At 39.1% G+C, this 57671-nt stretch carries 52 protein-coding genes and 2 tRNA genes; 25 read left to right on the top strand and 29 right to left on the bottom strand.

Going from position 1 to position 57671, the window contains the following annotated elements; genetic code table 11:
* Positions 1 to 34: 34 nt before the first annotated feature.
* From LY11_RS19360 to LY11_RS19330, 7 genes are all read left to right on the top strand, one after another.
* Positions 35 to 688, top strand: coding sequence for an ABC transporter ATP-binding protein (locus tag LY11_RS19360; RefSeq protein WP_111635288.1), 654 nt, complete (start codon positions 35 to 37; stop codon positions 686 to 688).
* 1 nt (position 689) lies between these two features.
* Positions 690 to 1823, top strand: a complete 1134-nt coding sequence (locus tag LY11_RS19355; protein ID WP_111635287.1) for a hypothetical protein — start codon at positions 690 to 692, stop codon at positions 1821 to 1823.
* 95 nt (positions 1824 to 1918) lie between these two features.
* Positions 1919 to 2794, top strand: a complete 876-nt coding sequence (locus tag LY11_RS19350; RefSeq protein WP_111635286.1) for a carbon-nitrogen hydrolase — start codon at positions 1919 to 1921, stop codon at positions 2792 to 2794.
* Positions 2778 to 3833, top strand: a complete 1056-nt coding sequence (locus LY11_RS19345) for an agmatine deiminase family protein (protein WP_111635285.1) — start codon at positions 2778 to 2780, stop codon at positions 3831 to 3833. The genes LY11_RS19350 and LY11_RS19345 overlap by 17 nt, the downstream gene beginning before the upstream one ends.
* A 171-nt stretch (positions 3834 to 4004) precedes the next feature.
* Positions 4005 to 4748 carry a 3-oxoacyl-[acyl-carrier-protein] reductase gene (gene fabG / locus LY11_RS19340; protein WP_111635312.1) on the top strand — a complete coding sequence of 248 codons (744 nt, stop codon included), beginning with the start codon at positions 4005 to 4007 and terminating at the stop codon, positions 4746 to 4748.
* Positions 4749 to 4893: 145 nt separating this feature from the next.
* Positions 4894 to 6975 carry a hypothetical protein gene (locus LY11_RS19335; protein ID WP_111635284.1) on the top strand — a complete coding sequence of 694 codons (2082 nt, stop codon included), beginning with the start codon at positions 4894 to 4896 and terminating at the stop codon, positions 6973 to 6975.
* A 13-nt stretch (positions 6976 to 6988) separates the two neighbouring features.
* Complete coding sequence (locus tag LY11_RS19330) at positions 6989 to 7600, top strand: trimeric intracellular cation channel family protein (RefSeq protein ID WP_111635283.1); 612 nt, start codon at positions 6989 to 6991, stop codon at positions 7598 to 7600.
* Positions 7601 to 7610: 10 nt separating this feature from the next.
* On the opposite strand, the gene LY11_RS19325 is transcribed toward LY11_RS19330, so the two are convergent.
* The 5 genes from LY11_RS19325 to carA form a co-directional block, all read right to left on the bottom strand.
* The gene (locus tag LY11_RS19325; protein ID WP_111635282.1) at positions 7611 to 7910 is read right to left on the bottom strand and encodes an FtsB family cell division protein; all 300 of its coding nucleotides are present in this window, start codon (positions 7908 to 7910) and stop codon (positions 7611 to 7613) included.
* An 81-nt stretch (positions 7911 to 7991) separates the two neighbouring features.
* Positions 7992 to 9284 carry a phosphopyruvate hydratase gene (gene eno, locus LY11_RS19320; RefSeq protein WP_111635281.1) on the bottom strand — a complete coding sequence of 431 codons (1293 nt, stop codon included), beginning with the start codon at positions 9282 to 9284 and terminating at the stop codon, positions 7992 to 7994.
* A 110-nt stretch (positions 9285 to 9394) separates the two neighbouring features.
* Entirely contained in the window at positions 9395 to 10486 is a 1092-nt protein-coding gene (locus LY11_RS19315) for an ABC transporter permease (protein WP_111635311.1), read from the bottom strand.
* Between the two features lie 12 nt (positions 10487 to 10498).
* Positions 10499 to 11266, bottom strand: a complete 768-nt coding sequence (locus LY11_RS19310; protein ID WP_111635280.1) for an ABC transporter ATP-binding protein — start codon at positions 11264 to 11266, stop codon at positions 10499 to 10501.
* 99 nt (positions 11267 to 11365) lie between these two features.
* Positions 11366 to 12478, bottom strand: a complete 1113-nt coding sequence (gene carA / locus LY11_RS19305; protein WP_068403387.1) for a glutamine-hydrolyzing carbamoyl-phosphate synthase small subunit — start codon at positions 12476 to 12478, stop codon at positions 11366 to 11368.
* Positions 12479 to 12737: 259 nt separating this feature from the next.
* Here carA and panB point away from each other — a divergent pair, with 259 nt between their 5' ends.
* Both panB and LY11_RS19295 read left to right on the top strand, forming a co-directional pair.
* Positions 12738 to 13553 carry a 3-methyl-2-oxobutanoate hydroxymethyltransferase gene (gene panB, locus LY11_RS19300; protein WP_111635279.1) on the top strand — a complete coding sequence of 272 codons (816 nt, stop codon included), beginning with the start codon at positions 12738 to 12740 and terminating at the stop codon, positions 13551 to 13553.
* A 2-nt stretch (positions 13554 to 13555) separates the two neighbouring features.
* The gene (locus LY11_RS19295; RefSeq protein WP_068403383.1) at positions 13556 to 14242 is read left to right on the top strand and encodes an RluA family pseudouridine synthase; all 687 of its coding nucleotides are present in this window, start codon (positions 13556 to 13558) and stop codon (positions 14240 to 14242) included.
* An 18-nt stretch (positions 14243 to 14260) separates the two neighbouring features.
* On the opposite strand, the gene LY11_RS19290 is transcribed toward LY11_RS19295, so the two are convergent.
* The 7 genes from LY11_RS19290 to LY11_RS19260 form a co-directional block, all read right to left on the bottom strand.
* The gene (locus LY11_RS19290) at positions 14261 to 14725 is read right to left on the bottom strand and encodes a hypothetical protein (RefSeq protein ID WP_111635278.1); all 465 of its coding nucleotides are present in this window, start codon (positions 14723 to 14725) and stop codon (positions 14261 to 14263) included.
* A 55-nt stretch (positions 14726 to 14780) separates the two neighbouring features.
* Positions 14781 to 15749, bottom strand: coding sequence for a class I SAM-dependent methyltransferase (locus tag LY11_RS19285; protein WP_111635277.1), 969 nt, complete (start codon positions 15747 to 15749; stop codon positions 14781 to 14783).
* 76 nt (positions 15750 to 15825) lie between these two features.
* Positions 15826 to 17247 carry a glycoside hydrolase family 30 protein gene (locus LY11_RS19280; protein ID WP_111635276.1) on the bottom strand — a complete coding sequence of 474 codons (1422 nt, stop codon included), beginning with the start codon at positions 17245 to 17247 and terminating at the stop codon, positions 15826 to 15828.
* Complete coding sequence (locus LY11_RS19275) at positions 17247 to 19547, bottom strand: glycoside hydrolase family 3 N-terminal domain-containing protein (RefSeq protein WP_111635275.1); 2301 nt, start codon at positions 19545 to 19547, stop codon at positions 17247 to 17249. Before LY11_RS19275 ends, LY11_RS19280 begins: the two co-directional genes overlap by 1 nt.
* Before the next feature lie 71 nt (positions 19548 to 19618).
* Complete coding sequence (locus LY11_RS19270; RefSeq protein WP_111635274.1) at positions 19619 to 21094, bottom strand: RagB/SusD family nutrient uptake outer membrane protein; 1476 nt, start codon at positions 21092 to 21094, stop codon at positions 19619 to 19621.
* Positions 21095 to 21115: 21 nt separating this feature from the next.
* Positions 21116 to 24166 (bottom strand): SusC/RagA family TonB-linked outer membrane protein, encoded by a 3051-nt coding sequence (locus LY11_RS19265; protein WP_111635273.1) that lies wholly within the window; start codon positions 24164 to 24166, stop codon positions 21116 to 21118.
* 257 nt (positions 24167 to 24423) lie between these two features.
* Positions 24424 to 26331, bottom strand: a complete 1908-nt coding sequence (locus LY11_RS19260) for a 7TMR-DISM family protein (RefSeq protein WP_111635272.1) — start codon at positions 26329 to 26331, stop codon at positions 24424 to 24426.
* Between the two features lie 134 nt (positions 26332 to 26465).
* On the opposite strand from LY11_RS19260, the gene lgt reads away from it, so the two are divergent.
* Positions 26466 to 27344, top strand: a complete 879-nt coding sequence (lgt, locus tag LY11_RS19255) for a prolipoprotein diacylglyceryl transferase (protein WP_111635271.1) — start codon at positions 26466 to 26468, stop codon at positions 27342 to 27344.
* On the opposite strand, the gene LY11_RS19250 is transcribed toward lgt, so the two are convergent.
* The 4 genes from LY11_RS19250 to LY11_RS19235 all read right to left on the bottom strand — a co-directional run bounded on the left by LY11_RS19250 (position 27334) and on the right by LY11_RS19235 (position 30426).
* Positions 27334 to 28530, bottom strand: a complete 1197-nt coding sequence (locus tag LY11_RS19250) for an MFS transporter (protein WP_111635270.1) — start codon at positions 28528 to 28530, stop codon at positions 27334 to 27336. The two genes, lgt and LY11_RS19250, sit on opposite strands and share 11 nt — an antisense overlap.
* A 41-nt stretch (positions 28531 to 28571) precedes the next feature.
* The gene (locus LY11_RS19245) at positions 28572 to 29210 is read right to left on the bottom strand and encodes a hypothetical protein (protein ID WP_111635269.1); all 639 of its coding nucleotides are present in this window, start codon (positions 29208 to 29210) and stop codon (positions 28572 to 28574) included.
* A 20-nt stretch (positions 29211 to 29230) separates the two neighbouring features.
* Positions 29231 to 29944 (bottom strand): YqjF family protein, encoded by a 714-nt coding sequence (locus tag LY11_RS19240; RefSeq protein WP_111635268.1) that lies wholly within the window; start codon positions 29942 to 29944, stop codon positions 29231 to 29233.
* A gap of 119 nt (positions 29945 to 30063) precedes the next feature.
* Positions 30064 to 30426: a hypothetical protein gene (locus tag LY11_RS19235; protein WP_111635267.1), complete on the bottom strand. Its 363-nt coding sequence runs from the start codon at positions 30424 to 30426 to the stop codon at positions 30064 to 30066.
* Between the two features lie 236 nt (positions 30427 to 30662).
* On the opposite strand from LY11_RS19235, the gene LY11_RS19230 reads away from it, so the two are divergent.
* Positions 30663 to 31004 carry a single-stranded DNA-binding protein gene (locus LY11_RS19230; RefSeq protein ID WP_111635266.1) on the top strand — a complete coding sequence of 114 codons (342 nt, stop codon included), beginning with the start codon at positions 30663 to 30665 and terminating at the stop codon, positions 31002 to 31004.
* A 44-nt stretch (positions 31005 to 31048) separates the two neighbouring features.
* On the opposite strand, the gene LY11_RS19225 is transcribed toward LY11_RS19230, so the two are convergent.
* The 3 genes from LY11_RS19225 to LY11_RS19215 form a co-directional block, all read right to left on the bottom strand.
* Positions 31049 to 33106 carry a TonB-dependent receptor gene (locus LY11_RS19225; RefSeq protein WP_111635265.1) on the bottom strand — a complete coding sequence of 686 codons (2058 nt, stop codon included), beginning with the start codon at positions 33104 to 33106 and terminating at the stop codon, positions 31049 to 31051.
* Entirely contained in the window at positions 33107 to 34423 is a 1317-nt protein-coding gene (locus tag LY11_RS19220; RefSeq protein WP_111635264.1) for a PQQ-dependent sugar dehydrogenase, read from the bottom strand.
* 230 nt (positions 34424 to 34653) lie between these two features.
* Complete coding sequence (locus LY11_RS19215; RefSeq protein WP_068403325.1) at positions 34654 to 35889, bottom strand: isocitrate dehydrogenase (NADP(+)); 1236 nt, start codon at positions 35887 to 35889, stop codon at positions 34654 to 34656.
* Between the two features lie 129 nt (positions 35890 to 36018).
* On the opposite strand from LY11_RS19215, the gene LY11_RS19210 reads away from it, so the two are divergent.
* Entirely contained in the window at positions 36019 to 36444 is a 426-nt protein-coding gene (locus LY11_RS19210) for a hypothetical protein (RefSeq protein WP_111635263.1), read from the top strand.
* Here LY11_RS19210 and LY11_RS19205 read toward each other — a convergent pair.
* Positions 36436 to 38277 (bottom strand): DNA polymerase III subunit gamma/tau, encoded by a 1842-nt coding sequence (locus LY11_RS19205; protein WP_111635262.1) that lies wholly within the window; start codon positions 38275 to 38277, stop codon positions 36436 to 36438. The two genes, LY11_RS19210 and LY11_RS19205, sit on opposite strands and share 9 nt — an antisense overlap.
* A 199-nt stretch (positions 38278 to 38476) precedes the next feature.
* On the opposite strand from LY11_RS19205, the gene LY11_RS19200 reads away from it, so the two are divergent.
* From LY11_RS19200 to rplI, 5 genes are all read left to right on the top strand, one after another.
* Positions 38477 to 40948, top strand: a complete 2472-nt coding sequence (locus LY11_RS19200) for a TonB-dependent receptor (RefSeq protein WP_211321602.1) — start codon at positions 38477 to 38479, stop codon at positions 40946 to 40948.
* Between the two features lie 57 nt (positions 40949 to 41005).
* A complete protein-coding gene (locus LY11_RS19195) occupies positions 41006 to 42256 on the top strand; it encodes a porin family protein (RefSeq protein ID WP_170132727.1) in 1251 nt (416 codons plus the stop codon).
* Between the two features lie 78 nt (positions 42257 to 42334).
* Positions 42335 to 42697 carry a 30S ribosomal protein S6 gene (gene rpsF, locus LY11_RS19190; protein ID WP_037444035.1) on the top strand — a complete coding sequence of 121 codons (363 nt, stop codon included), beginning with the start codon at positions 42335 to 42337 and terminating at the stop codon, positions 42695 to 42697.
* Positions 42697 to 42960, top strand: a complete 264-nt coding sequence (gene rpsR / locus LY11_RS19185) for a 30S ribosomal protein S18 (RefSeq protein ID WP_008244392.1) — start codon at positions 42697 to 42699, stop codon at positions 42958 to 42960. Before rpsF ends, rpsR begins: the two co-directional genes overlap by 1 nt.
* Positions 42961 to 42969: 9 nt before the next feature.
* Complete coding sequence (rplI, locus tag LY11_RS19180) at positions 42970 to 43413, top strand: 50S ribosomal protein L9 (RefSeq protein ID WP_068403319.1); 444 nt, start codon at positions 42970 to 42972, stop codon at positions 43411 to 43413.
* Positions 43414 to 43472: 59 nt separating this feature from the next.
* On the opposite strand, the gene LY11_RS19175 is transcribed toward rplI, so the two are convergent.
* Both LY11_RS19175 and tal read right to left on the bottom strand, forming a co-directional pair.
* Positions 43473 to 43766, bottom strand: a complete 294-nt coding sequence (locus LY11_RS19175) for a hypothetical protein (protein ID WP_111635259.1) — start codon at positions 43764 to 43766, stop codon at positions 43473 to 43475.
* Positions 43767 to 43801: 35 nt separating this feature from the next.
* Complete coding sequence (gene tal, locus LY11_RS19170; protein ID WP_111635258.1) at positions 43802 to 44899, bottom strand: transaldolase; 1098 nt, start codon at positions 44897 to 44899, stop codon at positions 43802 to 43804.
* 105 nt (positions 44900 to 45004) lie between these two features.
* On the opposite strand from tal, the gene mtgA reads away from it, so the two are divergent.
* The gene (mtgA, locus tag LY11_RS19165) at positions 45005 to 45733 is read left to right on the top strand and encodes a monofunctional biosynthetic peptidoglycan transglycosylase (RefSeq protein ID WP_111635257.1); all 729 of its coding nucleotides are present in this window, start codon (positions 45005 to 45007) and stop codon (positions 45731 to 45733) included.
* A 29-nt stretch (positions 45734 to 45762) separates the two neighbouring features.
* On the opposite strand, the gene LY11_RS19160 is transcribed toward mtgA, so the two are convergent.
* Complete coding sequence (locus tag LY11_RS19160; protein WP_111635256.1) at positions 45763 to 46242, bottom strand: ABC transporter ATPase; 480 nt, start codon at positions 46240 to 46242, stop codon at positions 45763 to 45765.
* A 51-nt stretch (positions 46243 to 46293) separates the two neighbouring features.
* Here LY11_RS19160 and LY11_RS19155 point away from each other — a divergent pair, with 51 nt between their 5' ends.
* Entirely contained in the window at positions 46294 to 46770 is a 477-nt protein-coding gene (locus tag LY11_RS19155; RefSeq protein ID WP_111635255.1) for a hypothetical protein, read from the top strand.
* Here the strand turns inward: LY11_RS19155 and LY11_RS19150 are convergent.
* The 3 genes from LY11_RS19150 to LY11_RS19140 are packed head-to-tail and all read right to left on the bottom strand — an operon-like array spanning position 46694 to position 49646.
* Positions 46694 to 47533, bottom strand: coding sequence for an MBL fold metallo-hydrolase (locus LY11_RS19150; RefSeq protein WP_111635254.1), 840 nt, complete (start codon positions 47531 to 47533; stop codon positions 46694 to 46696). The genes LY11_RS19155 and LY11_RS19150 overlap by 77 nt on opposite strands.
* On the bottom strand, positions 47523 to 48323 hold the full coding sequence (locus LY11_RS19145; protein WP_111635253.1) for a (Fe-S)-binding protein: 801 nt from the start codon (positions 48321 to 48323) through the stop codon (positions 47523 to 47525). Before LY11_RS19145 ends, LY11_RS19150 begins: the two co-directional genes overlap by 11 nt.
* Positions 48324 to 48350: 27 nt before the next feature.
* Positions 48351 to 49646 (bottom strand): 4Fe-4S dicluster domain-containing protein, encoded by a 1296-nt coding sequence (locus tag LY11_RS19140; RefSeq protein ID WP_111635252.1) that lies wholly within the window; start codon positions 49644 to 49646, stop codon positions 48351 to 48353.
* Positions 49647 to 49857: 211 nt separating this feature from the next.
* On the opposite strand from LY11_RS19140, the gene LY11_RS19135 reads away from it, so the two are divergent.
* Both LY11_RS19135 and LY11_RS27320 read left to right on the top strand, forming a co-directional pair.
* A tRNA-Phe gene (locus LY11_RS19135) sits at positions 49858 to 49930 on the top strand.
* A gap of 120 nt (positions 49931 to 50050) precedes the next feature.
* Positions 50051 to 50221: a hypothetical protein gene (locus tag LY11_RS27320; protein WP_394340917.1), complete on the top strand. Its 171-nt coding sequence runs from the start codon at positions 50051 to 50053 to the stop codon at positions 50219 to 50221.
* Between the two features lie 286 nt (positions 50222 to 50507).
* Here the strand turns inward: LY11_RS27320 and LY11_RS19130 are convergent, their stop codons facing one another.
* From LY11_RS19130 to LY11_RS19115, 3 genes are all read right to left on the bottom strand, one after another.
* Positions 50508 to 51941: a hypothetical protein gene (locus tag LY11_RS19130; RefSeq protein ID WP_111635251.1), complete on the bottom strand. Its 1434-nt coding sequence runs from the start codon at positions 51939 to 51941 to the stop codon at positions 50508 to 50510.
* Positions 51942 to 51990: 49 nt separating this feature from the next.
* Positions 51991 to 52638 carry a porin family protein gene (locus tag LY11_RS19125; RefSeq protein WP_262510936.1) on the bottom strand — a complete coding sequence of 216 codons (648 nt, stop codon included), beginning with the start codon at positions 52636 to 52638 and terminating at the stop codon, positions 51991 to 51993.
* Positions 52639 to 52947: 309 nt separating this feature from the next.
* Positions 52948 to 53865, bottom strand: coding sequence for an AraC family transcriptional regulator (locus tag LY11_RS19115; protein ID WP_245952836.1), 918 nt, complete (start codon positions 53863 to 53865; stop codon positions 52948 to 52950).
* Positions 53866 to 54036: 171 nt separating this feature from the next.
* Here LY11_RS19115 and LY11_RS19110 point away from each other — a divergent pair, with 171 nt between their 5' ends.
* The 4 genes from LY11_RS19110 (at position 54037) to LY11_RS19095 (ending at position 57201) form a co-directional block, all read left to right on the top strand.
* Positions 54037 to 55530 carry an aldehyde dehydrogenase family protein gene (locus LY11_RS19110; protein ID WP_111635247.1) on the top strand — a complete coding sequence of 498 codons (1494 nt, stop codon included), beginning with the start codon at positions 54037 to 54039 and terminating at the stop codon, positions 55528 to 55530.
* 27 nt (positions 55531 to 55557) lie between these two features.
* On the top strand, positions 55558 to 56625 hold the full coding sequence (locus LY11_RS19105) for a 2,3-butanediol dehydrogenase (protein WP_245952835.1): 1068 nt from the start codon (positions 55558 to 55560) through the stop codon (positions 56623 to 56625).
* A 6-nt stretch (positions 56626 to 56631) separates the two neighbouring features.
* The gene (locus tag LY11_RS19100) at positions 56632 to 57012 is read left to right on the top strand and encodes a DUF779 domain-containing protein (RefSeq protein ID WP_111635245.1); all 381 of its coding nucleotides are present in this window, start codon (positions 56632 to 56634) and stop codon (positions 57010 to 57012) included.
* A 116-nt stretch (positions 57013 to 57128) separates the two neighbouring features.
* Positions 57129 to 57201: transfer RNA gene (locus LY11_RS19095), tRNA-Phe, on the top strand.
* The last annotated feature ends 470 nt before the right edge of the window (positions 57202 to 57671 follow it).

The following is a 57671-nucleotide window of genomic DNA, read 5'->3' as shown; positions in this document are numbered from 1 at the left end:
GTTGATTGCCGTCCTACTATTCTAAAGACAGGATATGCTCAGCTTCGTGAATTATCAAAAATCATACAATAACTTCCCGGCTTTAAAAATAGATGATCATACTATTGATCCTGGCATCTACTGGATTAAAGGAGCGAACGGATCAGGGAAGAGTACACTACTGAAAACAATTGCGGGTATCCTTGATTTTAAGGGGGATATTATCCTGCATCCTTCCACAGCTGATCCTGCTAACCCGATCAGTATAAAAAAGCATACCCTTGGCTTTCGTAAACGCGTTAATTTCGCAGAAGCAGAGCCCATTTTTCCTGATTTCTTAACCGGTCAGGAAATGGTCAGCCTGTTTTCAGCTGCAAAGGGAGGGGAGCAGGGACAAGCTGTCTATTATATAGAAAGTATGAAAATGACTTCCTATATCAACCGGCCTTTGGGAACCTATTCCAGTGGTATGCTGAAAAAACTGTCACTTATTCTTGCTTTTTTGGGCAAACCTGAAATTATTTTACTGGATGAACCCTTAATCACTGTTGATGTAGAATCGCTGGAAGTCCTTTACCAGTGGATCACAGAAAAACACGAGAAAGATAAAACGAGTTTCCTTTTAGCGTCTCATCAGCCATTTGAAAGTTCAGCTTTGCCTTTGATCAAAAATATCCTGATTGAAAACCAACACTTAATTAACTTATAAGATGTCCGGAACACTCACCCAGGTACTGCTTAAAATATTTGCTTACCGCTTTTACAGGGAGCAATCAGGACTGCTGCTTTTTCTTTTCGTCACGATCATCAGTTATTGTTTCTTTATCAATACTGCTGGTGTTTATCAAATGGAAGAATCTACATTTTATCATTTGATGTTAATGATGACTTTTATTATCACGCCTGTTATGATGTTGCTGGTTTTTGCTTGCTGGCTCATTTATTCTATCAAAAGCTGGCAATATGTAGCTGCACAACTACAATTAGAAAGTAATCAATTCCTGTTTTATGGGATTACCTCGTTCAGTAAGTTTGAACAGTTTAAAAGCTGGTTTTGTGTACAGCTTGTGATCTCTCTGCCATTTTTAGGCTACTGGCTTTTTGCGACCATTTTGGGGATAATCTATGATGCGAATGTGATCCCTGCAATTACTCTCGTTTATATTCTTTTAATGGCCTCGATTAGTGCATTATTATATATATACCTGGCTAACCGCATTAACAAAACCAGGAAGACGGCTTTAGTGCTTAGGATGACCCGCGGAATCATTAAACCTTTTTCAAGCTTATTCATGTATCATCTTTTTGACCGGACCAAGCTGATCTACCTGCTGACCAAAATTGCTTCGCTGTTAGTGATGACCGGTATACTTTATATTTTTGCAGGGAACAAACAAGATCTGCGTGTACCCTATATCATCATGCTCGCCATCGTCACTTTACATAGCGTACTGATTTACCAGGAGCATCGTTTTAAAGAAACTTACCTCAGCTTTGCAAGAAATCTTCCTTATAGCCGGTTCCAGCTTTTTTTCAGCTTCTTCTGGAGTTACTTCTTAATTATTTTGCCGGAATGTATCTGGTGTTTATCTAAATTTCCTTTTTTAACAGCGGTTGAAATGTTGTTGTTTGGATTAAGTACCGCATTACTTTTCCGGAGCATCTTACATTTAATGGGCTTAAGAATGTACAGGTACCTGTTATGGGTATTCGGACTATTTATCTTATCATTTTATATCATCATGTTTGGCATGCAAAGATTATCTTTTGCTGCAAGTCTGATTATTTCTTACCTGCTTTTTTATCACTATTATTATAAGCCTGAAACACTAATAAAATTCTGATTTTTAGCCCTTAATCTTAGCCAGGATAAGCTTTTCAGAATAATGAAGTACAGAATTTTTTTTCTGCTAACTTTGTGGTCACAAAAATTCAAAGAATGGCTAAAGTACAAGTTGGATTGGTGCAGATGACCTGCACCAGTAGCAAACAAGAAAATTTAGATAAAGCAATTGCAAAGATCCGTGAAGTAGCGGCTCAGGGTGCCCAGGTGGTTTGCCTGCAAGAGCTTTTTACCTCCCTATATTTCTGTGATGTTGAAGAGTATGAGAACTTCAAATTAGCAGAAACTATCCCTGGCCCGTCAACCGATATTTTATCGGCTGTTGCCAAAGAACTAAACGTAGTCATTGTTGCTTCTCTGTTTGAAAAAAGAGCGGAAGGTTTATATCATAATACTACTGCTGTTCTGGATGCAGATGGGGCTTATTTAGGTAAATATCGTAAAATGCACATCCCGGATGATCCTGGGTTTTATGAAAAATTCTATTTCACTCCGGGTGACTTAGGTTATAAAGTATTCAAAACCAAATATGCTAAAATTGGTGTGCTGATCTGCTGGGATCAATGGTATCCTGAAGCTGCAAGAATAACTGCACTGATGGGCGCTGATTTCCTGGTTTACCCAACTGCAATAGGATGGGCGACTACACAGGATGAGGAAACGAATAAAGAACAATATAACGCGTGGCAGACTATTCAGCGTTCACATGCTATTGCGAATGGTGTGCCTGTGGTAAGTATCAACCGTGTTGGGGAAGAAGCAGGTGTATCTTTCTGGGGAGGATCATTTGTATCCAATCCTTTCGGCTCCCTGTTATACCAGGCTACACACGATCAGGAAGAACTGAAAGTGGTAGAACTTGACTTGTCTAAGTCTGACCGTTACAGAACGCACTGGCCATTTTTACGTGACAGAAGAATTGATACTTATTCACCAATTACCAAAAGATATATAGATGACGAGTCTATTTGATAACTCTCCGAAGAAAGCCGGCTATAGCTTTCCTGCTGAATGGGCTAAACATGAGGCTACCTGGTTAACATGGCCGCATAAAGAAGCTTCATGGCCTGGTAAAATTGATATGATTTACGCATCATACTGTGAGTTTATCAAAATCGTAGCTCAGGGAGAAAAAGTAAGGATCAATGTAAATGATGAAGTTACTAAAGCTTTTGCAATTTCAAAATTGCAGGAAGCAGGTGCAGATTTGGCGCAGATAGAATTTTATTTTAATCCAAGCAATGATGCCTGGTGCCGTGATCATGGCCCTGCTTTCTTATTGAACCCAAAAGCAGAGCAGCAAAAAGTGGTTATTGACTGGGGTTATAATGCCTGGGGCGGAAAATATCCTCCATATGAGTTAGATGATATTATACCTACGCGTATTGCAGATCATTTCAGTTTGCCGGTATTCAACCCGGGGATTGTAATGGAAGGCGGATCTGTAGAATTCAACGGGGCAGGGACAATTTTAACTTCCAGAGCTTGTTTGTTAAATCCAAACAGAAATCCGCATTTGAACCAACAGCAGATTGAAGAGTATCTGAAAGAATGTTATGGCGCAGAACAGGTTTTATGGGTTGGGGATGGTATTGTTGGTGATGACACAGACGGCCATATTGACGATATTACCCGTTTTGTGAATGCGAATACCGTTTTAACTGTCGTGGAGTCAAATCCATTAGATGAAAATTATATCCTTTTAAAGGAAAATCTGGAAGAACTAAAGGCGATGCGTTTGTTAAACGGTGAGCCTTTAAACATTATCCAGTTACCAATGCCATCGCCGGTTATTCATGAGGATACACGTTTACCTGCTTCGTATGCTAACTTTTACATTGCAAATGCTGCGGTAATTGTGCCTACTTTCAGGGATGTAAATGATGAAATTGCACTGGGTATTATCAGAGGTGCTTTTCCTGACCGCAAAGTAGTCGGGATTGATTCTACAGATATTATCTGGGGATTAGGTAGTTTCCACTGCTTAAGCCAGCAGGAACCAGCAGTTTAAAAAGTTTGAATTCAAATTGGCTTTGCAGATTTGAACCAGAAATAACTATTATAAAAAAACAATATACAACCAGATGAACCCGGCATGATCAAAATAATTATTAAAGCCGCAGGAAATAATTATTTTAATCATCAAAGGCTCCATCTTACAAAAAATACTATATACAACAAGATGAAACTATTAGAAGGAAAAACAGCATTAATTACTGGTGCTTCAAAAGGAATAGGCCGCAAAATAGCGGAGAAGTTTGCAGAACAGGGTGCGAATGTTGCTTTCACTTATCTGTCTTCAGTAGAAAAAGGAGAAGCTTTAGAGCAGGAATTACAATCTTTCGGTACTAAAATCAAAGGATACCGTTCTGATGCCTCTAAATTTGATGAAGCAGAAAAACTAATTAGTGATATAGTTGCTGAATTTGGTACAATTGACATCGTTGTGAACAATGCCGGAATCACTAAAGACGGTTTACTGATGCGGATGAGCGAAGAAAACTGGGACGACGTGATCAATGTAAACCTGAAATCTGTGTTCAATATTACTAAAGCAGCTTCAAAAGTGATGATGAAAGCCCGTAAAGGATCTTTCATTAACCTGAGCTCGGTAGTCGGTGTGCAGGGAAATGCTGGTCAGGCTAATTATGCAGCTTCTAAAGCTGGTATTATTGGCTTCTCTAAATCAGTTGCCAAAGAATTAGGTTCAAGAAATATCCGGACCAATGTGGTTGCTCCGGGATTTATCCGTACGGAAATGACTGATGTATTAGATCCTAAAGTTGTTAAAGGCTGGGAAGAAGGTATTCCGTTGAAGCGTGCAGGTGAGCCTGAGGATGTAGCAAATGTTTGCGTATTCCTTGCTTCTGATATGAGTGCTTACGTAACCGGACAAGTGCTGTCTGTTTGCGGTGGTATGTTATAAGCTTATTCCTTAAATATTATTTTAAAAGGGTGAAAATATTTCTGTTACAGGAAGGCTTTTCACCCTTTTTCATTGACGTGAAATTTGGTTTTTTCTAAGAATTATGCAGTCAGTTTTTAAAAAATCAGCATCTTTAGGCTGACCTATGAACGACACCTTTAATTTCTATAGTTTCCTTGCATTTTCCGGCTGTCTGGCAGCTGGTTTATTTTTCGCATGGTTGCTCTATGGGAAAAATTCAAACCTGACCCGTCCGGTCAATATAGGTTTGGCGGTAATCAGGACGGTAACGCTCACTTTGATCTTATGGCTTTTATTTTCCCCGCTGATTAAACAAACGAGTTATACGCTCGAGAAACCGATTGTGGTCATCGCACAAGATAACTCTGCCTCTATTGCGGCTTTCAGGCCTGCAGGATTTGATACTATCAAATATAGAAAATCGCTGCAGCAGCTTCAGGCAGAACTATCAGAAAAATATGAGGTAAGAGGTTATAGTTTTAGTGATCGTGTGGTTAAAGGGCTTGATTTTGGCTATAAAGGGAAACTTACCAACGCTGCACAACTGATCAATAAACTAAATGATGAATTAATTAATAAAAACGTCGGAGCGGTGATTATAGCTACTGACGGAATTTTTAACCGGGGCGGGAATCCGGTACAGGAGCTGGCACTGCTCAAGGCGCCGGTTTATACGATAGCGCTGGGGGACACTATCCCTAAAAAAGATATATTAGTCAGTGCTGTAAATGTTAACGATCTGGTTTACCTGGATAATGATTTCAGGATGGAGGTGCAGGTACAGGCATTTCAGTGTGAGGGGATACCAATCCGGCTGACAGTACTCGAAGATGGGAAAAAGGTGTATGAGAAAACTGTACAGGTAAATGCAGCTCAATTTTCGAAAAACATACCGGTGAATTTAAAAGCTTCAAAAGTTGGTCAGCATCAATATGTTGTTTCATTGGCCCCGGTTGCTCAGGAAATCTCCATCAAAAATAATGTTTATCAGACCCTGGTTGATGTGATTGATGAACGTCAAAAGATATTGATTGCTGCGGCTGGTCCGCATCCGGATGTGGCAGCTTTAAAACAGGCCATCGGGTTGAATAAACATCATGAGGTTTCAGTAGTTTTAAATGATGCGTTGTTGAAGATTGACCCGCAGGCTTATGGATTGATCATTCTTTATCAATTGCCCGATAGTCAATTTGATGGAAGTGCCTTTCTGGCGAAAACAAAGACCGCGAAAGTTCCGCTTTGGTATGTTGTAGGCATGCAAAGTAATCCGGGCAGGTTTAATCAGGTACAGCAACAGGTTAATTTTTCTGGAAATGCGGCTCCTCAATATCAATATAGTGCTATCGATCCAAACCTGTCTGTTTTTGATTTAGATCCGGCTTCGCGTAAAGTCATTGAAAATTTTGATGCTTTACAGTCACCAGCGGGCGTGTTTAAAATTTTGGGAAACCAGCAGGTTGTACTGGATCAGCGCAATGGCAAAATAAAAACTGATCGTCCGCAGCTGTTTTTTATGAATGACAATGGCCGTAAGACCGGGTATCTGATTGGGGAGGGTTTATGGAAGTGGAAGCTGTCAGAAGCCCGTGAAAACCCGCAGACCCCGGTATTCAATGACCTGGTGGGTAAAATAGTACAATATCTTTCTGTGAAGGATGATAAGCGGAAATTTAAAGTCAGGCCGGTTAAAAATACTTTTGAAGAGAATGACCGGGTAGTGCTGAACGCTTCATTATACAATGATAGTTATCAGCCAGTAAATACGCCGGATGTCAATTTACTATTAAAAGATGAAAAGGGTAAAACGTATAACTTCACGTTCTCAAAATATGAATCCTCTTATCAGCTGGATGCAGGTGTATTGCCACCGGGCAAGTACAGCTATACTGCCAATACTACATTGGGAAATCAGCATTATCAGGACAAAGGAACCTTTTTTGTAAATACCCTTACTGCCGAATTTCAGCAGACGCTGGCAAATCATCAATTATTATATCAGTTAGCTAACCAGACCAATGGAAAATTGTATCTTCCAGACCAGCTTTTAAAAATTAAGGATGACCTGATTCAGAGTAACCAGTTGAAAACACTGAGTTATGAGGATCGAAAGTATGAGGAACTGATCAATTTAAAAAGTTTATTTGTGCTGATTATGGTCATGCTGAGTATAGAATGGTTTGTACGTAAAAGAAATTCGGCGCTGTAATAAAGGTTAATTTATGGAATTCACTACCTCTCAGGTTATAGAAATTTTAGGGACCATCGCTTTTGCGATCTCAGGTTCATTTTCTGCTATACAGCGGCGGCTTGATCCTTTTGGTGTACTGATCATCGCTTTTGTAACTTCTATTGGCGGGGGAACGGTCAGGGATTTGCTTTTGGGTGATACCCCGGTTAAATGGATGAGGGATGTAAATTACTGTTTACTGATCCTGGTCACCTCACTGCTCACTATAGTTTTGAAAAGACATCGGAAGCGGTTTACAGTGACACTATTCTTGTTTGACTCGATGGGGCTTGGGCTCTTTACAATCCTGGGAATTCAAAAAGGGATAGCCTTTGGTCTGAGTCCGGGGATTTGTATTGCGCTGGGTACAATTACAGGTTGTTTTGGCGGTGTAATCAGGGATACCTTGCTGAATACAATTCCTTTGATCTTTAAAAAAGAGATTTATGCTACGGCCTGTATTCTGGGAGGGATCTTATATTTTACTTTATTGTTTTTTAACCTGAAAGCAGATGTGGCAAAGGTATTGGTGATCGGCTTTATCTTCGCGCTGAGAATAGTCGTGGTTCGTTATAAACTGACGTTGCCTAGATTCGGCTATTAGAAAGCTGAATTTAGTCTTTAGGGGTTTCTTTAATAATTACAAAAACATCTTCATTGTCTTTTTTCATGAAGTATTTTTCTCTTGCAAACTTCTCTGCGGTATTCAGATTGGTGTTTAGCTCGTTAAGATCTTTTTTCACCTGGGCAGTTTGTTTTTCATAGAAATCTTTTTCTTCCTGCAGCTTGTGTACTTCTGTGCGGTACTCATATTGAGAGAGCATATCATTCTTATCAAAGAATAACATCCATACTGCAAATGCAGCAGTAGAGAGAAAGTACTTGTTGCGAAAGATTTCCAGTAATCTGTTCATATAAACAAAGATATAAATTATAAAATAAAAAAGCATAGCCGTTTCCGACTATGCTTTCTATGCTAAAACTGGAAACCCAGCTTATTTTTTCAGGAATTTGAAATCTTTACCAATAAAACGTGCAGCAGAACCTAATTCTTCTTCAATACGTAATAATTGGTTGTATTTAGCTATCCTGTCAGAACGTGAAGCTGAACCAGTTTTGATCTGACCACAGTTTAAAGCAACTGCTAAATCAGCGATGGTTGTATCTTCAGTTTCTCCTGAACGGTGACTCATTACCGACGTGTAACCACTGTTTTGTGCCAATGATACTGCGTTGATAGTTTCAGTCAGGGTACCGATCTGGTTTACTTTAACCAGGATAGAGTTTGCAATGCTTTTATCGATTCCTTGTTGTAAACGTTTAACGTTAGTTACAAACAAATCATCACCTACTAACTGTACTTTGTTACCGATAGCTAAAGTTAAAGCTTCCCATGCGTCCCAGTCATCTTCGTCTAAACCATCTTCGATAGAGATAATTGGGTATTTATTAGCCCAGTCAACCCAGTATTTAACCATTTCGTCAGAAGTTAATTTCTCACCAGATGATTTATGGAAGTTGTAAGTTTTAGTTTTTGAATCATACATTTCAGATGCAGCTGCATCCATAGCGATCCATATATCTTTACCAGGAGTGAAACCAGCAGTTTCAATCGCTGTTAAAACAGTTTCAATGGCCTCAACGTTTGAACCGATGTTTGGTGCAAAACCACCTTCATCACCAACATTTGTTGAATAACCTTTTTTCTTTAATACGTCTTTCAGGTGGTGAAATACCTGGGTTCCCATTTGTAATGCTTCAGAGAAACTACGCGCTCCCAATGGCATAATCATGAACTCCTGGAAGTCAATTTTGTTATCCGCATGTGCACCACCGTTTAAGATGTTCATCATTGGAATAGGTAATGTATTTGCATTTACACCACCGATATAACGGTATAATGGTTGTCTGCTTTCTGCTGCTGCTGCTTTAGCTACTGCTAAAGAAACGCCCAGGATTGCATTAGCACCTAAATTTCCTTTGTTTTCTGAACCATCAAGGTCGATCATCGCCTTGTCAATCAGGTTTTGCTCAAAAACGTCGATACCCTGAAGTTCTTTAGCTATTTTCTTGTTCACATTCTCAACGGCTTTTAATACACCTTTGCCCATGTAAACTTTCTTATCTCCGTCTCTTAGCTCAACAGCCTCGTGTTTACCAGTACTTGCACCAGATGGTACAGCAGCACGGCCCATTTGGCCATTTTCAGTGATTACTTCTACTTCAACAGTAGGGTTACCTCTAGAATCGAGGATTTGCCTTGCATGAACATCAATAATTAAACTCATTTTAGTTGTTTTAAGTGTTTTTATCTCCTTAGTGTAAATAATACAATTACCAGGTGATGATCAAAGTTAAAATAAAATTATAAATTATCAGGATTGATTTCCCTATAATTTTATTCCCACTTGAATACCTTTACCGCTACCGCGTATATTCCTATTCCCCAGATCACCATGATTAAAATCTGTTGCTTCACATCCCATAGTCCGGCACCTTCAAAAGCAACCTGTCTCATCGCATCATTCAGATAGGTGAGTGGTAAGGCCCTGCTAATTGGTTGCAGCCAGTTTGGGAAGTTCTCTATAGAGAAGAACGTACCAGATAATAAAAATTGTGGTAAGGTAATAATATTTGAGATAGGAGGGATCGTACTTTCACTTTTTGCAATACCAGAAACGACAAAACCGAAGCCCATAAACACGATGACACCAATAGTGGACAGCAGGAGCATATTAATCACCGTCGTGACCCCATGGATGAGTGTGAAATGGAAAAAGAAATGGCCGATCAGGATAATAAATAAGGCTCCTATCAACGCGAAACCTATTCTGGCCAGCCCTTCACCCAGGATAATACTCGATCTTTTTACCGGAGTGGCAAAAAAACGTTTGATTACCAGTGTTTGTCTCAGGCTGAAAAAGACAAAGGCTGTTCCGAAAACACCGGTACTCAATAAAGAGAAACCGAGCTGTCCGGGCAGGATAAAATCTATAGTCCGGTAAGTTCTGCCATGTACAGTACTTTCTTTTAATTCTGCTACCGATGGCTTTAAATCTTTCGTATTTAAAGTGTACATCAGGTTGTTTAAAATCGACTTCAGGATATTTCCTTTATCCATCGAGGCAGAGGTATATTTTACGTTTGCTAAATAAGCGGGTTGATCCACAATGTTTTTGTGGACATCAATTACCCCGGCAATTGTTCCTTTTTCTAACCGCTGGTGTAGCTCAATATCACTTTGATCAGTAATTAAATGGATTACAGAGGTATGTTGCAGGGCAATAATAACCGGATTCTGCATATCTGAGCCCGGTGCTACAGCAAGATCTAATTTAACTCCTCCGCCACCCAGAAAACCAAATACAAGAATAAAAATAAGTGGAAAGGCAAGCGTGAAAACTACAGCCGACGGGCTGCGGGTAATAGACCTGAAACTTGCTTTGGCAAGAGCCAGCGTGGCTTTAGTATTGTTATATGATTTGTTCATTTTTGAGCTCATTTAGCCTTCACGCCATTCCTGGCCTGTAAGATTGATAAATACATCTTCGAGGTTAGCTTTTTTAACTTCTTTTTTTCTTTCGAATCCGCTGTTGATTAACTGGTCAATCAGGTTGTCCGGAGTATCCAGCGCAATGATTTCTCCGTGCTCTACGAAAGCTACGCGGTCACATAGTTGTTCTGCTTCATCCATATAGTGGGTAGTGAGCACAACCGTAGTTCCATTGTTCCTGATGTCGATAATCAGGTCCCACAAATTACGGCGTGCCTGAGGATCGAGTCCTGTGGTCGGCTCGTCCAGGAAAATGATCTTGGGAGAGTTCAGTAAAGTTGTCGCAATAGAGAAGCGTTGTTTCTGTCCGCCGGAAAGGGCTTTAAATTTTGCTTTGGCTTTATCCTGAAGGTTTACTTTCTCCAGCATTTCCATCGGTTTGATGTCCACGCCATAAAGACCAGCAAAAAGCTCCATAAGTTCCACCAGGTTCAGATTGGGGTAATAACCCGCAGCCTGTAGTTGTACGCCAATAATCCTTTTGATTTCATTGGCATCTTTATCTACAGAAAATCCATCTACTGTAATTTCTCCGGAAGTTTTTTCCCGAAGTGTTTCAATGATTTCTAAAGTAGTCGTTTTTCCTGCACCGTTAGGGCCAAGCAGTCCGAAAATCTCATTTTCATAGACATCGAAACTAATCCCTTTGACTGCTGTGAAATCAGCATAGTTTTTTACCAGATTACGGACACTGATAATGGTATTCGTTTTATCCATGAGATAAATGTAACAAGGTTTAATGTAAAAAGGATTGATGTGACTCAATCCTTTCTTAAAATGTCGGTAAAATGATGGTTAGAACCGGTGATTACCAGTCTACCAGCTTATTTCACCTTTGATCAGCTTCACAAAGTCATCAAACAGATAACGTGAATCATGCGGGCCAGGAGAAGATTCAGGGTGGTACTGTACCGAGAATGCTTTTTTACCTTTTACACGAATTCCTTCGATCGACTGATCATTTAAGTTGATATGGGTAATTTCCACTTTGTCAGAACTTCTTACTTCTTCCGGAATTACACCGAAACCGTGATTTTGAGAAGTTACTTCGCAATGGTTTTTAATAATATTTTTTACCGGGTGGTTTAATCCCCTGTGGCCGTTAAACATTTTCATCGTACCAATTCCGTTAGCTTGTGCTAATAACTGGTGACCTAAACAGATACCGAAAAGTGGTTTATCTGAAGCCAGGATTTGTTTAACAGTTTCAATGGCATAAGGCATGGCCGATGGATCACCAGGGCCGTTAGACACAAAGTAAGCATCAGCTCCCCATTTATCCATTTCTTCAAAAGTAGTTTTTGCAGGGAAAACCTGTACGTATAAGTCTCTTTCGTCGAAGTTACGTAAAGTGTTTTTCTTGATTCCAAAATCCAGCGTAGCTACTTTATAAGTCGCATCTGGTGAACCATAGAAATATGGTTCTTTGGTAGAAACCTGTGAAGACAGTTCCAATCCGTCCATAGAAGGTACTTGTGCCAATTTAGCTTTCAGTTCTTCGATGTCAGTGATTTCAGAAGAGATAATCGCATTCATTGCTCCCTGATCTCTGATTTTCCTTACTAAAGCACGGGTATCAATATCAGAAATTCCAACGATGTTTTCATCCTGGAAATAATCCTGTATAGATTCATTTGCTTCTTTACGGCTATAGCCGATGTTGTAATTTTTGCAAACCAGACCTGCAATCTTAATCGAATCAGATTCGATTTCTTCTTTATGAATTCCATAATTACCAATATGGGCATTCGTAGTGACCATGATTTGTCCGAAATAAGATGGATCAGTGAAAATTTCCTGATAACCTGTCATTCCTGTATTGAAACAAATCTCTCCTGTCGTTGTACCAATCTTTCCGGCAGCTTTACCGTGGTAAACAGTACCGTCAGCCAATAACAGGATAGCAGGTAACTTGGTGTAGTTAGTCATCGTAATTAAAATGAAAAATAAAGTTTAAAAAAGGGATTAATGAATGAAGATTTGCGGTTTTGAGGTCGCTATATTGATTAACAAATGTGTTGTTGTTTAACCCGTTCATTTCGGGATACAAAGATAGCTTTTTCATCTTTAAATCCATATTTTTTTTATCAGGATTGAATTGTTACGTTCGATATGCCGTATATAATTGGTTTTAGGGTAATTTTCTCAATTGAATACCCTAATTTTGCTCCCCTAAAAGCATAAATTTATGTCTATACACAAAGAAGTAAAGCGTATTACAACCCACATTCTGCAAGCAATGAAACAGAGTGGTGAAAAAATATCGATGTTAACTGCTTATGATTATTCTATGGCTACGGTTCTGGATGATGCAGGACTTGATGTTTTATTGGTTGGTGATTCAGCTTCAAACGTAATGGCGGGCCATGAAACTACTTTGCCGATTACACTGGACCAGATGATTTATCATGCCCAGGGTGTCGTTAGAGGTGCAACGCGCGCTTTTGTCGTAGTGGATCTTCCTTTTGGTTCTTACCAGGGCAATTCAAAAGAAGCTTTAAGCTCTGCGATCAGAATCATGAAAGAATCGGGTGCTCACGGTGTAAAGCTGGAAGGCGGTACTGAAGTAGTGGATTCTATTTCCAGAATTATTACTGCGGGTATTCCTGTAATGGGACACTTAGGTTTAACTCCTCAGTCGATCTATAAATTCGGAACTTATACTGTAAGAGCTAAAGGTGAAGAGGAAGCTGAAAAGCTGAAACTTGATGCAAAGGCTTTACAGGACGCTGGTTGTTTTGCAATTGTATTGGAAAAGATACCTGCTGCACTGGCTAAAGAAGTGTCTGAAAGTCTTCATATCCCGGTCATCGGAATAGGGGCAGGACCGCATTGTGATGGACAGGTTTTAGTGGTAAACGATATGATCGGTTTAACTAAAGGCTTTAAACCACGCTTTTTACGTCAGTATATTAATTTATATGACGGAATTTTAGATGCTGCAAAAGCATATATTAAGGATGTGAAAGCGAATGACTTTCCAAATGAAAAAGAGCAATACTAAAAATGTCGGTAACTGATAAAGATGTACTTTTCGAAGATAATCACCTGATCGCGATTTGTAAACGTGCAGGTGATATTGTCCAGGTGGATGAAACTCGCGATGAGCCATTGGAAGATATGGTGAAAAGGTACATCGCCAAAAAATATAATAAGCCTAACAGTGCATTTTTAGGTGTGGTACATCGTTTAGACCGCCCGGTAAGCGGGGTGATCTTATTTGCGAAAACAAGTAAAGCACTGGAAAGAATGAATGCCATTTTTAAAAACAGGGAGGTTAAGAAAACTTACTGGGCGGTTGTACGCAATCGTCCGGCTAATATTTCGGGGACCCTGGTACACTGGCTGGTGAAAAATCCAAAAACAAATGTGGTTACGCCGCATAATACGGAAGTTCCGGGGAGTCAGCGTGCTGAATTAAGCTACAGGCTGCTTGGTGAACTGGGCGGATATTACCTGATTGAGGTAGATCCTTTAACAGGGCGCTCCCATCAGATCAGGGTACAGCTTTCTACTTTAGGCTGTCCGATTGTCGGGGATAATAAATACGGCTACCCGCGTGGCAGCCGTAAAGGAAGTATTTGTTTACACGCCCGAAGGTTGCAATTCCTTCATCCGGTCAAAAAAGAACCGGTAAATATCTTTGCCAAACTTCCTGTAGACGGATTTTGGGAACGTTTTGAGTCCTTTTAGGGATTCAAAACGTTTCTTTTATTTACAGGCTACTGGTGAAAGGGTAATATCCCCGTATTTTAAGCCTGCTAAATTGGTAAATACTCTTCTGCCATCTGTTTCCTGCGTTGGGCCGTAACCTTCTAACAGCTGATCTCCTTTTTTGATAAATGAAACTTGTCTGTAAGAGGTTGTCCCCTCAGCTTGAAAAGTATAGTCTGCAATAATGGTATCTCCTTTGATTATTCCGGCGATAGTACCGGCATTTTTATCTTTTTCATAAAAATTATAGTTCAAGCTGCCTGCTACTGCGTTTCCTGCAGTAATCAGTGATAAAGAAACAGTGTCTTTATCTTTAATGTACACATAACATGCTTTTGCTTTAGAGGCATTGGTGTCAGGTGTGGTAGCAAGGCTATCAATTTTTTGCGCTGTAGTTTTATTCTGCTGACAGGCAGCAAAAAGCCCTGCCAGGATAGTCAATGATAAGATTGTTTTTTTCATCGGAATATATTTTAGAGAGGTTTCATTTTTTCAGCACAAGAGTCCGGCCAGAAAATCAGGAGCGGGCTGGCTTTTTATATAAATAAAAAACAGCTGAATCTCCTCTTTGCACTGCATTGAGTTTCTCAGCTTCCTGTTCAAAAGCTTTTAATTCTCCTGGTGTAAACTCTTTCTCTATAGGATGAAGATTATAATCGTTTGCTGCAGAGAATAATGGGATTTTCTTTTCATAAAGTTCACTGGCATAAAACTGGAACCCTGTGGAATCATACGTGGTTTGCCTGATTTCAAAGCCAGCGTCTTCCGCAAGAATGCTCATGCTTTTTAAAGTGTGTAAAAAGAAATGCCTTGGTGCATCCAGTTGAACCCAGTTGCCCTGGTAGCGCTCCCATGCTTCTCCAAGTACAGGAATTCTGATCAGCAGACAGCCTTCTTCTTTCAGCAATCCACGGCAATCTGTTAAAGCTTGTTTTTGCTGATCCATATGCTCTAGAACATGGTGCATCATAATCAGATCATAAGTGTGACTTTGTAATTCTGTCAGCTCCTTTTTCATTACTTTTACACCGTATCCGTAATCAATTTCCTGAGGGAGAAACTTATCTACGCCTTCTACCTGCTTAAAGCCCTGGTTAAACAGGTCACAGATCAATTGTCCTTTGCCGCAGCCTACATCCAGAATTCTATCATCAATTTTGGCGTTGATAGGTTTCAGGTATTTTAGAAGGTTATAGTCTTTGCTGTATTTGCGCTGTATTCTGTGATTTCCCAATAACCTTTTCAGGAACGGAAGTTTTTTTAGCGTCGCTATTTTCTGGGTAAAAGAATAATAATATGGAGGATAGTATTTGATAATATCGGCTGGTAATTCTGCAATCTGCAAACATCCGCAAGAAGAGCATTCCTGGTAACGGAATTCATCGCCGAAGCCAAACATCTGCTCTTTGAAATTATATTCTTTTGAAAAAGGTGACTTGCATATTCTGCAAGTCACCGAGTGATAAACTTTATTTTCTTTGGTCATTCTAATATTTATAACTTTATAAGTATGCCGCTAAAGGTACATTATTTGATTAAGAAAATTTTTTAATGCTATAAAACTACCAGACATAAGTTGCAACAGCACCTGCTGGCAATGAAGTTTTTACTGTTTTTCCTTTATATTGAATGTTAAAGGTTTTTTCAGCGGTGTTTCCATTGACAACGATCAGTGCAGTTTTTCCATCCGGAGTCCTGAAGGCTACGTTTTCTAAATTGTCAGTAATGTTAGAACCGATTCTGTAAGATCCTGGTCTTACAAATTTCGACGCATGGCCAATAATGTAATAAGCTACGTTTTTTGTAACCTCAGGAGCTACAGTAATCGCCCCTAAGCAATTTTTACATCCGCCTACAGTATGTGGGCCATATAGTGGGTCAGCGGCTAAATTCCACTCTAAAACATTTCTGCTCCAATTACGGGTTGCTCCGATAATTAAAGTAGAGACATGCCACTTTAGCTCCTCATCAAATTTACCCGGTCCGCCAACCCATTGTTCTGTGAAGTACAGGTTTTTGTCCGGATGTGCTTCATGAACTTTAGACAATGTTGTGATCTGACCGCCGTATAAGTGGAAAGCAGATCCATCAACGTATTGTTTTGCCTCTGGGTCATCCAGAATAGTAATCGGATAATCCGGGCGATCTGCGTTATGATCGTAAATGATAATCTTTGTTTTAACACCAGCAGCTTTAAATACAGGGCCTAAAGCAGATTTAATGAACATAGCCTGATCTTTTGCTTCCATATACATACTTGGAACATTCCCAGGATGTAAAGGCTCATTCTGAATCGTGATTGCATCAATTGTAATTCCCTGAGCTTTCATCGCATGAATATATTTCACCAGGTATTTTGAATAAGATTCGTAGTATTCTGGTTTCAGACTTCCGCCTTTAAAGCTATGGTTCGTTTTCATCCAGGTAGGAGCAGTCCATGGAGAACCTAAGATTTTTAGGTCAGGGTTAATAGCCAGGATCTTTTTCAGGATAGGTACTAAATCTGTCATTTCTTTAGCCATAGAGAACTTATCCTGATTAATATCAGTCTGTCCGGCAGGTAATTCATTGTAAGTAAAGTTATCTGCACTCAGATCTGAAGCGCCGATACTGATCCTCAGGTAACTTACGCCGATACTGTTTTTCTTTGTAGAGAACAGTTCCTGCAATAAGGCATCTTTAGTCTTTTCATCCAACGCATTGATTAAGCTGGCACTGCCGCCGGTTAAAGTGTAACCAAAACCATCAATAGTTTGAAATTTTTGTGTTTCATCAACACTAATTACAGGATTGGCAGATTGAGCGGTACCAAATTTTAAAGTCGTTGACTGTTCTTGTAATAAGGCTGATTGATCACCTGTAGTGAGCCAGTATTTAACTTCACTGTTAGCAGCAGCAGACCGGTTAGGATCTGTTGCTGTTCTTTTTGCTGAACACGCTGATAGCGCAATCGCAAAAGCAAATAGGATATTCTTCTTCATCATTATTGATTGTAAGTGAAATTGATTTTCTGATCAGCAATTTGTACGGTAAAGTCTCCGTCTTCAGTTACTTTCTGGCCTTCTGGATTAATAAAGCCTAGATCATCTGCAGTAATCTTAAAAGTTACTGTTTTAGTTTCACCGGCTTTTAATTCTATTTTATCAAACCCTCTTAAACGTTTCACGTCAGGGCTAACTAAAGTAGCTACCAGGTCTGAGGTAAATAACAACACACTTTCCTTACCTGCAACTTTACCAGTATTGGTTACCTCTACAGAAACGGTTAAAGTTTCTCCTTTTTTCAAAGCAGCTGTACTTAATTTAATTGGACTGTATTTGAACGTGGTATAACTTAAACCAAATCCGAAAACGTACTGCGGGTTATAATCTGCATCGTAGTTATAAACACCTTCTGTAGTAGAACGTGCTTCAGATGGTTTATGGTAATAAGTAAACAAGGCATTTGGATATTGCGGGTAAGTGTAAGGTAATTTACCTGATGGGTTTACTGTACCTAATAGTACGTCAGCAATGGCATCGCCACCAAAATTACCAGGCAGGTAACTCTGTACGACTGCACTCATTTTTTTCTCAAATTTAGAGATCACTCTCGGGCGGCCTTCATTCAATACTAAAATGATCTTTTTACCTGTAGCCGCAAGTTTTTGCGCAAGCTCTGTCTGAAGATCTGAAAGATAAAGGTCACTTAAGTTACCTGGGGTTTCTGTGTAAGAGTTCTCTCCTAAACATAAAACAACTACATCCACATCTTTAGCTGCGGCAATTGCTGCGTCTAACTGATCTGCATATTCTTCAAAGTATTTGCCATCCATTTTATAGCTCACACCCGGTACATAGGTCACGTTTTGCTTGCCGGCTTTATTTTCTAAAGCTTTCAGGATCGTATTATATTTTGCGGCGAATTCTTCTACTTTTTCTCCCTGCCATGAGTAAGTCCATGCACCATTCAAAGTTCTCATTGAATTTGCGTTAGGGCCAGTAACCAAAATTTTCACTCCTTTGTTCAATGGTAAAGCCTGATCTGTATTTTTTAACAAGGTAATAGATTCTGCTGCTGCTTGGTAAGAAGCCAGCTCAAATTCTTTACTGCCAAACTTAGGATAGTCTTTAGGGTTGGTTGTTGGCTTGTTGAAAAGATCTAAATCAAATTTTACCTGTAAGATTCTTCTTACTGCATCATCGATACGGCTTTCTTTTACTTTACCTTCTTTAACTAAAGCAATCAAATCATCACAAAAAGGCTCATAGTTATAAGCAACCATTGACATGTCAATACCTGCATTAATAGCAATCCTTACGGCATCCTTATTATCTTTTGCTACGTGATCTCTTTTGTAAAGGTTTTCAATATCACCCCAATCTGTAACCGCCAGTCCTTTGAAACCTAATTCTTCTTTTAACAATTTAGTGATCAGGTTATAGTTAGCATGAACCGGAACACCATTAATAATTCCTGAGTTAATCATGATAGTTTTCGCACCTGCCTGAATAGCTGCTCTGAAAGATGGTAAGTGATATTCTCTTAAGGCCTGGTCAGAAATATAGGCAGGGGTTCTGTCTTTACCTGAAATTGGTACTTGGTAACCTAAAAAGTGTTTAATGGAAGAGGCTACACGGTATGGATTAGAGACATCATTGTTGTCTCCTTCCAGACCTTTTACAGCCTGAACACCCATTTCGCTTACTAAATAAGGATCTTCTCCGAAACTTTCCCATTGACGAGGGAAGCGGGGATCAGCACCTAAATCCAATAAAGGAGAAAATGCCCATGGAATAGAGCTTGCACGGGTTTCATAAGCAGTAATCTCAGCTCCTCTGCGAACAAGGCTTCTGTTGAAAGTTGCTGCTTGTCCGATTTGCTGCGGGAACATGGTTGCACCTGCGGTATAAGTTTCACCGTGAATAGCATCAATACCATAGATCACAGGAATACCATTTTTGGTTCCTTTCATGGCAGTTTGCTGGATCTTACTGATAATTTCATACCAGACTTTAGGTGTTCTTGCCCTGTTGTTTGATGTATTTAATACTGAGCCCAGTTTATACTGAATCAGTGCTTTTTCCATTGCTTTTTGATCCAGTGCAAACGGTTCATCACTGGTAAAACGATCTTTACCGGTTCCGATAACGTCGAGCGTGATCTGTGCCATCTGACCTACCTTTTCTTCCAGGGTCATTTTCTGAAGCAGGCTTTCTACTTTCGCATTATTCTTTGTTTGTGCATCGACTATTCCGTAAGAGAGCATTAACAAAAGAACTGAGAGGGGTTTTCTTAAATACATCTTAATTGTTTATTTGGGCTTAAAAAATTGAAGGCAGCCTGAGCTGCCTTCGGGATCTATATTAAATTTTGTTAGTAACCTGGGTTCTGAGTCAGATTCCCATCTAATTGTATTTCATTAAATGGAACCGGGAATAATAATTTAGTCTGACTTACATTGTAATTCAATGGTTTTCCATCAGGACCGGTTTGTTTGTTCATCAGGTCAATTGTGTATTGTTTACCGAATCTTAAAAGGTCATTCCAGCGGTTACCTTCAAATGCTAATTCCATTCTTCTTTCATTCAGGATAGCCAATGCGACATCATCTTTTGAAGTTGCTGTAATTGGTGCAAGTGAAACTCTGGCCCTGATCTGGTTCACTAAAGGAATTGCTGCTCCTGTTTGACCTAATTGGTTCAGTGCTTCAGCTTTTAGCAGGATAATATCTGCTAAACGCAGCAGAATAGTGTTGTCTGTACCACCTCCATATTGTGAAATATTGGTTTTCCATTTATAAAGGAATGGAATTGTGCCATAGGCAGCAGTATAAGGTGTTGGGATCGGATCTCCGGCAGCCAGACCATCTGTACCAACGGTTGCCAGGTAAACTGAGGAGCTCAAACGGATATTATCGTTTTGAGATTTATACAGGTTGACCAGGTCATTTGTTGGAAGGTTGAATTTATTGAAAGAGTAAGTGCCAAATTTTGCAGGTAAGAATAAAGAAACATTGTAACTGGTAAAACCACTTGCAGAGGAGTGCTGAATTTCAAATATAGATTCAGAGGTATTCTTGGTGCCATCAAACAAAGTAGCAAAGTTAGGGACCAATGCGTATTTTCCTGAGTTGATTACTTTATTGCTATAGTCCAGACTCTGCTGATATTTTCCTTCTTGTGCATATACTTTAGCCAATAGTGCTTGTGCTGATCCTTTAGTGGCATGACCAACTGAAGCTGCGGTAAGTGGTAAGGCTGTTTCTGCGTCTATCAGGTCTTTCTCTATTTGTGCATATACTTCTGTTGCTGCGTTTCTGCTGGGTTTAGCAGGAAAATCAACAGTTGACAAAATCAGCGGTACATCATTGTAGGTAGTTACCAATTGGAAGTAATCCAGTGCTCTTATAAATTTAGCTTCACCCAGAATCTCCTGTTGTCTGTTATTTGCAAATTGTTCTGCTGCAATTTTAGGGACATAATCCAGTACTATATTCGCTGCATAGATGTCCTGATATAAATTCTGCCAGTTACGGGTCGCGTTTCCGTTTTGTGGAGTAAGCTGGAAGTTATCAATTGCAAAGTTGTCAGGGTTATCACCACCTGCGTAACAGTTGTCTGCACGGGCATCACCATTGGTAATATAATCCCAAACCCAGTATTGATTGGTTAAAAAGGCTTGCTGATAAACGCCTACAAGGCCACCTTCGGCATCACTTGCAGTTTTATAATAGGTTCCGGCAGTACCTTGTGAGATTGGTTGTTTGTCTAAAAAGCTTTTTTTACAAGAGCAGAGCAGGCCAATTGAGCCGCACATTGCAATGGTTAATATTTTATGATAGTTGTTCATTTCTTAAAATTTAGGATAGGATTAAAAAGATAGATTCAGACCTGCTGTGTATGTTTTTGTTTGCGGGTAAGTACCGTAATCTATACCCACAGCAGTAGAGCTTGGTGCACCAAGTTTACCATCTTGCTGAGAGCTTGAACTAAAGGTATTGACCTCAGGGTAATAGCCTTTGTATTTGGTAATGGTCCATAGGTTCTGAGCTGTAGCATACACAGTCAGCTGTATACCTTGTTTATCAAACAAGCTGTTTTTAATCCTGTAGCTTAACGTGATTGATTTCAAACGGACAAATGAACCATTCTCCACAAAGCGTGATGATGGAAGCGTATTGGTTGTACCCGCAGCGTTTATACCACCAAAAAATGCACCTGGAATATCAGTAATATCACCTGGTTTTCTCCAGCGATCTAATACTGCTGCACTTGCATTAGCTGTAGAAGACATAGATTCAGTTTCTACTCTTGTCGCATTGTAAACTTTATTTCCGGTAACTGCATCAATTAAGATGTCCAGGCTTAAGCTTTTGTAGTTAAAACTATTGGTAAAGCCATATACTCCTTTTGGCAGTCCGCTGCCCAGGTAAGTCTGGTCTGCTGCTTCTGGTTTTGCAGTGATCGTTCCATCTGCTTTTCTGTACAGTGCATTTCCATTAGCTGGATCAACACCTGTATACTGATAACCATAAAATGCGCCTAATGGCAAACCATTTTTAACAATAGACAGATTAGTGTTATTTCCATTACCACCAAATCCTATACCACCGAATGGAAAGGTCTGGTCTACATTATTTCCTTTACTGTCCACTAATTGTGGCATACCATTTACAGAATTTTTATTAAAGGATGCGTTTAAGTTAGCAGTCCATGAGAAATCAGTTTTAGCCAGTATTCTTCCTGTTACTGAAAATTCAATCCCTTTGTTCGAGATATTACCCGGTAGATTATAATAACCAGTATTTGCATTACCCGAAATTGCAGTAGGGAAAGTTACCGGGAAAATGAAGTTAGTTGTTTTTTTATCGTAGTAATCAGCACTGAATGATACTCTGTCATTTAATACAGACAGATCAAAACCAATATTTAATCCTTTAGTACTTTCCCATTTCAGATCTGGATTACCAAATGGATTAGCTGGTCTGTAACCTGAAGCACTGTTGCCGCCAAATAAATAGGCTGAAGGGTCTAGTGAGCTGTAGCTATTGTATAGTGTTTGGGGCAAATTACCTACTTCACCATAACCTGCTCTTAGTTTTAGGTCTTTGATAACAGTATTGTCTTTCAAAAAGTCTTCGTTAGAGATACGCCATGCTCCGGATACTGCCGGAAAATATCCCCACTGGTTATTAATACCTGCTCTGGATGATCCGTCAGCTCTTAATGACGCGGTTAACAGGTACTTATCGTCATAACCGTAGTTGATACGGCCAAAGTAAGAATTACTTGTCCAGTCTGTTTTAAAAGTAGAGATCTGTTTGTTCGCACTTGCAGCATTTAAGGTCTTTATTCCAGCTGGAAAACCTGTACCGTATAAATAGCTGCTGGTATATTTTTCTTCGATAGCTGACGTTCCAACTACAGCAGTAATGTTGTGTTTTCCGTTGATTACTGTAGAGTAGGTCAAGGTGTTATCCCAGGTATAACGGAAAGTTTCATTGGCTGTATTTGTTCCTATACCATTTACCTGGCTTGCTCCCTGGTTAGTTAGCGGGTTGGTAAAGGTATCGTTGTTATAGTTGTTTAATGAAATACCTAATTGTGAACGGTACTTAATGTTAAATGGTAAAGTGATTTCGGCGTGTGCATTTCCCAGTAAGTTGTTTTTTACATAATGGTTCTCATTACTGTAAATATCATCCAATGGGTTAGAAACGTTATCTGTGTTCGCCTGGTATTTACCATTTGAATTAAAGATTGGAAGGATAGGCGGAGCGTAAAGTGCACCAAGTATGGTTCCTCCTCTGTTAGCAGACTGGTTATCATTCACGGTACGGCCGTCGGTTCTGTTGTAAGCAACATTAGTTCCTACAGATAACCATGGTTTCAGCTTTTGTTCTAAGCTCAGGTTGGTAGAATAACGTTTAAAGTTAGTACCGTATACAATTCCGTCTTGTTGTAAGCGGCCTAATCCTAAATAGAAGGTTCCTTTGTCGGTACCGCCGGATACGCCTACATTAATTCCACTTTGGTTTGCAGAACGGTAAGTCAGGTCCTGCCAGTTGTTATTGGCAGTGAAATTAGCTGGGAATGCGGGTACATTCTGTCCTTTATTGGTATACTCATCATTGATCAGGTCTTTGTACTGGTCGGCATTCAGCATATCCAATTTTTTAATGATTTGCTGTTTACCTGCATACATGTTAACTTCTACCTTGGTTTGTCCTGCAGTTCCCTTTTTAGTAGTAATTAATACGACACCATTGGTGGCTCCTAATGAACCATAGATTCCGGCAGCAGAGGCATCTTTCAGTACACTGATTGATTCGATATTGTTAGGGTCTATACTTTCTGTGTTTCTTACTACAACTCCGTCTACAACGTAAATCGGTTCAGAGCCGTTTGGTGAAGATGCTCCGCGTATTCTTACGCTGAAATTACCACCGCCTGGTGCGCCTGATGCGTTGAATACCTGTACTCCGGGAGCTTTTCCTGCAAGAACTTCAGAGGTATTGATGATTGGGCGCGCGCTTACATCTTTCACACTGATGGTAGAGATCGCTGAAGTAATGTCTTTCTTTTTCTGTGAGCCATAACCTATAACGACTACTTCATTCAGTTCCTGGTTTGAATCAGCCAGTGTAGTATTGATATTGGTTCTGTTATTAATAGCCTCCGAAATCGTTTTATAGCCTATAAATGAAAAAGTAAGTGTTCCGTTTCCTGGAGCAGACAGCGTGTAAATACCGTCTTTATTAGTCATCACCCCGTTGCTGGTTCCATCGACTTTAACCGAGACTCCCGGTAAAGGCAGACCCTGATGATCTTTGACTTCACCTTTTATGTTGATGTTCTGTGCTATGGCTACAGAGATCCCGCATAAAAGACAAATGATTAAAAGAGTAAAATTTTTAGTCATGATTTGCTTATTTAGGTTTGTATTTGATTGTTAAAGTTAAGGGCTAATATCTGTTAAAATCAACATATTAAACAAATATATTTTTTATAAATAGCTGATGAACAGTTAATTATGGAGTATTTGATACGCTTCAATACCGTAGGGTAAATAAGGGTTTGTGGCTGATATACAGGGCATAGGAGAAGATATTCAATACCAGGTACGGCATAAACGATACGCTCTGATACCCTTAAAGAATTAATGTGATTTTAATGGCTTTAATCCAGAACAAGCTGGCTCCACCCGTTTTTGCTGGTCTTTTTTAGTACTGTTTTTCTTTCTTCCATCAGGAGTTTGATCTTGGAACCATAAGTCCAGCAGGTACTTTGGCGGATATTCAGTATTTCAGCGAGCTTGTGTGAAGAGATTTTTCCTTTACTGGAGTAGATCAGGAAAATCATATAAAATGCTTTATTAATGGGGATACGGGTATTTTGAAAAACGGTATAAGCAGTAACAGATTCTTCATATCCGCATTTACTGCACCTTCTGCTAAAGGTGATGTGCCCGCTATAGAAATGTGTGTTTTTACATTTGCGGCAGCTATAACCGTCTTTCCATTTGAGTTCGGACAGAAACAGGTTGCAGCTGTCTTTGTCGGGATAGATTTTACTGAATTCTTCAAAATCAACATCAGCAGACATCACGCGGTCACGGGTTACTTTTTCTACATTGGTTTGCAGTTCCTGATTGTCTTGTTCCAGGAGTATGTTCATCCTGGATATTTCTTCTGCTTGTTGCTGCAGCCTGTCATTAACTGCAAGCAGCTCCGCATTTTTAGCTTCAATAATTAGGGATTTATGAAATACTTCTTTAGTGCGTTCTTCTACTTTAGTTTCCAGTTGCTGGTTTAGAGTGTCTTTCAGTTTTACATTTTCTGCCATCTGATGGATCATCTGACGCTGTACTTTTTCTTCCTTGGTTTTCAGAATGCGCAGTTTATCGCCAATAGCAAAGGAAAGAAATACCATTTCCAGAATAAAACAGAAGCTCAGACTGTAATAGCTGATCACCCCAAAGTTTAGCCAGGCAAATCCCAGCATAATCAGGAATTTTAAGGTAAAGCCGATAAAAAGAAAACTATAGCCTAAAACAAAGAAACGGGCAGGCTTATAACCTTGTTTGTAAATATAAATACCGGTATAGAAGGCTACAGCAAGGGGAATAAATTCGAGGAATTTATAGGTAAGCAATGACTGGTCTATGATCAGGCTGTAAAGAAACAGGACTGTCCGGATGCTGATGATATAAAGTATAAACTTGTTTAGTTTCGGGGCATTAGCTTTCACAAAGAGCAGTTCTTTGGTAAACAGCAGGGCAAATATACTGGTTGCATACAGGGCAAAGGCATAAGCAATCTGGTTCCATCCGGTAGCGGAAGACCATAAATACTGGTAGGCGATACCGTCTGTACTCATTTCAAAGAAACCCACGCTTAGATTATACAGTACGTAATAGAGGTATTGTCTTTGCCGCATGGCGATAAACATGATCAGGTTATAGAAGCTAAAAACCAGGATCATTCCATAGAATATGCCGAAATAAAAGTATTCATCCAGTGCGTAAGAGATAAACCAGTCTACGCTTCTGAGTACGATGATGGCATCAGAGATCTGTGAGGATTTAAATTTGAAGTAATAAAGCTGTGTTTCATCATTGTCGTTATTGATGTACAGCTCGAAGTTTTTATGGTGAAGTTCACGCTGGTCAAAGTTGAATTGATCACCGAATTCTTTGATTTTGTAATGTCCGTCCTTTTGGGGTAAATAGGCGGTTACATGGTCTATGGTTTGATCGAAGAACTCCAGCAGGTATCTTTTGCTGGCTTTACTATTGTGTTTAATCTTAATTCTAAACCAATAGGTTGCTTTCAGATCGGTAGTTTGCGGAGTGCTTTTTATGCTTTTTATGAAATGCTGATCAAAATCTTTACTGCTGATCTGCTCAAAGCTGAGCTTGTTTTGGGTGTCTTTTAACCATTCTATCTCACCAAAATTAAAGATGTGCTGATTGATATTGTCGTTTACGGTGACTGGTTGCTGCGCATAAATAGCCGGACTAATAACAAGCAGGAGAATTACTGTGAGTAAGGTACTTAAGCGTGAGAGTGTGAACCGGTTAAACATAAATGAATAAGAAAGGCCTTGGCATCTGGTATGAAAGCAAAGATAGGATTAATTTGATTTCAAATCTGCAACGTGATTGCATATGTGTATATATGGCCTATATTTGCAGGCATTAATACAAATTTTAAGGAAATATGAGTATAGCTACCATAATATGGAACCCCGGTGATTCGCTGATAGATTTAGGTTTTTTCGCTTTAAAGTATTATTCCCTGTTTTTTCTGCTTGCTTTTGTTTTTAGTTATATCGTAGTCAAAAAACAATTTATTAAATATGGGATTGATGTGGAGCTGATGGATTCTTTAACGATTTATGCTGTTCTGGGAACATTAATCGGGGCACGTCTGGGACACGTGCTGTTTTATGATTTTGCTTATTTTTCTCAGCATCCGCTGGAAGCTGTACTCCCGGTTACTTTTACACCGCATTTCCGGATCACTGGTTTCCTGGGATTGGCAAGTCACGGTGGTGGAATAGGAATTATGCTGAGCTTAATTTTATTTAGCAGAAAGTTCAAGGTGAAATTGTGGTTCCTGCTAGACCAGGTTGCCCTGGTAGTTCCGCTTGCAGGTACTTTTATCCGGTTGGGTAATCTGATGAATTCAGAAATTATTGGTAAGCCGACTGATGTGAGCTGGGCTTTTGTTTTTCTAAGGGATGATAATATTCCGCGCCATCCGGCACAATTATATGAGGCTATCGTCTATTTATTGATTTTTGGCTTTGTTTACCTGATGATGAAGAAATATCCGAGGGCTTCTGGTTTTTATTTCGGAATGGTCATCTTCCTGATCTTCTGTTTCAGAATTGCTATTGAATTTATTAAAGAGGATCAGTCTGCTTTTGAGGCGGGCATGCTGCTGAATATGGGGCAATTGCTGAGTATTCCTTTTATTTTAACGGGTATGGTAATTATGTACCTTAAAAGAGGGGACGAGGAACAGACTCCGATGAAAGAAGAAGAAAAAGTACTGCTGAAACAAAAAGTAGTATTGAAAACTGCTAAGCGATAGCAGTTTTCAATTTTGTCCTGTTATTTAACATGGAGGTTAGCAACATACAGAGTAAGAATCCACCGAAGGCTAATCCCGCACCTACATATTGTGGCGAGGTAAAGCCGTAGGCTGCAATTGGCATACCTCCTAAAAATGCACCTAAAGCATTACCTGTATTCGCACTGGCCTGCATAGAGGAAGAGGCTAACATTTCTGCGCCTTTTGCTGCGCCTATCATCAGCATTTGCATTGGTGCAATAACTGCGAAGGCGAGTGCTCCTGTAATGAAAGTCAACAGGATTGCTGCAACTTTAATATGACTTAAAAGAGCAACCAGGATCAGGGTAACAATCATAGCCAATAATAAGTAACTAGTTGTTTTAAGTGGTGAAAACTTGTCTGCCAAACGGCCGCCAATGAAATTACCTACTGCCATTCCCAGGCCTGCAATGACCATGATCGGCGTAATCATATTGCTGTTGAAGTGTGCGACTTCTGTCATCAGCGGTGCGATATAACTGATCCAGGCAAATAATCCTCCTGTACCGATCGCAGAAATTCCTATAATGATCCAGAGTTCTGGTTTTTTAAATACTTTAAGGCTGTCCGAAAACTTGGTTTCTGATTGTGATGGGAGCACCGGCAACCATAATTTGATGCTGGCTGCGGTAATCAGTGCTATTACAGAGACTAAAAGGAAGGAAATTCTCCAGCTCACATTGTGACCGATAAATGTGCCCAGAGGTACGCCAATTATATTCGCTATCGTAAGTCCGGCAAACATCACTGAAACTGATTTGGCTTCACTTCCGGGGTCAGCTAGTCTGCTGGCAACTACTGCACCGATACCAAAAAAAGCACCGTGTGGTAAGCCAACCAAAAAACGTGCAACCAGCAATAATTCATAGGTTGGGGCAAAGCTGAATAAGATGTTACCGCTGGCCACGGTAATCATGAGTCCGATCAATACCTTTTTGGGAGGATACTTTCCAAGAACGGCAACCATTATCGGAGCCCCGATAATTACACCTAAGGCATAAATAGATATTAAGTTCCCTGCTGAGGGAATACTGATGCTGAGGGTTTTAGCGACATCCGGCAATACCCCCATCATCATGAATTCTGTCATTCCCAGGCTGATGCCACCCAGGCAAAGTGTAATCAGGCTTATTTTTGTATTGGTAATTAGCTTCAGTAATTTCATATTGGCCGCAAAGATAAGATTGTTAGAGCCAATTGCATGGTTTACAGATTTATATGATATGGATATGAAATTTCTATCAGATCCTCTATCAGCTGATCCCAGTCTTCCAGTTCATTAACTAAGGAGGAAATCAGCTCTTTAGTCAATGGTTCCTGGTTGAAAATCCGGGTTACAGTATCCAATGGAATTCCGCCTTCTGCATAACTTCCTTTGAAATAATCTGATGCCCATTTAATATAGGTAGCAGGTTCTGCATCCAGCGGGGTTAGCAGTTCTGCTGAATGATCGTCATTTTCAGCAGGTATTCCTGTTTTCCAGGGCTGACCGTTTAGTTGCCATACTGAAAAAGTAGTTCCGGCAGAGGCTACAGGTTCTCCAAAAATGAATTCATGGAATACCTCAGGAAGCTGATCGGTTAATTTGTCTTTTTCCCCTTGTTCTGCTTCTGAGAAATAACCATTAATTACAGCTCCTTCTTTTCTGAATAGCGCCAGCAACTGGTCACCTTCTCCGTTGCGCATTTCAAAAAATTCTTCGTCTTCACTCCATTGACTATTGTATGAGTGATAACGATAAGTCCAGTCCTGGCAAAGTATGGCATCTAATACGGCCATAGCTTTGCAGGCGGATTGTAGTTTTTTGTTGTCTGGCAACAATTGAAGGTCTGATGTATTGATCATAAATATTTAAAATAGGGTTTCTAACCCTGAATTCCTCTTTTGCCTTCTACAGAAATGTCCGAACCTTCTGCCAGCATCACAGAAACTGGTTCCTGATGGTTCAGACAGTCGAATTCCGGGCCATAAGTGTGTGCGAAATCTACAGCAATTTTGAATTCTTTAACTTTATATTGTGCCCATTTAGGGTGTTTTACTTCGTATTCGTTAGTTTCTGTCTCATTACATTTGGTATAACCCCAGTAATGTCCGGTAATGAATTCAGCTTCACTGTCCGGTAAAATTTCAGACAGCGCTTTGTTCGCTTTTACAGAGAAAACCTGCCATTCATTTTTACACCTCCAACTGTATTCTACTTCACGCTCATCTTCAGTTTCCGACCACTTGTGGGTCATTGGCATGGCTTCATAATGTTCATGGTAAACGGTATTAGCTACCACGGAAAGTGCAAATTTAGGCACTATTTCCTTGATAAAGACTACGCCGCGTTTAACGGTGTCGCCTTCTGTATACTTGACATAGAAACGCAGGTTCACCTCTTCAAAATTAGCATGAAAAGGAACACTGAAGCCCAGTAGTTTAGTGTTTTTAAAAAGGAAACCTATTAAACTTACGTAACAGGTGTCATTCCAAATGTCCAGTTCCGTACCTGCTGGCAGGTAAGGGCGTAGGATTTCTTGATCGATGGCATAATTAGCAATTGCTAATTTTCTCCATTCTGCGGTTAAAAAACTCATTAAAGATTTGGTCTAAATTGATTGATAGACCAAAGTACTAAACCTAAATGATATTGAGGTACTAACAGTGAAATAACCTGTCATTCGAATTTCACTATTTCGGCGTTGTTTTACTTTTTTTAGTTAGATGACAGGGAATGAGTAACTTGTTTAATTGCTAATTGTTCTTCATTTATTTTAATATATCCATAATTATAGCAGTAAATGCAGATTTTTCCATTTTGTTCATTTAATTGATGGGTGAAAAAGCTGAAATTGAAACCTGCCGCAGAAAGTAAGTAAGGTGTAGAGGTTTTAATTCCCTGCTGAATCAGTTTTTCCAGAATACCGGTGTTTTTTTTCAGGATACTATTGATTTTTTTGAAATTCTGATCCCGGTTTCTATTGATCACATTGTTATAATGACACCGGCAGTAATCATCACAGAATTTTTTATCTGTACGTCCTTTAATTAGCGTCCCGCAATCCTGGCAATATTTCATAGCAGCAACTTACCCTGTTTTTGTGTGTTTGTGGTTAAATATTTTTTCTTTTAAATCTTAGTCTAACCGATAATAAACGGTTAATGAACGACTAACGGGTATTCTTATTCCCATATTTGGTTTGACGGTCAGGGATGGTTTAACGTTCAATTTTTTCTGCGCTGCAAGAGGTGAATGACCGGATTTGAAATCGGTTCCGGACAAAGAATTTGTATTAATAAAATAAAAGGTGAAATATGGATAGAGTAAGAAACAGCGTGCGTTTAACTGGTTATGCAGCTACAGATCCGGTAATTGTGACTTTTATTACAGGGAAAAGGATGGCCAGGTTAAGTCTGGGCGTACATGAGTTTTATAAGAATGGCTTAGGAGAGGCAATGGACCAGACGCAATGGTTTAATTTAATTTTCTGGAACCAGAAAGTAGAACTGGTAGAAAATATCGTTAAAAAGGGTATGGCCATGCAGGTAGAAGGGAAGCTGAGTGCGCAGACTTATATGGATAAAAATGGGGATCAGCGGTATACTACTGAAATCGTAATTCACAAGCTGGAAGTCGTTGATAAATATGACTTATAAGGTGACTATTCCCTCCGCCTGCCGGAGTTGGAGGGAATAGTTTTTTAGAAATGAATATTTAGTCCGCCATAAAAGCTTCTGGTGGCTGCAGGATTGAAGTATCTTCCTCCGGCAGCATTCAGATCGTTACCAAGGCTGTAATTTTGGTTGAGCAGGTTATCTGCACCAGCAAAGATTTCTACCGGAATATTTGCTATGTGCAGTTCTTTCCAGCCGATTTTGCTTTGTACCAAATGATAGTCCTTTGCATAAACGGTATTGGCATCCGTTAGCGGAATTCCTGAAGTATAATTGTGTTGCAGGAAAATATAGAACCCTTTTGGCAATTGCAGATCTATGGAGGTGACGATAACGTTTTTTGGAACACCGGTAAGGTCTTTCCCTGAAAGATCTACTGTACGATCCATATAATGATCGAATTTAAAGCGGCTTAGTGTGTAGGCACTTTTAATTGATAATCCTCTGATAAAACGGTTTTTATTTGACTGAACCAGCCATGCTGAGGCGGAAGCTTCTAATCCCCACTGTTTTGTTCCGCCTGCATTGACGAAAAATTCTGTGCCATTTTCATTTAATCTCCGGACAATTGCATTTTTTAGCCGATAGTAAAAAGTATTGAGATCTAAAGATATTGTGCGGTTTGCTGTTTGGTACCTGATCCCTGTTTCATAATTCCAGCCGCTTTCTGGTTGTAAGTCCATATTAATTACATTGTCCGATGCCCTGATTTCGGCAAGTGTGGGCGGTGAATAACCGCGGCTAACAGATCCGCGTAAGGATAGTTCTTTATTTAATAAATAAGAGAGGGCTGCTCTGGGCATAAACTGCAAGTCAAAATTCTTCGTTTTCTGAGGGTCAGGAACAGGAGCTTTACGTTCATATTTGTATTGATATAAGTTTCCGCTAACTGAGAATTCCAGTAAAAGTCTTTGAAAGATATCCACATTTAAATGTGCATAACTAAAATCGGTTACTGCTTTTAGTCGGTCTGAAGCTTGCAAATTACCCGGTATTCCGTAGTCATTATCTCTATTATCAATGTTTGAAGCTGTTTTAGCGGCTTCTAGACCCAGGTTGAATCTCCAGGTAACATCTTCTGATTTTTTAAAGTATTCCACATATGTTCGAATTCCAATTGTGAATTCCTTCCGGTGTTCGTAATTAGTGAGGAATGGATTCTTGAAATCTGTGTAAGAAGTGAACGCAGAAAGAACATGTTTAAACTGTGAACTTAATTGCCAGTTGTTCGTCACTCCTGCATAAAAAGTTTTGCTGTAAATACCTGCCTGCTGTTCTGCCGGACTTCTGATTTTACCAAAAGCTGGTCTTGATGCTTTTGGGTTCAATTCATACTCTGCTGCTGTTAACCCTCCCGGAGTTTCATACTGTAAATCGCTATAGAACAACAAGGCTGTCAGGTTTGATTTTGGCGTATAATCCCATTTTTGATGTACCTGCAAATATTTCCTTTCCATTTGGCTATGGTCACGGAAACCGTCACTTCTTTGATAGGACTGGTTAATGTTCAGGGTGTAGTTTTTCCACCTTTTACCAAGGTTCAGGTTTTCATGGAGCAGGCCAAATGAACCGCCGGTAAGATTTAATGAAATCTGGGTACTGTCTGTAGCTATAGTATTGGGCGCAATTAATACGACTCCTCCAGAATTAGCACCATAGATACTACTTTGAGGGCCTTTTAATATTTGAATATTTTGTATGCCAGATAAGCCCAGTGCATTCAGATAGCTATTTCCGCCTGCATCAGTTAACGGAAATTCGTCAAAGTAGATCTTCACATTTCTAATTCCAAAAGGGGAACGTAATAAGCTTCCTCTTATGGATAGTCTGTAACTTCCCGGAGAACGTTCTTCCATCCGGACTCCTGATATGGTATTTACAGCCGTGACCAATGAACTATTAGGTTGCTGATCCAGCACTTTTCTGTCTAAAATAGCCACAGCCCCTGTTGTTCTTAACAAGGGCTGTGTAGAAAAATAAGGTCGGATAATGACCTCTTCAAGTTTCTTTGTTGTATCTGGTTTGACCTGACTAAAGCTTGTTAAAGTTAAGGTCAGAAGTGAAAGCGTAAGGAATTGCTTCATCTATTTGGCTGCAACTCTCCAAACTACACCACTCACATCATCTGCAACCAGTAGTGCACCATCATTTGCAACAGCAACACCAACAGGACGACCATAAACTTCACCTTTTGCTTCGTCTGCAATGAAACCTGTTAGAAAGTCTTCTAATTTTCCAGCTGGTTTTCCATTTTTAAAAGGAACAAAAGCGACTTTGTAACCGGCTAATACTGATCTGTTCCATGAGCCATGCTGACCAATGAAAGCTCCGTTCTGATATTTTTCAGGAAACTTTTTATCCGTATAAAATGTCAGACCTAAAGATGCGGTATGTGATCCGACTGCTAAATCAGGAACAAGAGCAGACTTAACCAGTTCAGGATGCTGGCCTTTTAATCTTGGATCTTCGTTTTGACCGTAGTAGGAGTACGGCCAGCCGTAAAATCCTCCTGGTTTAACACTGGTGATATAATCAGGTACAAGGTCATCCCCCAGACCATCACGTTCATTTACTGCAGTCCATAAAGCATTGGTAACGGGGGCCCAGGCTACGCCTACAGGATTTCTTAATCCTGCAGCATATATTTTTTCACCTGTTCCGTCCGGGTTAACTTCCAGGATGTTAGCGCGGCGTACTTCATGCTCCATTCCATTCTCTCCTGCATTACTTCCAGATCCTACGGTAATATAAATTTTAGAATGATCGGCATTGGTAATCAGGTTTCTTGTCCAGTGGTTGTTATATCCACCAGCAGGCAGCTCCACAATCTTTTTACCTTTAGCAGTGATTTTAGTATCACCTGTTTGATAAGGGTAGACATATAAGCCATCAGTATTGGCTACGTAAAATGAATTACCAATAATCAATACTCCGTAAGGTTGATCAAGTCCGGATAAAAACGTGGTTTGTAAATCATATTTACCATCTTTATTGGTGTCTCTGAACAGGAGTACTGTGTTTGCACTTGATCCACTTACTTCTGCTTTATCTTTGCCGCTTAGTACATTAGCTATTTTCTCTTTGGTATTGCGCTCGGAATTGGAGAGTACAACCAGTATGTCACCATTAGGAGCAATATAGATGTTTCTTGGGCTTTTAATATTTCCTGCAAACCTGGTAACTGTAAATCCTGCTGGTGCTACTGGTGTTTTATCGGCCGGCCAGCCTATTACTTTACTGAATTTGGTTTTTGAAGCGCCAGTGTCTGGTACTGGCAAATTCAACGCATTTTTAGTCGTATCACTACCTGTGGTATCTGTCTTGGTTGTATTCTTTTTTGTTTGTGAATTACAAGAAACCATGAAGGGTATGGTACTCAGCAGAAGAAGGTATCTTTTCATTAGAATATGGTTTTTAGGTTGTATATATTTAATTTAATGCTACGCAATAGCTTGCTAAAGCTATTTTGTTAACAAGTTAATTGAAAGGATGTTTCATGAAATATATATATTTCAATGCCGTTTGTGAATTTAGTTATTAAAATTGTTTTAGCTATAAGGTGGTTTAACAAAAAAAGTCCTGCTCAATTAAGAACAGGACTTTTAAAATAAAAATTAGACTACCTCAGTAATTAAGCTAGTTTCGATTGTAAGTTTTCATCAATCGCAGCTAAGAATTCTTCAGTGTATAAGTAGTGTTTACCATGTTCTACTTTGTTACCATGGATACAAACAGCTAAATCTTTAGTCATTTTTCCACTTTCAACAGTTTCAATACAAACCTGCTCTAAAGCGTGACAGAAGTTGATTAATGGTTGGTTGTTATCTAACACACCACGGAATTCCAAACCTCTTGTCCATGCAAAGATAGAAGCAATAGGATTTGTAGAAGTTGGTTTGCCAGCCTGGTGATCACGGTAGTGACGGGTCACTGTACCATGCGCAGCTTCAGCTTCCATAGTTTTTCCATCTGGTGTAACTAATACTGATGTCATTAAACCTAATGAACCAAATCCTTGTGCAACTGTATCTGATTGAACGTCTCCGTCATAGTTTTTACAAGCCCAAACAAAGTTACCATTCCATTTTAAGGCAGAAGCTACCATGTCATCGATCAAACGGTGCTCATAAGTAATACCTGCTTCTTTAAATTTAGCTAAGAAGTCATTTTCATAAATCTCCTGGAAGATATCTTTGAAACGACCATCATATTTTTTAAGAATAGTATTTTTTGTAGATAAGTATAAAGGCCATTTTTTGATTAATGCCTGGTTGAAACAAGCATGTGCAAAACCACGGATACTCTCATCAGTGTTATACATTGCTAAAGCAACACCATCACCCTGGAAGTTATAAACATCAAATGACTGAACTTCACCACCGTCTTCTGGAGTGAATGTCAGGGTTAATTTACCTTTTCCTTTAGTTACTAAATCAGTAGCACGGTATTGGTCACCAAAAGCATGACGGCCGATACAGATCGGAGCAGTCCAGTTTGGCACTAAACGAGGAACATTGCTCATCACAATTGGCTCACGGAAAACAGTACCATCTAAGATATTACGGATGGTCCCGTTTGGTGATTTCCACATTTGTTTTAAATTAAATTCTTTTACGCGGTCTTCATCAGGAGTAATGGTAGCACATTTAATACCTACACCGTATTTTTTAATGGCTTCAGCTGAATCAATAGTCACCTGATCATTAGTCTCATCACGGTATTCTATACCAAGATCATAATATTTAATATCAAGATCAAGATAAGGTAAAATCAGTTTATCCTTAATGAATTTCCAGATGATACGGGTCATCTCATCACCATCTAACTCTACAACTGGCTGGTCTACTTTAATTTTTTGTACAGACATATTATGGTTTCAATTTTAACTTTATAAAAAAACAAAGATATAAATTTTGAGTTTATAGCCTCATTTTCGCGTAAATTACCAAAACAAATGAAGATTAAGTAACGTTATATTGACATAAAACATTAAGCTATGGTTACAGACGCAAATAATGCAGGTGAAGGTAAAGGATCTGGAGACAAACTTCATGATTCTGACTTAGGAGAGACAAAAGATTTTAACCAGTTATCTTTTGACAAAGAGAAAAATAGTTACGAGCTTGATGTAAAGGGGCCGGATAAGGACTATGATCATCCGCTTCCATATGATACTACAGCAGAGAATGGCGGTGATGAAAATTCAGATTATGATGAAGCCAATCCTTACGTAGGGGATGAATACGCAACATGGGCAGAAAAGAGAAAAGCTGAGCTGGATAACCAGGGAATGCACATTGATCACGGAAATATTGTAGAAGTCAATCCTGAAGATGAATTTTTAGCCAGAACAGCAGAAGATGAACGTACAGATCTGGATGAAGAAGGATACCCGAAAAATGATGAGCCTAAATTAAGGTAACAGATCCAGATTAAGGCGTTTACGCATGTCTTCCAGTTTAGGATTCTTTTCTAAAAGGTAATGGTATTTTTCAATGCTGGTATACAATCGGTTTTCAATCTTATTTTCTACTCTTTTAGTAACGATTCCTACACTGTAATTCTTTAACCTTGTTCTCAGGAAATTCAGAAATTCGACCAGTTCATTCTGAAGAATACTTTCCTGTGCAAGGTTAGTAATACATACTGTGATTTGTTCAGGGCTGGTTAGCTCCGGATCATTTGTAGTCAGGATGGTATAAAAGTTGATTTTATTTTCTTCTTTAATCTTTTGTATATACTCTTTCCAGAGTACCATCAATTCCTCATGGGTAAATGGTTCCTTCTCTTCACCGAATACAAATTTTGGTTCATCGCTCACTATACCGCCTTCTGCATTAGTTAATGCTGTAAGGGATGGAATCAGTGTTCCTCCGGCCATATTTCCTAATGGGTTCGGCTTTAGCGCAATCTTATTGACAGAATTCAGATTAGGAGTTACTGACGCGCGGCTGGCCTCAGCTGGTGCGGCCTGTGGTATTGATGGAATAGCCTTAGCGGGCGTTTCTATAGGTTTAGTGGTCATTCCTGCGGGAGGTGGCAGAGGCTCAGGCCTTTCCACATTCACTACAGGTACAGTTTTTACATCAGTTTTTTTTTTAGTCTGCTCTGTGTCAGTTGCTGTTGTAGATGCTGTATGGGGTAGTTGTGCGAGTTGCAGGACTGAAGGAATATGACACATCTTGATGAGTGCCAGTTCAACTTGCAGCCGCTGATTCTTGCTGTTTTTATAGGTAAGATCACACTGGTTAGCCAGGTTAAGCGCTGTAAGAATAAACGATACCTGTATTTGCTGGCTTTGTGTGATATATTTCTGTTTAATATTTTCGCTGACTTCCAGTAGCTTTACTGTTTGCGGGTCTTTACTAACCAATAAATTCCGCAGGTGACTTGCCAGACCATTGATGAAATTATTTCCGTCAAAACCGTTGTTCAGAATTTCATCGAATAATACCAGTGCCAAACTTACGTCTGCATTGTTAAGATACTGTGTTAGCTTGAAATAGTAATCGTAATCCAGAATATTCAGATTATCGATTACAGCTTTATAAGTCAGGTTTTTATTGGTATAACTTACAATCTGGTCAAACATAGAAAGTGCATCACGCAAACCACCGTCAGCTTTTTGGGCAATAATATGCAGCCCATCTGCTTCTACAGTAATTTGTTCACGGATAGCAATTTTATTCAGGTGACTCGAAATGTCATCTACCTGGATCCTGTTAAAGTCAAAAATCTGACAACGGGAGAGGATAGTTGGTAAGATTTTATGCTTTTCAGTTGTCGCCAATATAAATATGGCATACGATGGCGGTTCTTCCAATGTTTTCAGAAACGCGTTAAACGCATTTGCAGAAAGCATATGTACCTCATCAATAATATAAATTTTGTATTTACCAGCCTGTGGCGGGATACGAACCTGTTCGATCAGGCTGCGTATATCGTCTACTGAATTATTAGATGCAGCATCCAGTTCATGAAAGTTGAAAGAATGACCGGTTTGAAATGAAACACATGATTCGCAGGTTCCGCAAGCCTCAACTTCACTGGTTAAATTAGTACAGTTAATTGTTTTGGCAAGTATCCTTGCACAAGTTGTTTTACCTACTCCTCTTGGTCCGCAAAAAAGGAATGCCTGGGCCAGCTGATTATTTTTAATCGCATTTTTTAAAGTCCCGGTAATGTGGTTTTGCCCTACAACGGTTTCAAACGTTGCTGGACGATACTTACGGGCCGAGACAATAAAATTTTCCATTTCACTGCGAAATTATAAAATTTTTATGGAGCAGAGGGGATTTTGGGCAAAATAAAATGAACCCGACACGATTATAGCCGTTATCCGGAGTTTTAGTGAGAATTAGCTTCCTTATGTTTTATTTTTAGAAATACATAATAATTAAAATTAGTTAAATCTAATTTATTAGATTTGTCGAAACTAAAAATACATTGTGATTATGCTAAAACTAATATTTAAACGATTGATGCTCATTTTGTTTCTGCTGTTTTCTGTCCGGGGGATGGCACAGGACATAGAAATTTCGGGCGTGATTAAAGATGTAAATAGCAATGAAGCTATCGGCGGAAGTACTATAAAACTCAAGAATTCTAAAAGATCTGCTGTTGCTGATAAATATGGGAAATTCAAATTAGCTGTTCCTCAGCAAATGAAGAATAGAAAAATTTTAATCTCTTACCTGGGATACAAGCCAGATTCAATATCAATTGATACCAATAAAAAGTATTATGAAATATTATTGGACACGAAGTCAGATGCACTGAGTGAGGTTGTGGTGACTGGTGTTTCCAGAGCAACACTTGTAAAAGAAAATCCTGTTCCTATCGTGTCGGTTTCTAAAAAGAAAATTGAACAATCTTCAGAGAGTAATATTATAGATGTATTGGTGAGAAATGTTCCGGGGCTTAATGCAGTTAAAACAGGGCCTAATATTTCAAAACCTTTTATCAGGGGACTTGGCTATAACAGGGTATTAACTTTGTATGACGGAATTCGCCAGGAAGGTCAACAGTGGGGGGATGAACACGGTATTGAGGTTGATGCTTACAATATTGAGCGTTCTGAGGTCATTAAAGGCCCTGCAAGTTTAATGTACGGTAGTGATGCACTTGCTGGTGTGGTCAGCCTGATGTCTGCTATGCCGGGAATTGATGATGGTCTTTTACATGGTAAGGCCTTATCTGAATATCAGAGTAATAATGGTTTGATTGGAAATGGGATAGGATTATTTTATTCGAAAAATCATTGGTCTTTTGCATTGAGGGGTTCTTATCGGATCGCTAAAAATTACAGTAATGCTATTGATGGAAGGGTTTATAATACAGGATTCAGGGAAACGAATGCTTCCGGTACGGTTCGCTATCAGACCATCAGGGGTAGTTCAACATTTAACCTCACTCTTTATGATAACATTCAGGGGATACCTGATGGCAGCCGCGACTCCCTGACCAGGAAATTTACACATCAGATTTATGAAGGAGATTTAGACGATATTAAAAACCGGCCGGTTGTTTCTGATGCGTTGTTAAATTCTTATACGCTTAGTCCCTTGCATCAGCATATTCAACACTACCGTATTTATAACAATAACCACTATGCGCTTGGTGAAGGGGATATTGATGTGATGTTAGCTTTCCAGCAAAATGTTCGCAGGGAATATAATCATCCGACTATGCCAGAACAGGCAGGAATGTTTGTCAGGTTAAATACTTTAAATTATGGAGTTAAATACAATACCCCTAAAATATTAAACACTGAGTTTACTTTTGGTATAAATGGAATGTACCAGAACAATTTAAATAAAAATGCGACTGATTTTCCGATTCCGGATTACAGTTTATTTGACGCAGGGGCTTACTTGTTTGCCAAATGGAAATATGAGAGGTGGACAATTGGGGGCGGAGTGAGGTCTGATCTACGCTATTTAAAGGCAAATGATTTTTATACTTCCACCAATGCGCAAACAGGTTTTGGTCAGCATGTTTCGCCTGCTGAAGATCCAAAAGCAAACTTGCAGTTCCCTTCTTTTAACAAGTCTTTTGGTGGAATCTCGTTAAGTTTAGGAACTACTTATCAACTGAGTGATCAGGTAAGTTTGAAAGCAAATGTTGCCAGAGGATACCGTGCGCCGAGTATCACGGAATTTGCTTCTAATGGGCTGGACCCCGGTGCACATATCATTTATTTAGGAAATCGTGATTTCAAGCCTGAGTTCTCTTTACAGGAAGATATTGGTGCTGACATTACCTTGAAAGACTTCTCCATGTCATTTAGTGTTTTCAATAATAATATTCAGAATTATATTTATTTGAGCCAGTTGCTGGATGCTGCCGGAAACCCGGTTATCAGTGCACAGGGAGATAGGACTTACCAATACCAGCAGTCATCTGCACAGCTTTATGGTTTTGAAGCTACTTTTAATCTTCATCCCGAAGCTTGGAAGGGCTTTTCATTTGATAATTCATTTGCTGTGATCCACGGATTTAATAGAAAAGCGATATTTAAAGATAAGAAAACGGATGGGGAATATTTACCGCTCATTCCACCTGTCAGGTTATTGACTAGTATAAGTCAGGATCTCAAACTTAATTCCAAATTGGTTCCAGCAATGAATTTTAGGGCAGAAGGTGAGTTTAATGGCGCGCAAAACCGTTATTTGGCATTGAATGATACAGAAACTGCTACTTCTTCCTATTTACTTTTTAATGTAGCTGCCGGAGCAACAATTAATTATTCAAAAAAACATACGCTGCAGGTTCAGGCACAGGTCAGCAATTTATTCAATGAGACTTATCAATCTAATTTAAGCAGGCTTAAGTATTTTGAATATAATGAGCAGTCATCGAATGGATATAGAGGGATACAGGGCATGGGAAGGAATATTGGGTTAAAGATAATTTGTTCGTTTTAATGTTAAATGTATTTAACTTTGGGGTTTTTATTATTAATTCAATATTTAACTCAATTCATGAAACGCTTTCTACTCGGTCTTTTACTAGGCACATCGGCTATATGCTCTGCTCAATCTAATTTTCAAAAAGGATATGTTGTTAACGATTTAAAGGACACCCTAAGGGGATATGTTGATTATAAAGAATGGAGAAAAAATCCTTCTTCGGTTACTTTTAAAGTCGGTTTGGATACAGATGCACAAATTTTCACCGTTGATCGTGCCTCTGCATGGTCTGTTGACGGGTTTGAATCCTACCAGCGGCATGAGGTGGAAATCAGTATGAGTAAGATTGATCTGGACAGGCTATCTGCGGGACTTGATCAATCAAAAATAAAAAGTACTGTCTTTTTACAAGTTTTGCAAACAGGTAAAAATGTAACCCTGTATTCTTATACTGATGGAATTAAACGAAGGTTTTATCTGCAGGGAAATGATGATCCATTGCCTTATGAATTGAGCTCACAACGGTATATGAAGTCTGGCCAGGAAAGTATTGTAATCAAGGAAACCGGGTATATCAGGCAGTTATCACTGGTCATGAATAAATTGAATGCGGGTACTGCTGATGAACTTAAGCGTCTGGCATTTTTACCTTATAAGGAAGAAGAACTGATGAATATTGTGGCTATAATTAATGAACAAAAATTAGCCAAACCTAAAACTTCTGCTATAAGGTTCTTCGCTGGAACAGGTTTAAATGTGTTTAAAGCGGTCTATAAAGGAAACATAGCTTTTGCACAACGGGGTGCGGTAATTAAAACTTCGTATAGCCCTTTAGTAACTGCGGGGATTGATATTTTAGCCAATCCAGCTATTGGGAAATTGATTTACAGATTAGAATCTTCTCTGTTGATGAGTAAAAATGAGGCTTCTATAGACTCCTATGAATATGCAGGGTCAAATGCACAACATACTTTTGATCAGGTAACTATTACTTTTCTTCCACAGTTGATATACAATATATATAATGCTAATCATTTGAAAGCTTTTGTGGGCGCGGGGATTGGGGTTAATTTTTCCAGTTATAGCAATAACAGAACAAGCCAGTATAATTCCATAACAAGGGCAACTACAAGAGCAGATAATGCGATTGATATGGAGAAATTCAATTTTTCATTGCCTTTCACAGCTGGTGTAGTCTTTAATAAAAAGATAGAAGTCTCAGCAGGTTATGCTTTTTCTTCTTCAATTACTAATTATAGTAACTTCAGTATTAATATGCAACGCTACCGGATTGGTGTTAATTACCTGTTTGGCAAGCTTTAAATGTTTTGAATTGTAGAAAATTATTCCTAAGTTTGCATCCCTGTTTAACACAGGATTTAACATAAAATAATCATAACAATGAATCAGTACGAAACTGTTATCGTTCTAACCCCGTTGTTGTCAGAAGAAGTTGCGAAAGAAGCATTAGCGAAATTCAGCAAAATCATCACTGACAGCGGTGCCGAAATTGTTCAAGAGGACAATTGGGGTTTGAGAAAATTAGCGTATCCGATTGAAAAAAAAGCAAGCGGATTTTTCCACCTTACAGAATACAAATCTTCAGGTGAATTAATTAACAAATTGGAATTAGAACTAAAACGCGATGAGCGTGTTCTTCGTTTCCTTACCATTAGATTAGACCGTCACGCGGTTGCTTATAATGAGAAGAAACGCAGTGGTGCTTTTAACAAAAAACCTAAGAAAGAGGAGGCTGCAGCATAATGGCTAAAGATCAGATACAATATGTTACCGCTCCAAAAGTGGACGATAACAGAAAAAAATATTGCCGTTTCAAAAAGAATGGTATTAAATATATTGATTATAAAGACGCAAACTTTTTGTTAAAATTCATCAATGACCAAGGTAAAATTTTACCTCGCCGCTTAACCGGTACTTCATTGAAATTTCAACGTAAAGTGGCTCAAGCGGTTAAACGTTCTCGCCACATTGGTTTGTTACCTTTCGTTGCTGACCAATTAAAATAAGAGCTGAACATGGAAATTATATTAAAACAGGACATCAAATCTCTTGGAGAGAAGGATGATATTGTAAACGTAAAGCCAGGTTACGGACGTAACTACCTTATCCCACAAGGATTCGGTGCTTTAGCTACTCCATCTGCTAAAAAAGTATTAGCAGAGAACTTAAAACAAGCAGCGTTTAAACAAGATAAAATTAAGAAAGATGCTGAAGGTATCGCAACTCGTTTAGCTGATGTTAAATTGAGTATCGGTGCTAAAGCTGGTGAAACTGGTAAAATCTTTGGTGCAGTAAACACTATTATGATTGCTGATGCATTAAAACAACAAGGTTTTGATGTTGACCGTCGCCGTATCACTTTCGAAACTGAACCTAAATTTGTTGGTGAATATATCGCTAACTTAAACTTACACAAAGAAGTGAAAGTTAAAGTTCCTTTCGCAGTTGTAGCTGAGTAATCTCATCTTAAACGAATATAAAAAAAGCGTTCCGATTATCGGAACGCTTTTTTTATGCTTTAAACTTTTCTTCTTTTAGATCTGTTTTCATCAATTAATCTCCGGATTTCTTTAATGTCTTTTTTAGAGAAACCATGAATCTCTACTTTATTGCCATTTACAAACAAGCGTAAAGTTGCAAATCCAATCATTGGAGAGTCTACCTCGATTGAAGTAATGTCTTCGTAATTCAGATATTTAGAGTCTCCGCTAAATAAGCCTGGTACTTTTATCTCGATACTGTTTTCTTCTAAATAGATTTCTGCCGGAAAAACCTTGTTTCCCTCTGAGAGCCTTGATGCTGTAAACTTCATTTTTTATGATCTGAATGTAATGGCAAATCTACTTATTAAGCCAATTGTTTTTGCTTTTCAATTGCATTTAATAATTTCTCATAAGGTGCATTGAATTTTTCTATCCCTTCATCCTCCAGTTGCTGGGTAAGTTTAGCCAGATCAATATCTTCATGACGTAATTGTGCGAGTATAGCAGTTGCGCCATCAAGGTCAATTCCAAGGCGGTTTTCCGGATCACCGTGATCGCGGTAAGCTTCCAGTGTTTCCATAGGAATGGTGTCTACTGTATCGGGACCAATCAGTGCTTCTACATACTTGGTATCCTTAAATGCCGGGTTTTTACTGCTTGTACTTGCCCAAAGTAAACGCTGAGGTTTAGCTCCCAGAGCAGCTAGTTTTTCCCATCTTTCTCCACTAAAAACCTGTTTGTAGATCTCATATGCTTTTTTTGCAGAAGCAATTGCAACTTCTCCCTTTAATTCCCCTAAATGTTTTTCTTCCAGTATAGGATCAATTAATACATCTATACGGCTTAAAAAGAAGCTGGCTACTGATGCAATATCTTTAATGCTTTCGTTTCTTGCAGCACGTTCTTCCAACCCTTGCAGGTAGGCCTCTGTTACTTCTTTATAGCGTTCCAGTCCAAACAATAAGGTTACATTGATGTTCAATCCTTCAGAAATAGCTTTCTTAATCGCTGCCAATCCTGGTTGTGTACCGGGAATTTTGATCATTACATTTTTGCGATTTACTTCCTTCCAAAGCTGTAAAGCTTGTTGAATAGTTCCTTCGGTATTCAAGGCCAAAAGTGGAGAAACCTCCAGGCTTGCATAACCATCAGCCCCTTTTACTTCTTCATCATATACCGGCAATAATAAATCTGCGGCCTGCTGAATATCTTTAATAGCAAGTCTGTAAAATATATCTTCGTTACTTATTTTCTCTTTTGAGAATTCGGCAATATCAGCATCATAATCAGAACTGCTGCTGATTGCTTTCTCAAATATCGCCGGATTAGAAGTTAACCCTCTTACCCCATCAATTTCAATCAGTTCTTTTAATTTACCAGATTTAATAATGTCACGATCAATAAAGTCCAGCCAGATACTTTGACCATAATCGTGTATTTTTTTTACTTTATTCGCTTCCATGTTCTATTGTTTTAATCAAAAAACAAGTAAATAGTCCGAATGTTTATACTGCTTTAAATATATGCACTGACATGACAAATCTCTATTTTTATTTACCTTTGGGCGATGGCTGTAAAACGTGGCAAAAGCACTAAAAAAAGAAAATTCGACTTCAGGAATTTACCAATATTAATAGGAAAATGTATTTTATGGTTTTTCCTGAGTACGATCCTCTGGGTTTTGGCTTACCGGTTCATTAACCCACCTTTTACGTCTTTAATGATCTTGCGTAATATTGAACGTAAATCTGATGGTAAAACCTTTAAAACAGAGAAGGATTGGGTAAAACTTAGTGAAATGTCAGATCAGATCAAGCGGGCGGCCATTGCTGGTGAAGATCAGAAATTTGTGCATCACTGGGGTTTCGATATGAAAGCTATTGGCAGGGCTTATAGTGCTAATAAAGGAGATAGTACTAAAGTTAAAGGTGGAAGTACGATCTCACAGCAAACTGCTAAAAATGTATTTTTATGGCCGGGAAGATCCTGGGTGCGTAAGGGCTTTGAAGCTTACTTTACGGTGCTGATTGAAATGATGTGGAGCAAACAGCGAATATTGGAAGTCTATTTGAATGTAATTGAAATGGGGGATGGTATTTATGGTGCTGAAGCAGCTTCACAAAGTTATTACGGGAAATCATGCAGGAACATAAACAGGTCTGAAGCTGCATTGATTGTGGCGTGTTTTCCTAATCCTTTACGCTGGACACCTTCACATCCGACCTTGTATATCAGGCACAGACAATATCTGATTATGAAAAATATAAGAAACCTTGGGCCGCTAAAATTTAAGTAAGCCCATTGCTGGTTATCGGTTTTCGCGGGTTAAAGTAAATCCGCGAAAACCTTATTATGCCAGCTATCCTTGAAAGGAACTTCCCATTTGGTCTGGAAATCTTCCAGGGTCTGAACCATGTTGTTAAACACGATAGAATCCGGCGTTATATTCTTAATACTGATCAGTGTTTCGAAATCTTCCTTATTGACAACAATTACTTTCCCGTCAACTTTGTAAGCCATATTGAAGCGGTTAAATAAATCAGCTCCATATTCGGTTTCAATTCCTTTAATGATACGTACAGAAGCATCAATAGAACACCCTGTAGCGCCAGCTGTGGCTTCGTCTACTGTGAAAATAATAAAATAATTGTACCTGATTTCTGCTTTTGCCTGTAACTGGTGGCCATGGGCTTTCCATTGTGCAGTAAAACCGTCCAATTGCTGTTGAATTGCACTAACCTCCTGGTCACTGAATTCACGATCGCTCTGATAGATCCAAACTTTTGATTGTGGAGAAAAACTCATATCACAAATTTAACATTTTATTTAAATTGATTTACCCAAATAGCAATTGAGATGAAAAAGTTTACAATCTCCTTAAGAATTAGTGCGTATACGTTGTTATGTGCTGTTTTTCTCTCTTTCTCATCCTATGGTCCAACAGAAGAAGAAGCCATATATGTCCAGCAAAAATTAGAAGATCACTATAATAAAGAGGCGAAAGGCGGTAGTATAAAGAAGTATGAACTGCGTATTACCAACAGTGGATTCTGTCGTTATAAATGTTTTTTTAACAACGGAAAGATAGAATATTTCTCTTTTAACTTTTTAAAATACAAAGACCTGGATTATGCAGGGACAGCACAATCCGGGAGTTTAATCTTACATACAAAAGGTGATGATGTTATTGTGCAGACTTATAATGATACAAAAGGTAATGATATTGATAGTATGGCCACCTTTATGGCCATACCACTTAAGAATATTGAACCAGAGGAGTTGAATCAGCTAATGGAGAAATTCCGGCAGATGAGCCTGAAGGTCCGCCAATAGTAAATACCGGGGTTTCCATGTGACGCGAAGCAACAATAATCATCGTATCCTGTGCGTGTTCTTTAAACAGGTTTTCTACTAAATCCGGATTGTTATTATCTTTTGATAGATGTGAAAGCAATAAGTGTGTCAGGTTAGCCGGACGCGACGTTGTGAACAGTTCTAAAGCTTGTTTGTTACTCAGGTGACCAAAACCATCACTAATCCTTTTTTTGAGGTGATATGGGTAATTTCCATTGTGTAAAAGATCTTCATCATAATTTGCTTCAAGAAAAGCTGCATCACATTGTTTGAAATGCAGGGTAAGCTGTTCACAGACTACACCAAGATCGGTAAATATGCCAACTTTGACCTCTCCGCATGAAACCATGAAACTGTGCGGTTCTGCTGCATCATGAATTTTAGGGAAACAAGTGATTTGCAACGATCCGATCTGGACTACCTGATGACTGAAGAATGAGTTGATTAAATCTTCTGGTAATTCCAGCTTGCTGTTACCAATTGTTCCCGGAGTGATATAAACAGGGATACGATATTTCTTGGCCATCACAGTTAAACCGCGGATATGGTCGCCATGTTCATGGGAAATGAAGATAGCTTTTACCTTGCCCATAGATAAGCCAAGGCGCAGCATCCGCTTTTCAGTTTCCCGGCAGGATATTCCAGCGTCAATCAGTACGGCCTCCTGTGCATTACCTACGTAATAACAATTGCCATTACTGCCTGAATTTATCGAAGTAATAAAAAGGGGACTACAACCCATTTGCTCTTACTGTTATTTCTGCAATATCTAATACCTGGACATTTTGATTCTGATCTTTCATTTTAACCCCATCACTTAGCATAGTCATACAGAAAGGACAACCTGCTGCAATAATGTTCGGATTAGTTTCCAATGCCTCTTCGATTCTCTCGATGTTGATGTCTTTGTTCCCTTTTTCCGGTTCTTTAAACATCTGAGCACCGCCAGCACCACAGCAAAGACCATTGGATTTACAACGTTTCATTTCAACTAGTTGTGCATCCAGGACTTCTAAAGCTTTTCTTGGTGCTTCATATATCCCATTACCACGGCCTAAATAACATGGATCATGGTAAGTGATTTTTTTACCTTTGAAACTCTCGCCTCCTTCAGCTTTCAGCTTGCCATCATTGATCAGATCCTGAATCAGTTGAGTATGGTGAATAACTTCATAATTCCCTCCCAGACCCGGATACTCATTTTTAATGGTGTTGAAGCAATGCGGACAGCCTGTTACTATTTTTTTGATATTGTAACCATTCAGTACCTCGATATTGGTCATGGCCTGCATCTGGAACAGGAATTCATTTCCGGCACGTTTGGCAGGATCTCCCGTACAGCTTTCTTCTGTTCCCAGAACGGCATATTTAATGCCCACATGATGAAGGATTTTGCAAATATCACGTGTTGTTTTTTGTGCGCGTTCATCATAACTGCCTGCACAACCTACCCAGAATAAAATTTCAGGTTCTTCGCCCCTTGCAATCATTTCTGCCATGGTAGGCACTTCTATATTTAGTTTCTCGCTCATTATTCAGCTTGAGTAATAGATTAAAATTTAATTTTCTTTTGCCCAGTTCAAACGGTCCGCCGGAGAATACTTCCATGGCGCACCATTGTTCTCAATGTTTCCAAGCATCGCATTGATGCTGGCCGGTGCCTGAGACTCTTCCATTACCGCATACCTTCTCAGGTCTGTAATAATTGCCAGCGGATCTATATTGATAGGGCAGGCCTCTACGCAAGCATTACAGCTTGTACAAGCCCATAATTCTTCTCTGGTGATATAGTCATCAATCAATGATTTTCCATCCTCAAAGCCAGCACCTGTTTTATCAATGTTTTTACCTACTTCTTCCATCCGGTCACGTGTATCCATCATGATCTTACGTGGAGAAAGTAGTTTGCCAGTAATGTTGGCAGGACATACTGAAGTACAACGACCACATTCAGTACAGGTATAAGCATTCATCAGGTTTACCCATGATAAATCATTTACGTCTTTTGCACCAAAGCGGCCTGCTTCTCCTTCAACAGGAGTGAAGGATGGATCAAGCATTGCTTTAACTTCATTGGTAACGCTTTGCATATTTGTAAATTCACCTTTTGGTTCCAGATTAGAGAAATAAGTATTTGGAAAGGCAAACAGGATATGGAAATGTTTGGAATAAGGTAAATAATTAAGAAAAGCAAGAATTCCGATGATATGAAACCACCAGCAACCTCTTTCTATAGCGATCAGACTGCTTTCGCTGCCCGGCAATAAGTTTTGAAGAAACTGACTCACAGGGAAGCTACCTGCTGTGACATAATGATGCGCACCTAAAGCCTGCAGTTTAGCATCTGCTGCATTCATCAGCAAAAATGCGGTCATTAACAGAATTTCTGTAATCAGGATATAGTTGGCATCCGATTTTGGCCAGCCTTTCAGCTCAGGGCTGTTTAGCCTTTTCAGTTTTAAAATATTTCTTCTGATCAGGAAAATAGCACAGCCAACCCATACCCCTAAAGCCAGGATCTCAAATGATCCTATCAAAAAGTTATACAGCGTTCCCAGTCCGCCAAATACACGGTGAGTGCCAAACATTCCGTCGATCATAATTTCAAGCACTTCAATGTTGATAATTACAAAACCGATGTACACTACAAAATGCAGGGCAGCAGGAATTGGACGTACCACCATCTTGCTTTGCCCAAGGGCAACCCTGATCATGGTCATCAATCTTTTTTGAGGCTGGTCGGTACGGTCTGCCGCTTTACCAATTCTGATGTTGCGGATGACCTTTTTCAGGTTGAAGCTGAATAAGGCGATGGCCGCTAAAGTGATTGCTATAAATAGAATTTGTGAAATCATTATTTGGTTAATCTTTTACAGTCATGCTAAGTTAAAATAATTAGCAGAGAAAAAATACTATGCTTGCATAATTATTCCAAATTTAGAGCCTTTTTAAATAATCCTGAGGCCTTTTTAAATTATTTTCAGAAAAAGTTTTGCAATTCGAAAAAAGAAACTACATTTGCACTCCCAACCGAGGGGAACATGGTCAAACATGTTGAAATAAGATGGTGCGGTAGCTCAGTCGGTAGAGCAAAGGATTGAAAATCCTTGTGTCGCCGGTTCGATCCCGGCCCACACCACTTCTTCTAAAAGCCTCAGAGAAATCTGAGGCTTTTTTGTTTTCAGAGGTTTTTTATAGCCTTATGCTGCTGGACATTAAGATTAAAAAATCGTTTTAATAACTTAATAGGAAAGTCAATATTTCAACCAGAGAAGTAACTGCTATTGCAAAATTTGCTACTGGCAGCAATGATGGAAGTTTCAGTGAAGCTGGATTTGGCTCTATTGGAGATATAGCCATTGGCAAAGATGGAACTGTATACGTCATTGATTACAGGAACAATGCAGTAAGAAAAGTGTTCCTTAAATAAGATCTTAAAATTTGATTATACGCTCTATCGGGTCTGGCATTTGCCGGGCCCGATTTTAATTCATTTTATTATGCAAACTACAGATATTTGCTATATTGGTTCTGTCTATTGCAGATCTAATTATATTGATCGTTATGCCTTTGATTGATAAGAAACTTTATAACAGCAGGTGAATTGTCAGGTGGCAGTTTGAACCTGGATAAAATCTCTTTATAACAAAAAACCATCTCATATATAATTATGAGATGGTTTTTTGTTTTCTATATTAAGCTACTGGTAAGTAAAACTAGTATACTTGTTTTACTCTGCTGTCACCAGCACCATAATAAAAGTTGACAACTTTCTTGTCGCCTTTATTGCTGAGTAAGTAATTGCTGCTTACGTATCTGCTGGATACAGTGTTTAAACTATTATTGAAATTCAAGGTGTATAGATTTGAATACTGATCATACAAGGCTGCTTTTAGGAATACACCTTTTGCACCGGGTACTAACATACCAGCAGCGTCTCTCTTAAGATGAAAATAGCCATTTCCACCTTCATCAGAAGCTGTATAGATCAACTTTCCATTTGGTCCTGCAGTTGCTACTAACTTTGGCGCTGTTTCTACAATAGTTCCGGTTATATCTACTAATTCTACATCAACCTTCGCATTTGGCTCATAGGTGTACATATTAAGTTCGGGGTTACCAGAATTATTATAATTATTGGTGAAAAGTTTCTCTATCTGAAATTTGCTGCCATTAACTGATACAAAGACCTGATTATAGCCATAATAATTATTATTATAACCCGGAGTATATAATGTTCTTCCTGATTTGTCTGGTGCTACCTTAAAATAATAGTAGTTATTAACAAGAGGTACCTGCGCATTGAAATTATTTACATTAAAATAAGTCTTTACCGTAGTTAGTCTTGGTAAGCTATTTGGAAATGAAGCAACAGCATCATCTTCGGTTGAGTTCACATATAGCTTTTGATCCGCAGTGATTTGCTCAAATAAAAGTGTATATCCACTTGGAGCGGCAGGAAGCTTAAGACTATAAACACCAGCAGCATCAGTATATGTCGGGAAGTAAACAGTATAAGAATCTGAATTATTTGTAGGAATATTTGCGAAAGCTGTCACTAATACTTTAGCGCCTGCTTTTTCTGGAGTATTATTTGTCAGATCTGTTTCAATATAAAGACTACCAGTAATTTCGTTTGATATATCTGAAGTATTCCACAATTTTACACTTCCATTACCAGCGAGGTATTGTGAAATCTGGGTTGCAGCATAACCAGTTTTTGAAACCAGGAAAGTACTTGTTGGAAATAGATATAAAGCAGTAAAGGTAACTATACCCTGCGCATTTGTTTTTGCTGCGAATATTTTCCCCTCAGAAGAGACAGTAACATCAGCATCTGCCAATGGTGCGTTAGATATAACGTCAACAACTTTTACAGTATAATCTTGCTTACTTGCAGCGATATTACTTTTTGTTTTCAAACTATCATTAAGCTTTAATTGCTCTAATGCAGCTGTATTGATTAACTGCTGCATAGCAGTTGCACCTTTTTGTTTTAAAGTTTCAAGATCAAGCTCATGCTGATATTTTAAATTCAGCAGATCCTTTTGGGCATTGATGGCATCATTCTCGTTAAACTTATCCTTACTGCAACCTGCAATCAGAATAGCGAACGCCATAGCCGTTAAAATTGTAAATTTTGACTTCATATTACGCTTATTTATTTAAGTAAATTTTGATTTTTATTGGATGAAATCCTTATTTAAGGGTAGATAAAGGCATAATAATGCCTAGTTTTGTAAGGAAAGAGTTCGTTCTGATATTCGTTCCAAAACCAACTTTTTCCATGTAAGAATATTTATCCCTGGCTGATGACAAACCATTTAAATATCTCATATCTATAAGGAGCAGGAATCTTGAAGTTAGTGGCAGTTTTAAATTTGCACCGACTATTAAGTTGAACCTTGAGGCATTAAATAAATTGGTTGCGTTCTGTGAATCGCTGACTGTAGCAATAATATCTTCACCCGGCAGCAGGTTCCCCGTTTTTTGATAACTTTCGTTTACATTATAGGTGTACGCATAACTTCCACCAGCATATACTGACGGTTTCCACAATGGTTTAATCTTAAAGGTATAATTAAGCAAAAGAGGGATTTCGATACTATTCAGTTTATAAGAACTGTTTTTAACATTTTTAGTTTCAAAACTCTCTGGTAAATCAAGTCTGGTATCGTCTTTGAAACGGATCATGCTTCCGCCTTGTTGTAAAGCATTGACTTCCAGTTGCAAACTTATTTCCTTAACTAATTTGTAGTTTACAGAAATTCCGGCAGTATAACCTGTGTTCTGACCTGTTTGAGGCTGTCCCTTAGTAAAGTGGTTTAGACTCAAACCTGCAGCTATACCAACTTCAATCTATTTTTTAAAGAGTCTGAAAAGTTGCTGTGCTTGTTGTTTTTTGCGGCCTCTTGTGCCGAAGCAATATTTGTAAGAAATAATATTACTGTTGTTGTTAAAAGAAAAATGCTTGATAATTTAAAAATTGCCTGAGCAATAATATTAATTTTAATATAAGATAACATTTTGAGCGCTAAGTGGTTTATTTTCCTGAGGCGCAAATGTATTAAATTATCTATTAAAATGTATTTTTGTATACAAATAAATGTTTGCCTGTATTAACTGGTTGAGTTGTTAGGTAATAAATGCACAGTATTACAGTGCTGAGAATTGTACCTGGTAACTGCCAGGGGTAATTCCCTCTAGTTTCTTGAATACACGAATGAAATAATTCGCATCACTAAAACCAAGCTCATAGCTGATTGCGGCAATCTTTGAGCCTGGTCTGGCCAGCAATTGTTTCGCACGGCTAATTTTTTCAGTCAGGATGAAATCATTTGGGCTGATACCCAATTCCCGTTTAAATAACCTGTAAAAAGTAGCTTTGCTCATACAAGCCTTACTGCTTAAACTGTTGATACTTATTTTTTCACTCAGGTTGGCTCTGATATAACCAATAACATACGCCAGTGGATTATGATTCGTATCCGTGCGGCGGCCAATGGTCTTTAAATTTTGTGTTTGCATAATTCTGACCAGTAATTCCTTTAAGGTCAGATCTGCCAGCACATCTTTCTCTTTTGATCCTTCCCCACAAATCCTGATTATCTTATTGATTAAAAAGGAGATCTCTTCATTATTATAGAAATGATATTCATCATAATTAAGTGACCATTGCTGATCAGCAGTCGCCTTAGGGAAATATTCATTGAGATACCGGATGGTCTGCTTAATCTGATCGTTATCAATTGCAAGCGCAATACACTGAGCCGGATTTTCATCAGAAGCTTCAGGGAAATCTATTTGTATAGCCTGTGAAGCAGGGATGATTACGGTTTCTCCAGGGAGATAATCAAAACCTTTTTTATCAAAAAGGTGCATTATCTTTTTACCACGCAGCATACTGGTGATCACAAAATCATTGAAAGTCAAAGGCACTTTATACGACTCAGAATAAGTCTCAAAAACGTTCAGTTCACAGCGTTCCAGCGTATAAGACGTTCTGTTTTCCACTAAGGTTTGTAAATTCGCTTCCCTGCTCAGCTCCACAAGATTTAATTTATGCTGCATCATGACCTATAGATTTTGGTTAATAATAAGGGCGTATACTCAAATATAAGTTTATTTTAAGACGCTAGTTCACTCTTTCTGCAACGATAATGCTACTACTTGCTACAATTGTCCTAACATCGGTTACGATTACCCATTACGTTTGTAGGAACCAAATCATAAATTCATATTCTCATGGAAAGACCAGCATTTAAATCCTATTATGATAATTTTATCGGAGGCAAGTTTGTCCCGCCAGTAAAAGGTGTATACTTTGATAACATATCCCCGGTAGACGGGAAAGTATTTACAAAAGCAGCAAGATCCAGCAAAGAAGATGTAGAACTGGCACTGGATGCGGCACATGAAGCTTTTAAAACCTGGAGTAAAAGTTCTCCGACCTACAGAAGTAATATCCTTTTAAAAGTTGCACAGAAAATAGAAGATAATTTAGCCTACCTCGCTACAGTGGAAACTATCGATAATGGTAAAGCGATCAGGGAAACATTAGCAGCAGACTTGCCTCTGGTAGTAGATCATTTCAGATATTTTGCCGGGGTAATCAGAGGTGAAGAAGGCTCTATAGCAGAGCACGATGAACACACCGTAAGCATAGTGCTGCATGAGCCGATAGGTGTTGTAGCACAAATTATACCCTGGAACTTTCCCTTGCTGATGGCCACCTGGAAAATAGCCCCGGCATTGGCGGCGGGCTGTTGTACGGTTGTTAAGCCAGCAGAACAAACTCCTGTATCGATCATTATTTTAATGGAACTGATTGGCGATATTCTTCCTCCCGGAGTGTTAAATATCGTTAATGGATATGGTCTGGAAGTTGGAAAACCACTCGCTACCTCTTCAAGGATCTCTAAAGTTGCTTTTACCGGCAGTACAACTTCCGGTCGTTTAATTATGCAATATGCGGCTGAGAACATTATCCCTTCAACTATGGAGCTGGGTGGTAAATCACCAAATATATTTTTTGATTCAGTAGGTGCTCAGGATGATGAATTCTTTGATAAAGCAGTAGAAGGAGCAGTGATGTTCGCACTGAACCAGGGTGAAGTCTGTACCTGTCCATCCCGTTTGTTAATACAAGAAGGTCTTTATGATAAATTTATCAGCCGTGTGATTGAGCGTACCAAAGCTATCAAAACATTAAACCCGTTGGATCAGGAGAGTATGATGGGGGCACAAACTTCCAATGAGCAGTATCAAAAAATATTATCTTATATCAAAATAGGAATTGAAGAAGGAGCAGAAGTGCTGACAGGGGGAGGAATCAATAAACTACCAGGCGAACTGGAAACAGGCTATTATATTGAGCCAACAATCTTTAAAGGACATAATAAGATGAGGATCTTTCAGGAAGAAATATTCGGTCCGGTGCTTTGCGTCACTACGTTTAAAACAGTGGAAGAAGCTATTGAGATTGCAAATGATACTTTATATGGGTTAGGTGCCGGCGTATGGACACGTGATGCACATGAGTTATATCAGGTGCCACGTGCTATCCAGGCTGGTCGTATATGGGTGAACCAGTATCATTCTTACCCGGCGCATGCGCCATTTGGCGGATACAAGAAATCTGGTTTTGGAAGAGAAAACCATAAAATGATGCTTGACCATTACAGAAGTGTTAAGAACATGCTGATCTCTTACGACAAGAACAAATTAGGATTCTTTTAAATTAATTATTATTAAACCATTTTATATATGTTAGTTCCCGTTATGAAAGCTGCCCGTTGGTATGCCGCTAAAGATATTAGAGTAGAAGATGCCCCTATACCCTCCACAGGTAGTAAACAAGTGAAAATAGAAGTGCAGTACGCAGGTATTTGTGGTTCTGACTTGCATGAATATGCACACGGACCGATGCTGATTCCTGCTGATGTGCCTTATCCTTTAAACGGACATATCGGCGTAACCACTTTGGGTCATGAATTTTCGGGTGTGGTAACCGAAGTTGGAGAAGAAGTTAAACAAGTGAAAGTAGGAGATCGGGTAGTTGTAGAGCCCCTTTTCAGAAATCCTGAAAGTCCCTTTATTGTAACTGGTGAGTATAATTTGTCAGAACCTCTGGGTTTTGTCGGACTGACCTCGAATGGTGGTTTTGCTAAGTTTGTTGTTGTAGAGGATTATATGGTACATCCTATTCCGGACAATATGAGCTTTGAACAGGGAGCATTGGTTGAACCAGCTGCGGTAGCTGTATATGCAGTTAAAAGCAGTGGATTAAAGCTTGGACAGTCCTGTGTTATATTTGGAGCCGGCCCGGTAGGTTTACTCTGCGTACAGGCGGCAATTGCAGCAGGTGCAGCAACCGTGATCGTTGTAGATGTTGCAGAAAAACGTTTGGAGAAAGCAATGGAAATTGGTGCTACCCAGGTCATCAATGGAAAAGAGAAGGATGTTTCAGCACAGGTTAAGCAATTAACTGCTGGCGGTGCGGATATTTATATTGACGCAGCAGGTGTACAGGCAACTTATGATGCTGGAATTGCTAGTTTGAAAAATGGAGGGACCGCTTTATTAGTCGCTCTTTTTGGAAAACCAGTTACAACGAATGCTTTTGATCAGGTTGTGCGTGAAATTACCATAAAGGGGACTATAGCTTACCGGAACATCTTTCCAGAAGTAATTCAGCTGATCCATACTGGCAGGATGCCTGTTGAAAAGCTAGTCACTGCAAGAATTGAGCTTGAAAATATCGTACAAGAAGGATTTGAAGCTCTGCTGAACAATCCTACACAGGTGAAGATATTGATTAAAATTGCAAAATAAATAATCATGGACAGCAAGAGAATCTTAGTTACAGAAAAAGCCATAGGTGTAATCAACCAGTTGAAAGCTGAATATGGCGAGCTTTTTTTTCATCAAAGTGGTGGATGTTGTGAAGGTTCTTATCCACATTGTTTTGAAAAAGGTGGTTTTCTGATCGGATCTAATGATGTTTGCCTTGGAGAAATTGAAGAATGTAAGTTCTATATGGCTGGAGATCAGTTTGAATACTGGAAACATACCCAGCTTACATTAGATGTAATGCAAGGGAGGGCCGCCGGTTTCTCCCTTGAATCGACCTTGGATGTTGGCTTTATCATACATTCAAGGCTGTTTACTGAGGAAGAATTGAAGACGCTGGAGCCCGTGAAATCAGGCCCGGAAGAATAAAAATGAATTTATTTTAAATAAAATCGCATAACCATTTTGAAATTCAAAAAAAGAAACTACATTTGCAGCCCACCAACCGAGGTGGCACATGATCGAAATCATGTTAATAAAAGGATGGTGCGGTAGCTCAGTCGGTAGAGCAAAGGATTGAAAATCCTTGTGTCGCCGGTTCGATCCCGGCCCACACCACAACTTAGAAAGCTCTATTTCATACGAAATAGAGCTTTTTTTGTTTCTAAGGTGATTTTAAACTACTCTTTTCCATATATGCGCTGTCGAGCGCAAAAGCAAGTTAAACAGGTTTTTTGGGATCAAGTCATAAACTTAATAATAGATCTATATCGGCCGGGTACTGGTCGGGTACTGTCCGAGTACTGGTCGGGTACTCGTTAGGGTAAGAGCAATGCTAAAGTAACGTGAGAGCATGGCAAGTCCAAGTCAAAACAACTAGTTGAAATGACTTAGAGTTGCCATGCTTACAGCCCGTTTACAACCTGGTGTCACCCCGACCATTACTCAGGCACAACCTAACCATAACTAGTTGAAGATTAATGAAATTATAATTTTCCCTTTGACTAACCCATGGACAACTGCGGACAATTGCAGACAGCTGCGGACAATTACGGACATTTTTTACGCATCAGGATAATCTTTAACGC

Origin of the sequence: Pedobacter cryoconitis (assembly GCF_003259615.1) — a bacterium.
GTDB classification, from domain to species: Bacteria; Bacteroidota; Bacteroidia; order Sphingobacteriales; family Sphingobacteriaceae; genus Pedobacter; species Pedobacter cryoconitis.
This window is presented reverse-complemented; position numbering and strand designations above follow the sequence as displayed.

Coding starts and splice junctions, on each gene's coding strand:
- LY11_RS19360 (WP_111635288.1), top strand. CDS start 35: ATGCTCAGCTTCGTGAATTATCAAAAATCATACAATAACTTCCCGGCT.
- LY11_RS19355 (WP_111635287.1), top strand. CDS start 690: ATGTCCGGAACACTCACCCAGGTACTGCTTAAAATATTTGCTTACCGC.
- LY11_RS19350 (WP_111635286.1), top strand. CDS start 1,919: ATGGCTAAAGTACAAGTTGGATTGGTGCAGATGACCTGCACCAGTAGC.
- LY11_RS19345 (WP_111635285.1), top strand. CDS start 2,778: ATGACGAGTCTATTTGATAACTCTCCGAAGAAAGCCGGCTATAGCTTT.
- fabG (WP_111635312.1), top strand. CDS start 4,005: ATGAAACTATTAGAAGGAAAAACAGCATTAATTACTGGTGCTTCAAAA.
- LY11_RS19335 (WP_111635284.1), top strand. CDS start 4,894: ATGAACGACACCTTTAATTTCTATAGTTTCCTTGCATTTTCCGGCTGT.
- LY11_RS19330 (WP_111635283.1), top strand. CDS start 6,989: ATGGAATTCACTACCTCTCAGGTTATAGAAATTTTAGGGACCATCGCT.
- LY11_RS19325 (WP_111635282.1), bottom strand. CDS start 7,910: ATGAACAGATTACTGGAAATCTTTCGCAACAAGTACTTTCTCTCTACT.
- eno (WP_111635281.1), bottom strand. CDS start 9,284: ATGAGTTTAATTATTGATGTTCATGCAAGGCAAATCCTCGATTCTAGA.
- LY11_RS19315 (WP_111635311.1), bottom strand. CDS start 10,486: ATGAACAAATCATATAACAATACTAAAGCCACGCTGGCTCTTGCCAAA.
- LY11_RS19310 (WP_111635280.1), bottom strand. CDS start 11,266: ATGGATAAAACGAATACCATTATCAGTGTCCGTAATCTGGTAAAAAAC.
- carA (WP_068403387.1), bottom strand. CDS start 12,478: ATGACTAACTACACCAAGTTACCTGCTATCCTGTTATTGGCTGACGGT.
- panB (WP_111635279.1), top strand. CDS start 12,738: ATGTCTATACACAAAGAAGTAAAGCGTATTACAACCCACATTCTGCAA.
- LY11_RS19295 (WP_068403383.1), top strand. CDS start 13,556: ATGTCGGTAACTGATAAAGATGTACTTTTCGAAGATAATCACCTGATC.
- LY11_RS19290 (WP_111635278.1), bottom strand. CDS start 14,725: ATGAAAAAAACAATCTTATCATTGACTATCCTGGCAGGGCTTTTTGCT.
- LY11_RS19285 (WP_111635277.1), bottom strand. CDS start 15,749: ATGACCAAAGAAAATAAAGTTTATCACTCGGTGACTTGCAGAATATGC.
- LY11_RS19280 (WP_111635276.1), bottom strand. CDS start 17,247: ATGATGAAGAAGAATATCCTATTTGCTTTTGCGATTGCGCTATCAGCG.
- LY11_RS19275 (WP_111635275.1), bottom strand. CDS start 19,547: ATGTATTTAAGAAAACCCCTCTCAGTTCTTTTGTTAATGCTCTCTTAC.
- LY11_RS19270 (WP_111635274.1), bottom strand. CDS start 21,094: ATGAACAACTATCATAAAATATTAACCATTGCAATGTGCGGCTCAATT.
- LY11_RS19265 (WP_111635273.1), bottom strand. CDS start 24,166: ATGACTAAAAATTTTACTCTTTTAATCATTTGTCTTTTATGCGGGATC.
- LY11_RS19260 (WP_111635272.1), bottom strand. CDS start 26,331: ATGTTTAACCGGTTCACACTCTCACGCTTAAGTACCTTACTCACAGTA.
- lgt (WP_111635271.1), top strand. CDS start 26,466: ATGAGTATAGCTACCATAATATGGAACCCCGGTGATTCGCTGATAGAT.
- LY11_RS19250 (WP_111635270.1), bottom strand. CDS start 28,530: ATGAAATTACTGAAGCTAATTACCAATACAAAAATAAGCCTGATTACA.
- LY11_RS19245 (WP_111635269.1), bottom strand. CDS start 29,210: ATGATCAATACATCAGACCTTCAATTGTTGCCAGACAACAAAAAACTA.
- LY11_RS19240 (WP_111635268.1), bottom strand. CDS start 29,944: ATGAGTTTTTTAACCGCAGAATGGAGAAAATTAGCAATTGCTAATTAT.
- LY11_RS19235 (WP_111635267.1), bottom strand. CDS start 30,426: ATGAAATATTGCCAGGATTGCGGGACGCTAATTAAAGGACGTACAGAT.
- LY11_RS19230 (WP_111635266.1), top strand. CDS start 30,663: ATGGATAGAGTAAGAAACAGCGTGCGTTTAACTGGTTATGCAGCTACA.
- LY11_RS19225 (WP_111635265.1), bottom strand. CDS start 33,106: ATGAAGCAATTCCTTACGCTTTCACTTCTGACCTTAACTTTAACAAGC.
- LY11_RS19220 (WP_111635264.1), bottom strand. CDS start 34,423: ATGAAAAGATACCTTCTTCTGCTGAGTACCATACCCTTCATGGTTTCT.
- LY11_RS19215 (WP_068403325.1), bottom strand. CDS start 35,889: ATGTCTGTACAAAAAATTAAAGTAGACCAGCCAGTTGTAGAGTTAGAT.
- LY11_RS19210 (WP_111635263.1), top strand. CDS start 36,019: ATGGTTACAGACGCAAATAATGCAGGTGAAGGTAAAGGATCTGGAGAC.
- LY11_RS19205 (WP_111635262.1), bottom strand. CDS start 38,277: ATGGAAAATTTTATTGTCTCGGCCCGTAAGTATCGTCCAGCAACGTTT.
- LY11_RS19200 (WP_211321602.1), top strand. CDS start 38,477: ATGCTAAAACTAATATTTAAACGATTGATGCTCATTTTGTTTCTGCTG.
- LY11_RS19195 (WP_170132727.1), top strand. CDS start 41,006: ATGAAACGCTTTCTACTCGGTCTTTTACTAGGCACATCGGCTATATGC.
- rpsF (WP_037444035.1), top strand. CDS start 42,335: ATGAATCAGTACGAAACTGTTATCGTTCTAACCCCGTTGTTGTCAGAA.
- rpsR (WP_008244392.1), top strand. CDS start 42,697: ATGGCTAAAGATCAGATACAATATGTTACCGCTCCAAAAGTGGACGAT.
- rplI (WP_068403319.1), top strand. CDS start 42,970: ATGGAAATTATATTAAAACAGGACATCAAATCTCTTGGAGAGAAGGAT.
- LY11_RS19175 (WP_111635259.1), bottom strand. CDS start 43,766: ATGAAGTTTACAGCATCAAGGCTCTCAGAGGGAAACAAGGTTTTTCCG.
- tal (WP_111635258.1), bottom strand. CDS start 44,899: ATGGAAGCGAATAAAGTAAAAAAAATACACGATTATGGTCAAAGTATC.
- mtgA (WP_111635257.1), top strand. CDS start 45,005: ATGGCTGTAAAACGTGGCAAAAGCACTAAAAAAAGAAAATTCGACTTC.
- LY11_RS19160 (WP_111635256.1), bottom strand. CDS start 46,242: ATGAGTTTTTCTCCACAATCAAAAGTTTGGATCTATCAGAGCGATCGT.
- LY11_RS19155 (WP_111635255.1), top strand. CDS start 46,294: ATGAAAAAGTTTACAATCTCCTTAAGAATTAGTGCGTATACGTTGTTA.
- LY11_RS19150 (WP_111635254.1), bottom strand. CDS start 47,533: ATGGGTTGTAGTCCCCTTTTTATTACTTCGATAAATTCAGGCAGTAAT.
- LY11_RS19145 (WP_111635253.1), bottom strand. CDS start 48,323: ATGAGCGAGAAACTAAATATAGAAGTGCCTACCATGGCAGAAATGATT.
- LY11_RS19140 (WP_111635252.1), bottom strand. CDS start 49,646: ATGATTTCACAAATTCTATTTATAGCAATCACTTTAGCGGCCATCGCC.
- LY11_RS19130 (WP_111635251.1), bottom strand. CDS start 51,941: ATGAAGTCAAAATTTACAATTTTAACGGCTATGGCGTTCGCTATTCTG.
- LY11_RS19115 (WP_245952836.1), bottom strand. CDS start 53,865: ATGATGCAGCATAAATTAAATCTTGTGGAGCTGAGCAGGGAAGCGAAT.
- LY11_RS19110 (WP_111635247.1), top strand. CDS start 54,037: ATGGAAAGACCAGCATTTAAATCCTATTATGATAATTTTATCGGAGGC.
- LY11_RS19105 (WP_245952835.1), top strand. CDS start 55,558: ATGTTAGTTCCCGTTATGAAAGCTGCCCGTTGGTATGCCGCTAAAGAT.
- LY11_RS19100 (WP_111635245.1), top strand. CDS start 56,632: ATGGACAGCAAGAGAATCTTAGTTACAGAAAAAGCCATAGGTGTAATC.